This is a genomic window from Armatimonadota bacterium (assembly GCA_017993055.1).
In the GTDB taxonomy this organism is placed as follows: domain Bacteria; phylum Armatimonadota; class UBA5829; order DTJY01; family DTJY01; genus JAGONM01.
In genome coordinates this window covers 1-41,397 of record JAGONM010000033.1, presented here as the reverse complement: position 1 = coordinate 41,397, position 41,397 = coordinate 1, and the positions used below count along the sequence as shown (strand labels likewise).

Below are 41,397 nucleotides of genomic sequence, written 5' to 3'. Positions count from 1 at the left end.
GCGCCCGGCCGCGCCAATCGTACCTCACAGCCGGCCTCAAGACCCGAAGGAAACCCGCTTCCTCGACTGACTCCGTCATGGTAACTCCGGTTACCATTGCCGCTCCCGCGCCCGCCTGCTACAATGCTCCCGACAGACGTTCTCGAAAGGACTTTCAGGCATGGCGAACGCATCTCGCGCCCCCATCGCAAAGGACTACGGTTTCGAACCGGAGGTACTTCAGGCCGCGCTGGCCGACATCGCGGCGCTCGAATCGAAGTTTCGCGACATAGTCGACACCGCGCCCGCCACGGTCTGCTGGCGCGTGCTGGACAGAGTTGCGGCAGAGGCGAAACCCGATCTGAGCGGATGCCGAGGCGGGTTCGTCTCGGTAGACCATGCGGTCAACACGTTTCTGAACCGGCTCGTCGGGCTGAGGAGCGCCATCACAACCGACACGGACGCCCTGCTGGCACCCGGCGAGCGCGTCAGGAGAGACGAGGCCGTCATCGGCTATCTGGAGGAGATCAGGAAGCACTACATCGGGACTGCGAAGCAGTGAGCCGAGCGCGTCACCGGGGTACGCCGGCGGGAGCTTCGATCGGAGGGGACGGATATGTGTTCCGCACTGCTCTGGGGCCTTGGGATATACGTCATACTTTGGGTGGTCTGCCCGCCGGTCGCGGGGATACTCACCGCCCTGGTTCTGGGCTGGATCATCTCGCGTCTGCTCATTTTCTTCTTCGGGATATGCAGCGGGGAGAAGTGAACCCAATCGCCGGAGGGGATACTCATGGGATGCGCGTACCTGATACTGATGTCCATCCTGCTCGTTCCGGGGTTCCTGCTCATCCTGGCAGGCGCGTCATCCCCGCCGCTTGCCATCATCGGGCTGGTGATGTGCGCCTTCGCGGGGGCGCTCACCGCGAAGCTCTTCGGCCCGAGGTAGGCCGTCTGTCCGCCGCCCGGCGGCGCAATGGGAACGCTCGCCCGGAAGACCGCGGAGGAGAATCCACTTGATCATCAGCGCCAGCAGAAGAACCGACGTACCCGCCTTCTACTCGGACTGGCTCATGAACCGCATCGAGGCCGGACACTGCTGCGTCGTCAACCCCTTCAACGCGAACCAGGTGTCCAGGGTCCCGCTTGCCCCGCAGGACGTGGACGTCATCGTCTTCTGGACGAAGAACGCCACTCCGCTGATGCCGCGCCTCCCGGAGCTCGACTCCCGGGGGTATCGGTACTACTTCCAATACACGGTGAACGGCTACCCGGCTGCGCTCGAGCCGGGCCTTCCCCCGCTCGACGAATGCATCCAAACGTTCCGCCGCCTCTCGGACCTGATCGGCCCGGAACGGGTGATATGGCGGTACGACCCCATCATCGTCAGCGACGAGACATCCGAGGAATATCACGCCTCCCGGTTCGAGCTGATAGCCGGGCGGCTCTCCGGGGCGACCGGACGGGTCGTCATAAGCGTGGCCGACGAGTACCGGGCGGCCAAAGGGCGGCTGAGGCGGCTGGAGATAGGTTACCGCCAGGCCGACCCGGAAGCGCCCGCGTTCGGCGGAATGATGCGCCGGCTGGCGGAAGTCGCGTCCGGCGCCGGGATGGAGATATTCTCGTGCGCGGAGGTTCTCGACCTGACGCCGTTCGGCATCGCGCCGGGGAAGTGCGTGGACGACGCTTACATCCGCCGTGTGTTCGGTGTGGAGGTCGTCGGAAGGAAGGACAAGACGCAGCGCCTGGAGTGCGGCTGCGTCGCCAGCAAGGACATCGGCGCGTACGACACGTGCCTGCATGGATGCGCCTACTGCTATGCGACCAGGAGCGCCGGGGCGGCGGCGAAGAACCGCGAGAACCACGACCCCATCTCCGCCTCGCTGGTCGGATCACACGAATGCGACTCCGAAGAGAACCCGACCGGCCAGCGTTCCCTCTTCTGAAAGGAGCATCCCATGTTTGAGTTCAGCGCTCTTGGGTGGCCGGCAGTCACTCTGGCCGCAGCCGTCGTCGGCACGTGGCTCGCGGCCCGGGCGGTGAGAGTGGCCTCACTGCGGCGTATCGCCCGCACCCGGCTCAGGGACTCGAGCCCGGACGCGCGGAGGTTCGTCAAGCGCCTCGGCAAGGCCGAGCTTGCGGCATACGGCTCGGTCACGCTCGCCGAGTTCCTGTGGGTATGGCACAACATCAACCCGGACCTGATCCAAGCCGCCGACTTCGCAAGCGCGGAGTCCATCACTAGCGGCTGGGACTTCGCCAACTACATTCACGGCGCATATGACTCCCTGCCCGCGGCCGGCAAGGAAGGCTTCCTGTCGCGCCTGGAGGGTTACGTCGCCGAGCAGCACGTGGCGGCGGCGTTCGACAAGGCCGGTTACGCGGTGCAGGTGGCGGAGACCTCGAACCAGCCGGTGTGGGACCTGCTGGTGGACGGCCATGCCGTGAACGTCAAGAGCGTCGCGGACATCGGCAGCATCAAGCAGGCGGCCCTCGATCACCCGGACATCACGTACATCGTGCCGGAACACATCCATGCGACGGCAGAGCTGCCGAACGTCTTCCCGATGCCAGGATTCGACCACGACGCGATCAAGGAGAGCGTGAAGGACGGCGTCTCGTCGGCGCACGGCGAAGGTGCGGCCGATGCGCTCGGGGTCCATCTTCCGGTGATCACGATCGCCTTCGCCACCTATCGGAACTACAAGCTGGTGAAGGACTACGGCAAGGAGCCGATGGTCGCGAGAGGGCACGGCATCGTCGAGAGCGTCGGGCGCGGGGTGGGAGTCGTGGCGGGCGGCAAGGTCGGTGCGGCCGCGGGATTCGCGGTCGGAGGCCCAGTCGGTGCGGTCCTCGGAGCGATCGGACTTGGCATCGCCGGGGCGATTGCCGGCGGTGGCGTCGCCGAATGGTTCAAGAGCCGCGAGCTTCGAGCATCCCTGGCCGAGCTGGAATCGGCCCTGTACGACTTCGGGGCGAGTTTCCGCTCGAAGATGCCCGCCATACGCTCCCTGATCTCTGCCCGACTCGCACGGGCGGAGGAATCAAGATGCGGGCTTGCGAGGGAGCTTCGCAGGCGCTGGTTCAACCTGAGGACGCTCCTCTGGCCCGATCTCTGCACGGTGACGCTCGGCGAATCGGTCGCCGTTGCGGACGGGAGCATCGCCCGGGCGAGGGAGCAGACCTCGAAGGCTCTTGCTCGGCTGGGAGATATCGAGCGCACGGGGGACTGGAAGTCGCTCGGCCTCATCATGGCGAACGCCCCTGAGGTCAGGAACAGGGTGGGCTTCGACCGCGGGCTGCTGGACCGCATCAAGGCTTTCAGGGCGAAGATACTGAGGGAACGCAAGCGCCTCAACCCGAAGCTGGACCTGCCGGGTTAGCCCCCGCAGTGAGACGTCTCCCAGATGAGAGCCTCGGGGACGCCGATGTGCGCGTCGGCGCGATTCGCAAGCCTGTTCGTTGCAGCATGCCTCGCATTCGCCCGCGCAAGATCAACCGGTCGGCGGCCTGACCAGTCCTCGACCTCCCGGTCGAATCCGCGGTCAAGCAGCAGATCCACCAGCTCGGGATAGCCCTGCGAGGCCGCCGCGTGGAGTGCGGTGCATCCGTCATGATCCCGCGCGTCAACGGTCGCGCCCTTGTCGAGCAACGCCGCCGCCATCGCCGAGTGCCCGTTGGACGCCGCTAGGTGGACGGGCGTTCTCCCCATCCAATCCCGGCTGTCCGGGTTCGCGCCGTGACGCAGCAGTTCGAGGGCGACCTGAGGCCGACCGGTCTCGCTCGCCGCATGGATCGCGGTTCGCCCGTTCCGGTCCTCGCGCCCGATGGATGCGCCCGCAGACAACAGCAGCCTGATAACTCTCGCTCCTCCCGAGAAGGCCGCGCACATCAGCGGGGTCGCGCCATCCTTGTCAGGCGCGTCAATGTCGGCGCCCTCGTCCACCAGCGTCCGGCACGACTCGAGGCAGCCTAGCGCGGCGACATAGTGCAACGGCGTGTTGCCGTTGATATCCCTCGCATCGGGGTCGGCGCCGAAGCGGCAGAACAGCTCAACGATCTCAGAATCACCAAACGAGGCCGCATGGTGCAGAGGAGTGAACATGCTTCCATCTCGGAGCGCACACAGGCGAGAGTCCCTGGCCAGCATCCGCCGAAGTGTGGCGGTCTGACCGGACATCATGGCGGCGTAGACCGCGCCGAGCGCCTCTTCGTCGCCGGGATCGAGGCGGAAATTGTCGTCCCGGGCTTCCGTTCTGACGATCACGGAACTCATGTAGGTGACCGTCCTCTTGGCGATCAGGCCGTTGGCTCCCGTATAGAGGTGATCTCGTATGATGCGGGGAGACTCGAATCCGCTGGTCACCGATCTGACAGAGGCACATCCTGGTTTCACGACGTCACCCAGCCCCGACGCGGTGGCTCGCGCCTCGACGGTCTTGATGATTCTCCTCGCGACGGATGAACCGGCGTTGATGACCACGAACAGGGCCCCCGGCTTCGCGGCGCGCAGGAGGTCCACAAGTTTTCTCGATACGGCGCCGGGGTTCGAGCCCGCGTCGTTCAGGCAGTTCTGCACGACGTAGATGTCTACCGTCCCGCGCCTTACGCGGCATGTGTCGCTGGAGCACGTACCGCAGTCGCGCAGAAGGCTGCAACTCACCCTGTTTACCCCCAGACCGCCTGACCAGCACGGCTTGATCAAACTCGAGAGCGTCAGGTCGAGGTAGGGCCGCCAGCCGTCGATGTTCACATCATGAAGGCTTACGTTGATGTGCTCAACGCCCTTGAAATGCTCGGAGACGAAGGACGACAGGCCCAGCAACTCAGGCGCGGGCCCACAGCCTATCATGCAGGCCTCGATCTTCGACCTGTCGAAGACGGGGCCGGTCACCGATGAGGGAAGCGACTCCAGCACCTGGTGAAGTGGAGCCACATAGTGCGGGAAGTACGCGACCATGTATGCCTCGCCGGTGTCCGGGTCGCCGTAGTCCACGCACGGCACCTCTCTGCGGAACTCGCGCCGCATCGAGGACACAGGCGCTCTCAGGGCGCAAACGCGGGAGACATCATCTATATGCAGCGAGTCGACTATCGCGGGCAGCGGGTTGTACGCGAGCATCCTCCAGGTCCCTCCTGTCAGTATTCGGACTGACAGTATAAGAGGAAACCTGGCTTGGGCAAATAGTAACGTTGGTTACGTCAAGCATGACGGTCTGTTGTTATCTACTTGCGTTGTCTCGGTCGAAGACCGAGATCCTCGGCCGCGCGTCGGAGAGTCGGAGCTTCCATTCCGAGCATACGGGCAGCCTCAGCCGCGTTGTCCGGGTGCTTCTGCAGAGCCTGTGCGATGAGTCGCTTCTTCTCGTTCTGGAGATAGTCGAACAGGCGGAAGCCGTCGGGCACTTCCTCCTCGATCGAGGACTGCGTCTTCTCGACGGATGCGCGCAGTCTGGCGTTCTCGAGCTTGAGCGTCGTCAGCTCGGCGGACAGGGCCTCGACCGACTCCTGCAGTTCGCCCTCTTGCGCCAGGTGGTCGATTCCTAGGTCATTCAGGTCAACCGCATAGTGATAAGGTGCCGAGAACTGGCGCATGTATCTCGGGTGGAGGGCGATCGCCGTGGCCGGGATGATCCTCCGGTGTACAAGAACGACCCAGGCCCACTGCATCTGCGGGGTGCCGCTGCTGATCTGCACCGAGTACTCGGCATCACGGCGAGAGTGTTTCGCGACGATCTGGACGCACTCTGCCCTCATGGCGCGAAGGACCCGAGGATAGTCGGTGGGATCATCGAGCAGCATCGGACGATGCTCGACCTCCGGGTTGTTCTTCGCAAACGAAGGGATCAGTCGGGCGGTCTCCGACGCCCGCTTGTTGAGTCCGGCAACGTGCAGGAGAAAGATCTCGTCGAAGTCGAGTTCCTCTACCAGCGTTAGGATCGGCCCCGGCATCGACTTGCCGTCGCCGTAGGGGTCGCTATTACCGACGCAAGAAACCAGTATCTTCACGGTCCAGACCTCCACATCAAGTTGCACATCCCATTCGGCACCTCCGGAGTCCGTCTGTGCCAGGAAGGATGTTATACCTGGAACGGCTACTCAGTCAACCCGGGGCCCACAGGTGGAGCCCAAGGATTGGTACTATTACCGGGTGGGCAGGGATCGATGCCTGGCCGGTTCAGGCATGGGAGCCGCAGGCATCGGAGGCTGCGCGCATGCGCCTTACGTCGCCGAGACTAGAGACGCGAGATCGTCGAGAAAGGTGCGGTCGTAGTCCTCGTCAACATGGTTGGAGTTCCAGAGCCCGGAGGACCTGATCCGCTCCTTCGGGCAGTTCCGTCCGAGCCACCCATCAGACGGCGGATCGAGTTCCTCCTTGCCGAAGTTGCTCAGGAGCGCGATCGCGTTGCGCTCGATGTATCCCCGAACGCTATCCGGACCAGGGGCGTCATCCGCTTCCAGCCAGAGGAAGGGCATGCCGCCGATATAGAGGCTGACCAGGCGTTCGAGCTCGATCTCTTCCTCGCGGTTGCGTTCCTGCCTGGGGACATTCCTTCCCCATGAGCCGCAGGAAACGCCGTCACGGGACGCGACAGCCTGTCCCACCAGCAGCCGGAAGACGGAGGCCCTGTGGTTGCCGGCGCCGCTGCACGCCCTTCCCCTGTGCGCGCGCAACCGGCTCCAGAGCGTGGTGGCGCTGTTTGCCTTCAAGGCATGGGTACCCACACGGACGACGCGGAGCCCTACCCCGGTGTCCGAACGGACCTGCCCCTTCTCGAAGAAGAAGTAGACGCCACGTCTGGGCCAATGCATGTTCCCGGTGCACTCCATCAGCGACCGGCACCCGCCGACTTTGCGCTCCAGGTCTTCCATCGTGCGATAGAACCGGCGCAGATCAGCCAGCCGTGTCATGGCTTGCCCTGCGTGTCCAGCCATTGAAGCTGCTTACCGATAGTCAGGCCTTCCATCGGGACCGACACCTCCGCACACAGGGTGCGAAGTGCGGGCATTACAAACTCCCTGTATCGGGACCCGGCTAGGACCTGGACGCGGTCCGACGGCTTGATGACCCGGCTGAGGTCGCGGGACACGCGATCGGCCCATGCAAGCCTCTCCGCGATCGGCATCCGGTTGAGCGTGCGGTCGTAGTCCACGATCACGGTATCCGGGCACAGAAGGCCGTGCTCCGCGGATAGGATGTACCAGGCGTCGCCCACTCGTTCGGCGTATGCCCTGGCCTTCCGGAAGAAGCTCGAGCAGTATAGGTCCTTGGCCTTGCAGGGTCCGGGCTGCTTCCGCGACACGCATGATACCAGTACCACAGTTCTGCCTGTCACTGCAGTCATAGCTATCTCCGCCAGTGCCATCGAAGTCGGCGATGCACCGGCCCTACGACCCAGGCCGTACTCCGCCCGGCCGGACGATCGCAAACAGATGGCTGTGGTTCGCGGCCGTCAGCCTGAAGTGACTCGGTAAGGTCATTACAGCTCTCTCGTGCGGCAATATCGGGATCAGCCGCTCGCCGAGGTCAGTCGAAACTCGACCTCATACAACATAAGGCGAACGTTCGGGAGCGGGGATAACGCATACTTCAAAGCATTGTCGCCTGAATGCGCGATCACTAGACCCTCGACCTTCTCATCAGCCGAGGCGAGTTCCTTGCCTACCCAACCCATATACCTGAGCACCTGCCCCACTGTCGCGTCGCTTGTCTGTCCCCGCTTCAACTCGATCACCAGCCAGCGGGTCTGAGTCTTGTGCCTGCATAGAATGTCAATGTACCCGACCGCACAAGGGTACTCGATGCCCGTCAAGCGATCACCGTCCTCGGAGTAGATATCCCACTCACTTGCGAGCTCAGTTCCTGCCCAGTTGTCTACCAGGAACTCATGGAGATGACGTTCGAGGCCAAACGCCTGGCCGGGAGGAGTGACACCAGTGGATGTCTCCTTTGGAGTAACAACGGGGGGCTGAGGCACTTCCGGCTGCACCAATGCCCACCAGACCGCGTCCAAAGTCCAGAGATCCAGCTCCAAATCAGCCGAAATGCGCTTGATGAGATCATTGATCCTTGAGTACTTCGCCCCAACGGTAGCACCCCTATCGAAGGCCGGCCAGAGTCCGATCTGCTTGAGCGCTCCCTCGGCCGTGTTGTTCCAGACAGCGTACTTCTCAGGGTAAGCGACGTGGAGAAAAGCCGTGATGATGGCCTTGCCCATACCCTGAACCCCGGCAACCGCGTTGTCGATCCGCTCCTCCACTGGCCGGCCTTCGTCAGCCAGTACGTAGAGCACATTCCGAAGAGCTGGAGGATCTGCGAATATGAAGCCAACCTGCCGGTGGAGTCCGCCCCAGTGCCTGTTGTTGCGGAAGTCCAAGAACGACCGGAACTCGTCAAGATTGACGCTGCCAAGACTGTCAGCCCTGAAGAGAGGGCCGTAGTGGCCGATCACCTGTTCCTTCGCAGCAGCTATCGGTCCTACATCCGGGTGACTGAGCGCAGACGGCAACTTCTCGCGCAGAGCCGTGATTGCGGCCTCGTAGTCTGATAGGCCGGCCTGAATCGGACTCCGACTCGACATGCGGATACCTCCTGTCTCGTGGCAGGACCTGCCGGGAAGTGCGCTGATCCTCGGATATGCGATCGGTATTGCATTCGCCGATGCCTTGACAACTTCCTCTAGTCGGCTTAAGATGAGGCTGTTCCGCACGGGCGCCCGTGCGGATGGTTGGCGGCCCGGCAACTGCCAGCGACCGGAGCGATCCACATTCCGGTCATCACGGCACTCCTGCAGTCCTCGGAGTCTTCGGGCGGTCTGCATCGAGAATCAGTTGTAGGGAGTCACGCGTGACCCGCGAGTTCAATGAGCCCGAACTTCGGTTCTTCCAAGATGCACCGGCGGACCTTCCGAGCAGGCCGAACCTCGCCAGTTCGCTATGGCATCATATGACCAGCTGGTTGACATAGGGGTATAGGCCGAATGGCGATTAAGAAAAGCGAACTCTACAGCCACCTTTGGCGAAGCTGTGACGAACTGCGCGGCGGCATGGATGCCTCTCAGTACAAGGACTATATTCTGACCCTGCTCTTCGTCAAGTACGTCTCTGACAAGTACGCCGGACAACCGGACGCACTTCTTGAGGTTCCTGAAGGCGGCAGCTTTGCCGATATGGTCGCGTTGAAGGGTGACAAGGATATCGGCGAGGGCATCAACGTAATCATCGCCAGGCTGGCGGAGGCCAATGAACTCAAGGGCGTGATAGACCTTGCCGACTTCAATGACCCCGACAAGCTGGGCAAGGGCCAGGAGATGGTAGACCGCCTTACCAACCTCGTCGGCATCTTCGAGGAGTCGGGGCTCGACTTCAGCAAGAACCGGGCGGAAGACGACGACATCCTCGGCGACGCTTACGAGTACCTGATGCGGAACTTCGCGGAGCAATCGGGCAAGAGCAAGGGGCAGTTCTACACTCCCGCCGAGGTATCCCGCATCATGGCGAAGGTCATCGGCGTCGGACAGGCGACGAGTTCCGCCCAGACCATCTACGACCCGACCTGCGGATCGGGCTCACTGCTTATCAAGGCGCACGATGAAGCCCCGAGCGGACTCGACTTGACTATCTACGGGCAGGAGATGGACAACGCCACCGCTGCACTTGCGAGGATGAACATGATCCTCCATGACTGCCCGGCTGCGGCGCACGATATCTGGCAGGGCAACACCCTTGCCGACCCGCACTTCAAGAATCCGGACGGAAGCCTCAAGACGTTCGACTTCGCCGTGGCCAATCCGCCGTTCTCGACGAAGTCCTGGAGCCAGGGCTTTGACCCCTACAACGACCGCTATGAGCGCTTTGTGGACGGCGTGCCGCCGAAGAAGAACGGGGACTATGCCTTCCTCCTGCACCTCATACGTTCGCTGAAGAGCACCGGCAAGGGCGCGATCATCCTCCCGCATGGTGTCCTCTTCCGGGGGAACTCGGAGGCGGTCATCCGCAGGAATATCCTTCGCAGGGGATACATCAAGGGAATCATCGGCCTCCCTGCCAATCTGTTCTACGGCACAGGCATCCCCGCGTGCATCATCGTCCTGGACAAGGAGAGCGCCGCCGGACGAACAGGCATCTTCATGATTGACGCGAGCAAGGGTTTCGTGAAGGACGGCAACAAGAACCGCCTGCGTCATCAGGACATCCACCGGATCGTAGACGTCTTCAATAATCAGAGGGAAGTCCCAAGATATTCGCGCATGGTCCCGATGGCGGAGATCGAAGGCAATGACTTCAACCTGAACATCCCCCGGTACATTGACGCCACCGAACCGGAGGACCTCCAGGATATCGAGGCACATCTTCTTGGAGGCATTCCCAACAGAGACGTGGAGGTTCTGTCGGAATACTGGCAGGTGTTCCCCTCGCTGAAGGATCAGCTTTTCATGCCGGGGGACCGGGCAGGCTACAGTCAGATGAGAGTCGACGCCGCTGAAGTCAAGCCTACGATATGCGCGCGGCCTGAGTTTGCGGCGTACACCCAGGCGGTAGCCACCTTGTTTGACAGGTGGAAAGATGCCCATGTTGCGACACTGAAAGGCATCTCGACCGATACCAAGCCCAAGCAGTTAATCGAAGTTCTGTCGGAGGACATGCTCTCGACCTTCCGGGACGTCAAGCTGATAGACTCCTACGATGTCTACCAGCACCTGATGAGTTACTGGTCCGACGTCATGCAGGACGATGTGTACATGATCGCTTCGGACGGCTGGGCTGAGGCAAGCCGTCTCCGCCTGGTAGTTGAAGACAAGAAGGTGAAAGAGAAACCCGATCTGGTACTTGGCAAACGGAAGTACAAGGCCGACCTGATTCCACCTTCCTTGCTGATCGCCCGGTACTATGCGGAAGAGCAGCAGGCCATTGATGCGTTGGAGGCGGAGATCGCCCGACTGGCGCAGGAAGTGGAAGAGATGAGGGATGAGCACGGCGGAGAAGAAGGGCTCCTCTCCGAGGTCATGGCCGAGAACGGAAAGGTCACGAAAGGGGATGTGAAGTCGCGCCTCCGTGAGATCAAGGGTGACTCCGATTTCGCTGACGAGCGCGAGGTGCTGGAGAAGTACCTCGCCCTTGTCGAGAAGGAGTCCGAGACAACGAAGAAGATGAAGGACGCCCGGAAGGCGCTCGATGTGAAGCTGGCAGCCAGGTACGGAGAGCTTACCGACGAGGAAGTGATCGTGCTGGTGGTGGACGACAAGTGGCTGGCATCCCTTGCCGCCCATGTGCGTTCCGAACTGGACCGGGTGTCCCAGTCACTGACCGGACGCACCCGGGAATTGGCGGAACGCTATGCTATTCCTCTGCCGAAGCTGGGAGAAGAGGTCGAAGATCTGAGCACCAGGGTGGATGAACACCTGAAGGATATGGGATTCGCATGGAAGTGAAGCCGGGCTACAAGCGGACTGAGGCGGGGATAATCCCGCAGGACTGGGAGGTGGTCAGCCTCGGCGAGGTCTGTCGCATGAAGAGCGGTGAAGCAATAACCTCTGCTAAGATCGATCAGTTCTCGACCTATCCATGCTATGGTGGCCATGGCCTCCGAGGATTCACGGCTCGGTTTACCCACGAGGGAAGATACGCACTGATTGGGCGGCAAGGGGCTTTATGTGGCAACGTGTTAGGGGTGGATGGAAGGTTCTTTGCATCTGAGCACGCAGTTGTGGTGACGCCCCTTGCCCAGACTGAAATCCGGTGGCTTACCTATGTGCTGGAGCGAATGCATCTCAACCGTTATTCCGAGTCGTCCGCTCAACCGGGACTATCGGTGTCGAAACTCCTAAGCATCAGACTTGCTGTTCCATCTACAAAAGAGGAGCAACGCAACATCGCCGATGCCCTGAGCGATGTGGACGCCCTCATCGGTTCGCTGGACAAGCTTATCGCCTGTGTTTGACAACCCAAAAGGGGCCCACCTTGATCACGTAAAAGGGACCCACCCGGACAAATGCATTACTCTTTCTTGCCGGCCTTTCGTTTGAGGCTCTCCCGGAATCGGTAGGAGTCGCCGTTCATCTCCAGGATCTTGCAGTGATGCGTCAGCCGGTCGAGCAGCGCCACCGTGAGCTGCTCGTCTCCGAAGACACTCGTCCACTTCGCAAACTCCAGATTGCTCGTCACGATCAGCGATCCCCGTTCGTATCTCGAGCTTATGAAGTTGAAGAGCAGCCTCCCTCCGTCCTGAGAGAAGGGAACGTACCCGACCTCGTCCAGCACCACAAGCTCGTGCTTCTCAAGCCTTGCCTCAAGTTTCGACAATTGGCGGAGTTCTCTCGCCTCACACAGCTCATTCACCAGGCCGGCTGCCGTGTAGAACCTGACTCTCTTTCCCTGTCCGCATGCGACCGTCCCCAGCGCGATCGCAAGGTGGGTCTTGCCGACCCCGGTCGGACCCACCATGATCAGGTTCTCGCGCTCTGAGATGTACTCCCCGCCTGCCAGGTGAAAGACCGATTCCTTTGAGAGGTTCGGCAGATTCCCGAACTCGAATGTGTCGAGCGTCTTCTCTACCGGGAATCTCGCCGCCGACAGACGGCGCTTCCTCATGTTGCTTTCACGCTGACAGACCTCTGCCTCCATCAGATGCAGCAGGTACTCCACATATCCGATCCGGCTTGCCGCGGCATCCTCCGCCATCTTCGCATAACTCGCTGCTACCGTCGGCAGCCTCAGCTTCCGCAGGTACGCCCCGAGCAGCATGTCGGGCTGGTTCATCTCGCACCTCCCGCCAGCAGCCTGTCGAAGTGCGATGTGTCCCTTTCCTCTACAAGGACCTCCGGTATCCCTTCCGGCAGTATCGCTTCTCCCGTTACCCGCGTCTCTTCGTCGAATTGGCAGAGCAGATTCTTCACCGCGTCTGCATCGCATGTCCCGTAGAGCAGCGCCATCTCCATCGCATCGGCGACAGCCGACTCGGGATAGACGGCGGTAAGCTCCAGGACCTTGAGGAACGATCTCCGTGCCGCCACCCCCGGCTGCTCCGACTTCAGTCTCTCCAGAAACCTTGCGTATACCGGCGCGAACTCGCTCCGCTTGATCGGCCTGGCGTATTCCACAGCTTGCGGCTTCCTGCCGAGCCCGGAGAGATAGTGCGCTACCGAGAGACTCTCCTCTCCCTTCCCGAGAAGCCGCTCGTGAACCGCCGCCACCCTGCACGCATCCGATATCTCCACGCGGTCCACGTATGCCTTCAGGAACAGATCCCGGCTCGAGTACGCATCCGGCACCGAGTAGGAGTTGCCCTCGAACCGCACCATCGACAGCTTGTTCGACCTGACCGGGTGAAGACGGAAGCATTCGAAGTGCCGCTTCGGCAGCGCCAGGAGATTCGTCTTCTCCTCCGCGAACATCTCCCCGATGCTTGCCTTCATCCCGCCGATCACCCGGCGATCTTCTTCAAGGCACTTCCGGTAGAGGTATGCGTTCAGCTCCGCGAAGTCCTTTACCCTCGGCACCGGTACGAACCAGTTCCTTCGCACATAGCCGACCTGGCTCTCTACCTGACCCTTCTCATGAGGTTCTCCCGGATTGCAGAAGTGGCTCTCGAACAGATAGTGACTCCGGAAGCCGACGAACGTCTCGATCTCACGCCTCTTGTCTCCCCGGATCGCTCTTGCCGTCGCCACCGTCAGGTTGTCGTAGCTGATCCGCCTCGGCACCCCTCCAAAGAAGTCGAACGCTCTCACGTGGGCCGACAGGAACGCCTCCTGCTTCTCAAACGGCAGCCCCACTACGAACGGGCGGTGCGAGTGGCAGAGCTTGATGATGAAGAGGCTGACCTCCAACTCCCTGCCGTCCATCATAACCTTTGCCGCGCCGAAGTCGGCCTGCGCGTCCTCTCCGGGATCGAAACACAGCGGAATGAACGACTCAGCCTTCTTCGCTCGTAACTTCCTTACGCACCTCCTGACCGTCGATTCTCCCCCTGCAAATCCGTGCTCTTCCCGGAGCCGCTCGTATACCCTGTGCGCAGTGTGACGCTGCTTCCTCGGCCGATCGACATCGCCCGCAAGCCACTGCCTGATGATCTCCTTCACCGGGCCGATTACCGGCTCCGCGGGCGGCTTCGCCCTCCGGTAAACCGGCGGAGACGGGTCCGCCAAGGCCTTCCTCACCGTCCTGCGGGAGTGGCCCATCGCCCGCGCGATCTCCCGGATGCTCCTCCCTTGCCGCAAGTGCGCTGTTCTGATACGCTCTTTCTCGTCCACCCGGACCACCTTTCTACCTCCGATATGACGTTTCTCTCAACTATCATATCGTAAGATCGGTTCTGTCCGGGTGGGCCCCTTTTGCGTTATCGAAACCGCCCCAGGTGGGCCCCGTTTAGTTTATCAAACACAATCGCCAAGAAGCGCGATATCAAGCAGGCTACCATGCAGCAACTTCTCACCGGCAGGACCCGCCTGCCTGGGTTCAGCGGGGAGTGGGACGTGCAGACACTGGGGGAGATCGGCCAGTTTTCCAAGGGGAGAGGGTTGTCGAAAGATGCGCTGTCCTCAACCGGTTGGCTTCCTGCCATTCCGTACACAGCTATCTACACTGACTTCGGGGAAGTCATAGCCGCTTCCCACATTCGGAACTACGCAAAGCTCCCGGAGAACACGCACACGATCAGTATGCCACATCTTCTCATCGCGAGCGCCTCAAACATGCTGGAGAACATCGGGCAGGCTACAGCCTTCACAGGGGGCTTCCCTGTAGCCGTTGGTGGTGATGTTCTGCTATACAGGACTTCTGCGGATGTATCCTTTCTTTCACGTCTCTTGAGTCTGCGGTCACATCGTAGTCGCATTGTAGCACTATCTCAGGGGAGCACGATTCGTCATGTATATGCGTCAACGTTCATAGATTATGAGGTGAGGCTCCCGCCTCTCCGAGAGCAACAAGCCATCGCCGGGGTGCTCTCAGACATGGACGCCGAGATCGCTGTGCTTGAACAGAGACGGGACAAGACAACACTGATCAAGCAAGGCATGATGCAGGAACTTCTCACGGGGAGGATCAGGCTGATATGAGCACCGTAGGCGAAAGGGAACGCGCGACGCAGAACCGGGTGATAAAGCTATTCCGGGACAACCTCGGGTACGACTACCTTGGCAACCGGCAGGACCGCGAGGATAATAGGAACATCGAGCAGGACCTCCTGCGCGCCTACCTGCAGAGGCGCGGCTATGACGAAGCACTGATCCGCAAGGCTCTGTATGAGCTCGGCAAGGTCGCGGGCGACCAGGCCAGAAGTCTCTACGATGTGAACAAGGAGGTGTACACCCTTCTTCGTTACGGCGTGCAGGTGAAGGCCGATGTCGGCGAGCAGTATGAGAACGTCTGGCTGATAGATTGGGAGAATCCACTGGAGAACCACTTCGCCGTCGCGGAGGAGGTCACCGTCAGCGGAAAGCACGACAAGCGCCCGGACGTGGTGCTCTACGTGAACGGGATCGCCCTCGGTATACTGGAACTGAAGCGCTCCATCGTCTCCGTCAGCGAGGGCATCCGCCAGAACCTCGACAGCCAGAAACCCGTCTTCATCGAGCGGTTCTTCTCCACAGCACAGTTGGTGATGGCCGGTAACGATACCGAAGGGCTTCGTTACGGGACTATCGGAACGCCCGAGAAGTATTACCTCAAGTGGAAGGAAGAGAGCGAGATCGAGAACCCGCTCCATCGGAGTCTCGCTCAGCTTTGCGCGAAGGAGCGCCTGCTGGAGATCGTCCATGACTTCATAGTGTTCGACGCAGGGGTGAAGAAGCTCTGCCGCCACAACCAGTACTTCGGCGTCAAGGCGGCCCACGACCATGTGAGACGACGAGAGGGCGGTATCATCTGGCACACGCAGGGCAGCGGCAAGAGCCTCGTCATGGTGTGGCTGGCAAAGTGGATTCGGGAGAACGTCACGAACGCCAGAGTACTGATCATCACCGACCGCACGGAACTCGACGAGCAGATAGAGCGGGTGTTCAAGGGCGTCGGCGAGGATATCTATCGCACTAAGAGCGGCCAGGACCTCGTCAGCCAACTGAATGCTGCCATCCCCATGCTGATGTGCTCCCTGGTCCACAAGTTTGCCGGCAAGGAAGAACCGGACATAGAGGGCTTCATTGATGAGGTGAAGCGCAATCTCCCTCCCGGCTTCAATGCAAAGGGTGACATATACGTCTTCGTAGACGAATGCCACCGTACGCAGTCCGGTGAACTTCACAAAGCCATGAAGGAAGTACTGCCTAACGCTATGCTCATCGGCTTTACCGGCACGCCCCTCCTGAAGGCGGACAAGCAGAGAAGCATCGAGGTCTTCGGCAAGTACATCCACACCTACAAGTTCGACGAAGCAGTGAAAGACGGCGTGGTGCTCGACCTGCGGTACGAGGCCCGTGACATTGACCAGAACATTACATCGCAGGAGAAGATTGATCAGTGGTTCGACGCCAAGACGAAGGGGCTGAACGATGTTGCTATCGCCCAGCTTAAGGAGAAATGGGGCACCATGAAGAAGGTGCTCAGTTCCCTCTCACGCTTGGAGAAGATCGCTGCGGATATCATGCTGGATATGGCGACCCGCGACCGCCTGCAGAGCGGCAGAGGGAACGCCATGCTCGTCTCCGGGAGCATCTATCAGGCATGCAGGCTCTATGAGCTTTTCACCAACAACGGCTTCGATAAGTGCGCCATCGTTACGTCCTACGTTCCGAACGTCTCGGAGATCAAAGGGGAGGAAACCGGCGAAGGAGTCACGGAGCGACTGCGCGAGTATGAGATATACAAGAAAATGCTTGCGGACTGGTTCAGGCAAGACCCCGAGCGGGCAGTCAACAGAGTCGAGGAGTTCGAAAAGGAGGTAAAGAAGAAGTTCATCGAGGAGCCGGGGCAGATGAAGCTCCTCATTGTCGTCGACAAGCTGCTGACCGGCTTCGATGCTCCTCCTGCGACTTACCTCTACATAGACAAGCACATGCGCGACCACGGTTTGTTCCAGGCCATTTGCCGAGTCAACCGACTGGACGGCGATGACAAAGAATACGGGTATGTCATTGACTACAAGGACCTGTTCCGAAGCCTTGAGACCGCCTTCATAGACTACACCTCGGAGGTGTTCGACGGCTTTGATGCCGAGGACGTTCGCGGACTCTTGAGCAACCGCCTGGTGAAGGCGAGAGAACAGCTGGAGGAGGCGCGAGAGGCAGTCAGAGCACTGTGTGAGCCCGTAGAGCCGCCGAAGGATACGGCTGCCCACCTGCGCTACTTCTGCGCCCGCGATACCACCGACAAGGAGGCGCTGAAGGGGAACGAGCCGAGGCGGATTGCCCTATACAAACTCACGGCCTCTTTGATCCGCGCATACGCCAACCTCGCAAACGAACTGCCTGAAGCCGGGTATACGCCGGAGGAGATCGAGCAGTTGAAGCAGGAGGTCGATCATTTCGAGAGGGCACGCACTGAGGTAAGGCTCGCCAGTGGCGACTATATCGACCTCAAGGCGTACGAACCGGACATGCGGCATCTCATAGATACCTACATCCGTGCCGAGGAAAGCGAGAAGATTTCCGACCTGGATGACATGAGCTTGATACAGGTCCTGCTTGAGCGAGGGGAAGAGGGGGTCAATGCGCTCCCCAAAGGAATCGCAGGCAACAAGGAAGCCGCTGCCGAGACGATCGAGAACAACCTGCGAAGGGTCATCATCGACGAGCAGCCAATCAACCCCAAGTACTATGAGAAGATGTCGGAGTTGCTGGACAACCTGATCCAGGAGCGCAAAGAACTGGCACTCGACTATGAGGAATACCTGGCCAAGATCGTCGAAATCACCAGAAGGGTAAAGAATCCCGGTGGCGGGGCGGACTACCCGCAGGCGATGAACAGCACTGCCAGAAGAGCGCTTTACGACAACCTCGGGAAGGACGAAGCCCTCGCCGTCACACTGGACGATGATATCCGCCGGACGAAGAAGGATGATTGGCGGGGGAACAGGTTCAAAGAGAAAGAAGTGCGCAACGCGATACGTCGACACGTGGAGGGTGAGGACTTCGTCGAGGAGATCTTCAACCTTGTGAAAAACCAGCCTGAGTACTGAACATGCATCAGATCACCGTCAACGACCTAACCGTGGATGTGGTCCGCAAGGACATCAAGAATTTGCACCTTGCCGTCTACCCGCCAGCAGGGAGGGTGCGCGTCGCCGTGCCCTTGCGCGTCAACGACGAGGCGGTGAGGCTCGCGGTTATCTCGAAGCTGGGCTGGATTCGACGCCAGCAGAGGAGTTTCCAGGAGCAGGAGCGGCAATCGGCGCGTGAGTACGTATCCGGGGAGAGCCACTACTTCCAGGGACTGCGCTACCTGCTGAACGTGATCTACCATGACGGCTGGCCCAGAGTGGAGCTTCGCGGTAAGAAGAGAATTGACCTGTACGTGCGGAAAGGCAGTGACACGGCGACGCGTGAGCGCATCTTTCTTCAGTGGTACCGTAGGCAACTGAAGGCTCAAGCTGCACCCATGATTGCGAAATGGGAGCCGATCATCGGCGTGACCGTGGCCGACTGGGGAATCAAGCAGATGAAGACCAGGTGGGGATCATGTAATGCGCAAGCGGCTCGGATATGGCTCAACCTGGAGTTGATCAAGAAGTCGCCGCAGTGTCTCGAGTACCTTGTGGTTCACGAGATGGTCCATCTTCTCGAACGCCTCCATAGCGATGCGTTCAAGGCTCATATGGATGCATTCCTTCCCCAGTGGCGACTGAATCGCGAGGAACTGAACCGCGAGCCGTTGGCGCACGAGACGTGGACGTACTGATTAGGCTCATCGCGGAGTCTGCACCCGGCAGTCGGCTTCCCGGAGCTACGGCACCGTAGTCTCTCCTATAGGTGGGCAGGGAGAATCATCGAATGGGACATCAGAGACTCAGATGGATCGCTTCCCTGACTCTTGTTGCTGCAGGGCTGTGATGGACAACCCAAGGGGGACCCACCGTGACAATGCGAAGGGGATCCGCCCGTATGTCTCCGGTGTTGCACCGGTTCAGTTGAGGCTAGCAGTCGGACGATACGACCATCGTTCCGGACCATACCCCGTCCGGTGTCAGGATGACGGCCTTCCCGCCCGCGCGCGCATGAGAGGGCGCGTGGAAGGCCCACGTCTTTTCGCGGGTCCGAACGGTCGCACGGGAAACGACCGTTCGGCGATCCCGGCCCTTCGCGCCGGCATCACAACCACTCCGTCCGCACCGAGGTGATCACCGGCGTGTACCCCGCGCCCCGCTGTGTGAGGCCCCACTTCACGGTGTTGCCCACTATGGTAGCAGGGAACGCCGAGAGGTACTCCGAATCGTCCCCGCACAGCTCGGCCGCGGAGAGGCTCGAGGTGCCGGCCACCGCGGCAAGGTCGAGCGACAGGCTGGAGGTCGATGCGAACGTCGTGGTCTTAAGCGACACCTCCGAGAATCCCCAGTACGGGAACGCGCCCGCCTGCAGGTGTATCCTGAGCGATGCAACCGCGGTCGGCGGGAAGAACAGGCGGATGTCGCCAATGCAGTGTACTATCTCATCTCCCGTAGAGTATCCGGGGAGGTAAGCGAGCCTTGCGCCGGACAGCGAGTATACGTTCCCGCTGGTTGATATCACATCCACCGAAACCAGATCGTGGCACAGCACAGGGAACGGGCGGAGCACGAGCGTATTCGCCAGCATGTTGGTCATAACGTCCGTAGGTACTTGAATCTCGAGGAACACGTCGGTGCTGCTTCCGGTCTCCTCGACCCACATGGTTCCGCGGTCGCCGTCGAGGCAGGCTTCTGCGTCTGCGCTTTCGAGATATGCAGTGGGCGCGGACCCATCGGTGTTGCACGCGTAGCGGATCTTTGTAGATGCGGGTATCCAGGTGTTGCCGGCAAGATCGGTCGCGGTTAGCCAGTCGGATTCGCCGGTTGTTCGGAGGGTTGCCTGGCCGAACTCGGCGCTGACGGAGGCGGTGGAATCGTCCGCGAGGTATCTTGTGTCGAACATGTCGATCGGTATTGCGCTGGACGCCGCGATCTGCGCCGATCAGATCTCGCTTGCCAGTGCCTCCAAGTCGTTGTGGGTCATTTTTTTTCTCGGGGGGGTCGATTTGTTACACGTGTATTCCTGGTGGAAAATGCCAATCGGCGGGGTCTTTTTGCGAAATTCGTGCGTGGAGGTGGCACCTGTACCTTTTCTCGCTCACTTAGTCTAATAACCCAAAGTAAGGGTTAGTAAGCTAATCAGTCAGTAAAGTACCTCAAATCTAATCTAATCCCCTAAGCTTTTTCGCGATTTCTCTAATAGTTTCGAATCCACATTCATTGTAATGCCAAACCCTTTAGCTTTAGCGATTATTGCCTCTGCGATCTCCTTGACCTTGTAGGCTGCGCAATCCTCATGATTCGTGATCGCCACGTAGATCCCATCATGCAGCCAGGCCACTGTCATCATGTCATGATCCTTCGCAACTACCGATTCGCCGGCAGCCATCATCGCGAACTCGTAACTCTGAACCTGCCGCGCCATCAGTGACCTAATGCACTCTGACTTCGAGTCTTTACCACCTACGGCCCCCACTTCGTGGATCTCACCATTGCAGTCGACGATGTAGCCAGCCTCAGCAATCTGATCCTTGATGCGCTCGCGGGCCGCCCATAGCGCACAGACCATCGGGTGCTTCAAGAAGCGGCGCGCGAGGTCCGGGTGGTCTTTCTTCAACCGGGCCTTCGACCCACCGTACACGGTGCAGTAGATCATCTGCTTGACATCATCTTTGCGGCTTAGATCGACACCAAGATCAGCGGTCAAGTTAGACCAGGGATCGCCCTTCAGCAGGTATGCATTCACCTCAGGGATGCCCCAGATCTTGGCAACGATTCGCAGCTGGCACTGGCTCATGTCGATGTTCCAGCAGCCGGCGAATACCGCAGCCCTGACAGCTCTGGGCAGCTGCATCAGATTGGCGCCGGCGGCAAATACGCGCGGGGAGTTGCAGGTGCATCTGTAGTAGGGCCCACGGTTGACTGCCAACAGCGTGTGGGCTCGCTCGTAGGCCTTCCAGCGTCGCATTCTTTCCTGGACTACCGGCAGCTTCGCGAATTTCTCGGCCAACTCTTTGCCGACCGCGCCCGTCATGGTCTTGATCCCACACCTGCACAGATCCCACAAGGTAACCAGATCCTGCTCGCGATCCGGACCTACGCCCAGGTCCCGACTCAGCCGATCCCAGAGGGGTCCCTGAGACACATACTCGACAAAGATCGGCGAATAGAGCAGTCGGGCAAGCGCAACATCGATGCCCTCCTTGTTTTCGCGGAGCAATGAGTTCACGTACTTGCCGACCCGCGGCTGACCCAGTCGAGAGATCATCTCCCGCACCTGACTGCCGGCTGGCAGTGTGGCAATGTACGCCTGAGCCTCATCAGCCTCCGCGTTTCTTTCTTTTCGTTCCTTGTAGGCGCTCCAGGACTCGCCGGTGACCATGTTCAACTTCTCAGGCTTGTCACGGTTACCCGCCCGACATGCCTCTATGTGTAGGGCTAGCAAGTCGGGTGGCAGCTCGATCCGGAGCGTCGCCGCCAGCCCACAGAAGTGGTTGCTGGGCACGATGTCGATCGGCACAGTGGTCGAAGTAGACCAGCGAGTCTCCACCTCCGCCAGCGGGGTGTTGCTCCCGAAGATCGTCTCGATCAACGGCTGTGGGACGACCGTATGGGTGCTTAACTCCTCGGCCACCATACCGGACGTGCTCCACAGCAGCAGTTTGCGCAGTTGGGGTGACGCGATCCCGTAGCTGGTAAGTCGCTTGTCGTAATCTTCGGTGATCCAAAGTGGTTTGAGGTTGTATGCCATCATCTCTCCTTCGTCCGGACTGTATTCTGAAGTCCCCATACGATGAGGCTGTTCCGTGGAGGCACCGGTAACTGACCTGTAACTCATACCGGTCGTAGTTTGCTGCATCTGCGATAACAGCAAACTACTCCTCCACACTTATTATAGTAGTGGTGGGGGCAAATATTAGTGGGGCAAAACTTAAAAATTTAGCCTGCAAACGCGAAAATGGGATCGAGTAGCCGTAAGCGACCTTGTCGGCGCCGCCGTCACCCCGGATGTCACTGTCGTCGGCAGGCAGTTGCGGCGCGGCGGTTTCCGAGGTATCGGCGACCCCCCGGAAGCATTAGATGCGACTTGAGCAGCCCGGGGTACGCGTGAAGAGCCGTTTCCCCCCACTTGTGGGGCGGTAATCCCGCCGTGGCGGCGTTAGGAGGCATGTTTTCGCCGGAAACGTCGTCCCGCAACTGGCGTGCGATCATGATGTAACTGCCGTGTAATCCTCATGCGATTGGCTTGTGATTCCCGCCGATCAACGGCGCGCACATGCCGAGCTGTACATATATCGCAGAATATGTCGGGGGCGGTCCGCCGAAGGCGGCCCGCCCGCATCCCATCGGATACGGGAATCAGCCCTGGGCTGAACGGGAGCGATGCATAACGGGCACCGACGACGACACGGACTCGATGTCCGGACCTGTCGCCTGCAGACGAGAAGCATCCGGAGTCTTTTCTTTTCGGGGACCGTGGAGGCGGGACTCAGACAGATTGAGAGATCAACTCAGTAGAAAGGAAATGGGATGACGGAGAAAGAGAAATGGCGGGAGTTGTATCAAGAAGGCGTGGAAGCCATCGGCAACTTCGAGTTCGAGCGCGCGCAGGAATGCCTGCATGCCGCGCTCAGGGAGCTGCACGACAGCGGACACGGATGGTCCGAGGACACTACCAGGGTGATGCGTGATTACGCCCATGCGCTGCAGTTCGGTGACGAGCACGACGCCTCGCGGAGGACGTTCGAAGAACTGGCGGCGCTCGAGGAGACCATGTACGGATGCGAGGACTTGCGGTTGGCTGAGACGACGGAGTCTTGGGGACAGGCGTGCCTGGATGCCGGCGACTGTACGCAGGCAGAGGAACTGGCCGCGAAGGCGATAGGCATATGCCTGCCGCACGTCAAGCACGCCCTGAGAACATATGGGGGTGCACTGGTAACGCTCGCGCACTCGCAGCTTGTACAGGGCAAGACCGCCGAGGCGACCAAGAGCGCGAGGGCAGGATTCGCGATGCTTGAGATGGCCGACGGACCGGCGAACGCCGGATTGGCCGGGGCGTTGGGGATCCTGAGTTCGGCACTCAAGGCACTCTACGACAAAGACCGTGAGGAGGACGAACAGGAAGGCCGGTAAGGGCCGCTGGCAGCCCCGGCCCCTCATTGGGGCCGGGGAGCATCCCGTTGGGCATAAGACAGGCGCGGTCCTAGACTCGCCGCGAAAAATAACTTGCCTCAGCGAAAAATAAATTTGGTTTTCGGTGAGAAGTTTTGGTCACTTTCCTACTATAAGAAAAGCGGGTCTAGTGGCCACTGACGATATCGGGGGGCAATTCATGATCCCGCGGCCGCCGGACGTTCAGACTGTTGACCAAACGCCGATCCGATGACTATAATCCGTACAGACAAAACCGAACAGGACGGCCAGCGTTCTGGAATGGCGCTGGGAAGCCGGTACGCCGAGAAGCCCCAGTTCGATGGCACGGATCTGATCCGGTATACCGTCGAGTTCTGGCGATGGAAGGCGGGAGTGAACCTGTCGGAAGAGGAAGCAAAGAGCGCCATCGGGAATGCCTCGGGGTTCATCGACCTACTTCTGGGACTCGAAGCCTTAGAAGACCAGGGACCCGGTGCACAACTAGAAAAAAGAGCCGAGCCCTGTTGCACGGCGGACGGTCGGACTCCGGCAGCACATCGCAAAATCGCTAGCGCTGCCCAAGATGCATCCCAGGAGGCCAGTGAATGAGAAACCATGGAAGACGCGGGGAATCTGCGGAGACACCCCCTGCTGAAGCTATCGTCTATGCCCGAGTCTCATCGAAGGAGCAGGAAAAGGAGGGCTTCTCGATACCGGCCCAACTCAAGCTTCTAAGGGACTACGCCACAGAACATGGGCTCGTCATAAGACGCGAGTACACCGATGTCGAGACAGCCAAGCAGGCCGGACGAACCTCGTTCAACGACATGGTCGCGTTCTTCAAGAGCGCACTGCAGGCAGTGGATAACTCCTGTCGTGTGATCCTTGTCGAGAAGACCGACCGCCTGTACCGCAACCTCAAGGACTGGGTGACGCTCGACGAACTGCAGTTGGAGATACACTTCGTCAAAGAGAATGTCATACTCTCCCCTGACTCTCGTTCCACCGAGAAGTTTATGCATGGGATCAAAGTCCTGATGGCCAAGAACTACATAGACAACCTGTCCGAGGAGACCAAGAAAGGCATGGTCGAGAAGGCGGAGCAGGGTATCTGGCCTTCGTGTGCCCCCATCGGCTACATCAATGTCCGCTGCGGCGACAAGAGGTCCATTCAGCCGGATCCCGCAACCGCTCAGTTGGTCCGCACGCTGTTCGAGCTCTACGCCACCGGCAGGTACTCGCTTCTCGAGGTAACGAGAAAGATTCGCGAGGACGGTCTGGCATATCGAAAGAGCGGCAATCGAATCCAGAAGAGCCTCATCCACAAGATGCTGACCAACCCGCTGTATTACGGAGACATCTATTGGGCTGGCAAGCACTACAGTGGCACTCACGAGCCACTCGTGTCAAAAGACCTGTGGGATACGGTACAGGAGACGCTGGCCGAAAAGGGACGGCGAAAGACCAGACAGCAGAAGCACCAGTGGCTGTACCGAGGGCTGCTGCGGTGCGGCCATTGCGGCTGTGCCCTGACTCCCGAGGTCAAGAAGGCGAAGTACACCTACTATCACTGCACGGGTCATAAGGGCAGATGTCCCGAGAAATACGCCCGGGAGGAGGAGCTTACCCGCCAGTTTAGCGAAGCACTTCGGGCGATGAAGATGGATTCGGACGTCCTCGAATGGCTTAGGGTTGTACTCAAAGAGAGCCACAGGGATGAGAAGGAGCATCACAGCCAGGCGATCTCCACCTTTCAGCAGCAGTACACGAAGATTCAGGGACGGATAGACGCCATGTATGAAGACAAGCTGGATGGCACGATATCCCGGGAGATGTACGAGCGCAAGAGCGAGGAATGGACTCAGGAGCAACAAGATATCATGCGTCACATCGAGACGCATCAACGAGCAAACCGGGCGTACCTCGATAAGGGAGTCACAATTCTCGAACTGGCCGATGGAGCTGCCGCCCTGTTCGAACGGCAGGAATCCGGCGACAAGCGGAAGATACTAGATACGGTATTCTCGAACTCGATTTGGAAGGACGGAATGCTGCTGCCATCATACCGAAAACCGTTCGATCTGATCGTGGAAACGCAGAAGAACGCTGTTGATAACTACGGTGGGAAGTTCGATGAGGTGGCCAAAACTGAAATTTGGCTCCCCGGCGTGGACTCGAACCACGAACCCCCTGGTTAACAGCCAAGTGCTCTGCCAATTGAGCTACCGAGGAGCGTCGGACTGGCGACAGGCGTGACAGCCACGGCCTGTATGCGGTGTAGATTATACCACGGCGGGTGCGTCTTGTCTACATCCTGCCAAGAGGAATTTCGGCGGATTCGAGCCGGTTCTGCAGTAGCGACGACAACCAAGAGAGAGGCACGACCGCTGCGAGAGCCTGGCTTCGGCCTGTAGAAGGCGCGGCCACTGCAGCACACTGGCATCAGGCGTCACGAGGCAGGCCTCGGGGTCGGTCCGGTGCAGGCGCAGGAGGGTGATGCCGGCTATCATGCCGCGCAGATGAAATCACGCACCTCGACGCGTCCCATTCCACGCAGCCTCTCTCGGATCAGTTCCCTGGCTCCATCCGATCCCACGGCGGCGATTACGAGAGCATCACCATGCTCCGCAAGCTGCTCAGGCCAGATGACAGGCGCGCCTCGAAGCCGTCGCCCAATCTTGCGCGGATCGATATCCACCACAGCGACGGGCTGGACACCCTCCCGGACGAGGTGTTTGGTCAGCCGGCGCCCCGTCATTCCCGCGCCCCAAACGATGACAGGTCGGGCGCTCCTCTCTGCCAGTACCGCCAGGAAGCGAGCTTTGATGCGCATGAAGTTTTCGAGCGAGTAGCGCGAATCCGTGAACGTGAGTCTCCCGGGGGATTCGCGCCAGAAGAGGAGCGTACGCGGAACTTTGCCGAACCGCTTGCCCGCCGTGAAGAGCCGCAGCCAGAGGTCGTAGTCCTCCGGCCAGCCGACATCCGCATATCCACCGACCTCCCGCAAGTCGGACGCCCGCATCGCGACGCTCGGGTGCGCGAGAGGACTCTCTACAAAGATGTCGCGCACGATCTCGTCGTGATTCGTCAGAGAGTTCAGCCACTGTTCGTAACGGAGAAACCCGGCCCGGACCGCGCTCCTGGGAAACGAGCGGACGAGGCACCCGCACACGCTGATATCCGGGTTGTCGCACATGTACGCAACCTGGAGGCGAAGGCGCTCCCTGTGGCAGATGTCGTCCGCGTCCATACGGACGACGAGGTCGCCCCGGCATTCTTCGATCCCGGCATTGAGGGCGGGGACCAGTCCGGAGCGAGGCAGATGGATCGGCTTGAGACGAGGGTCCTGCTCGGCCATCTGATCCAGGATGTCCCCCGTGCGGTCGGTCGAGCCGTCGTCCACAGCAACGATCTGGAAGTCCGCGAACGTCTGGCGCAGGAGACTCGCGACGGCCAGATGGACGGTTCCGGCGGCATCACGGGCGGGCATCAGCACGGATACGAGCATCTCTACTCCCTCGGCCGAACGAAGAGGCAACGCGCGACAGCGACCTCCTCAACCGTGAAGCTCAGCCCGACACGATCTCGGGCGACCACCAGAGGCGCACCTCCCTCGGCAGGAACAACGTCGAGCGCCGATGCGTCCATCCACGGCGGAACGGCAATCCGTATACTGATGCCGCGGTTCGCGATGACGGTGAAACGGTCGAGAGCCGACCGGTGGCTCAGGTTGATCAGCACCAAGGCCATGCGATCTCCGCACAGGAGCCCGCTCGCAAGCACGTTCGGTGAGTCGCACGTGACGGATTCAGGTGGCGAGGGAGTGCCGGAAGCAATGAAGCCTCCAACGCGTTTCAACTCGGCGTGAAGACCGGTCATGGCATCCCAGAGCGCAGGAGTGCGGGCGCCCTCTCCGCCGCCTGTCGAGCCGGAGTGTATGTAGTGGATGACTCCGCTGGCGCCGCGTGCGATCATCAGGTAGCACTGCAGGCGCATCTCCTCGATGGTCGGAGCGCGACCGGAGCGCGCCGGTCCGAGGTTGAAGAACTGCGGCACCATGAAGAAGGGCCTCGGCTCCGTCGCCGCGCGGAAGCGGTCGAGTGTCTCGACCATGTCCTCCAGAAACGGCAGGCGCTTGACGGAGGACTCTCCGGCCTCGCTTCGGAGGTAGTTGCCCAGTGAGTACCTGTGAGTCGCCAGGACATCGGCGCTCTCGCCGTAGACGCGGTAGTTGTCCGGTCGGAATGTGTTGTCGAGCTGCACGAAAGTGTATCGGCCCGGATCGGTGACCTCGCAGAACTCGGCCCGCGAGGCGAGTTCCATTGCGGTGGCCCCGAGCTTGCGGCCGGCATAGTAGTCGGCCACGTCGGGCTCATCAACAAGGTGGTGGTAGAGCAGAGACGGCTTCCCTGACGCCGCAGCGAATGACGCGCGTGCGACCTCTTCATCGAAGATCGGCACATTCCCGCTGTCCCGGTTCACGAGAGGCTCCGCGATGTATTTCGAGCCGACGCTTACGCCTTGCTCGGCGCATAGATCGAGCGTATCGGCGTTGACGGCCCCGAAAGAGAGGTGATGGTCAATGCCGTGCGCGAGCCAGTCGGCCAGGTTGGGCGCGCTGGGCACGCCGTAAACTCCGATCAGAAACTCGGCCGGGATGGCGCGGACCTGGCAGGCGGTTGAACCGCCGTCCTGCGTTTCGACATCGAAAACGTGGAAGGAGTTCGCCGCCAGCGGCTCCGTCAGGGCCATGCGGGTGAAGGCAATGCCGCTGAAGCTCTCTGCGGGCCACGGCCTGCAGAGCCGACGTACGTCTTTCCCGTCCATTCGGACGCGCCGGAGGGCGAGGTCGTCACAACGCACGTAGACGTCCACGGTACGCAGATCAGCGCTGAACCGGACTGCCTGGAATCGAACGTGTTCAGGCCCACAGCGGATCGTCCTTCGCAGCTTGTCACCCGATGATCCAGCCAGTTCCACGGTGACAGGCTTGTCGGTCGGTGCGGCCAGTGTGATAGTAAGGTCGGCGATCTCTCCCGGGGAGATCGGGTTCGGGCGGCATCGGTACCAGAGGACGTCACCGACGTTCGCGCCGTCTCTGCCAAGGGACGAGCAATCCGTCCCGTTCACGACCGGAGGCATCAGCGACACCGGCTCAGCGCCCTGATTGACGAGGAAGAGATGCAGACTCGCATTCGAGTCACGGTAGAAAGCCCGCGAGATACTGAGTTCCGCTGAGACACAAAGACACGAGATATGCAGGAGCAGTGTCGCTGCGAGAAAGAGCTTCATTCCGAACCTCCAGACTGGTGACTGGCCTCAGAGGGACGCCCATCGAAGAAGCGGGCGATCTCATCACGGGTGAATGAGGGCAGATCGGCCGCCCCGGCGGGTGTTCGCATCCTGAGGCCGTGCTCGCGGGGCATCATGCGGCCGATGACGTTCGCGCGGATACCCGACTGGCCGAGAGCCTCCAGCAGGCGCGGGGTATCGGCCGCTGAGGCGGTCAGCAGCAGCGAACCGGACGCGATCAGGCCGAGCGGATCGAGCCCCAACTCCCGGCAGAGTGACTGAGTCTCCGGCAGTACCGGGATCGCCTCGCGATCGACCTCCAGCCCCAGGCCGGACGCCTCCGCTATCTCCATCAGCCCCGTCGCAAGTCCGCCCTCCGTCGGGTCGTGCATCGAGTTGACGTTGACCGCCTCGGTCGCGATTCGAGCATCCTTCACGACGCTGACCCCCGGCTCAAAGAGGAACCGCTTGCACCGGTCGAGAAACTCGTGCGTGAACCCCATCTGAAGCAGACGGTCTCCGGCCTCGCGCGCGAGAAGCGATGTACCTTCGACCGCGATCCCCTTGGTCACGAGGATGTCGTCCCCCACCCCCGATCCGCCTGCAGTCACGAGCCGCGCGCGGTCGGTCTCCCCGAGCATGCATCCGACGACGATCGGGCGGTCGAGGTCGTGCGTGATCTCCGTGTGGCCGCCGACGAGGGTGACGCCGAGGTCGCGGCAGGCGGAGGTGATCTGGTCGAAGATCGCCTCGACATCGGAAGGCTCGCAGGAGGTCGGCAGAAGGATCGTCGCCATGAACCACTTCGGGGCGGCGCCCATCGAGGCGATGTCGTTGGCGTTGATGTTGACGGCGTACCAGCCGATGAGGTCGGTGGCGAAGGTGATCGGGTCGGTCTTCGTGACGAGCAGGCGGTCGCCGAATTCGATCACGGCTGCGTCGAGGCCGATCCCGGGCCCGACGAGCACGCGCTCATCGAGCTCGACCTTCGAGAGCATCTGCGCCAGCAGGTTGTGCGGAAGCTTGCCGGTTTGCATGGAAAACCTAATGAGTAATCCGGACCGGGTTTCCCGTTACTCGTTACTCGTCATTCCCCTACTTCTCGGACGGGACGATGATGCCGCGCATGATCACATTCTGGCAGAGGACGAAGACCGTCAGCGTCGGGATCGCGGTCAGGACGAGCGCCGCGTACACGAGGAACTGAGGCGCCCAGATTTGCATCTGGTAGAGCCAGACCATCAGAGTCCACATCTTCGGGTTCTGCAGGACGAGGAACGCCCACATGAACGAACCGTATGCCATCGTAAACGTTCCGAGCGCGATGACCGCGAGCACCGGCTTCGAGAGCTGGATCGTGATCGTCCAGTACATCTGCATCTCGGTCGCGCCGTCGAGCATGGCGGCTTCGTACAACTCCGTCGGCAGGCTGTCGAAGAATCCCTTGAGCAGGAATACCGAGTACCCGCTAGCCAGCGCCGGGAGGATGATCGCCCAGTATGTGCCGAGCAGATGGAGGTCCTTGATAAGCAGGAAGCTCGGTATCGCCGAGACCTCCGCGGGGAACGCCATCGTCGCCAGCAGGAAGAGCAGGATCTTGTAGGTCGAGCGCAGGTTGAACCGAGAGAGCGCGTAGGCGCAGAGCGGGTTGACGATGAGCACGGCGGCGACCATGCCGATGCAGAGGATCGCGGTGTTCATGAGAGCTCGTCCGTGAAGGGCGATATATTCGAGCACCTCGCGATAGTTGCGGGCTATGAACTCGCGGCGTATCGGGCTGCGGTTCTCGCGGAGTTCGAGCAGATCGTTCTCGGCATAGGGAGGGGCGACCTGCCCGAAGGAGGTGATCTTCAGTCCGAGTGACTCATTCATGCGCTGAACGGTACCGTACTTTTCGGCCAGTTGCTGACGGAAGAGGACGTCGGCGCTCCGCAGTTCAACCATGCCGATCGGCACGGCGCTCTCCAGGAACTCGATCCAGTCGACGAGAGCCATGCCGCCGATGGGAGCCTTGGTGGACATCCGAACCTCGCCGAAGGAGGCGATCGCCGACTTGTATGCGCGATTGTACGCGGCGACACTAGCGTACTTGCGCTTGATGAACGCATCGTAAGCGGCGGTCGCGGCGACATCGATGTGTATGAAGTGAACCGGGCACTCCGTGCGTATGTACTCCTCCCATATCGAAGCGAACGGACCATCGGGCATCCTGGCCGGGAGACGGACGTCGGCGCGGCTCCTGCACTTCAGACCGAGCGCCTTGTTGATTGCATCGAGGTTGCCGTACTTCAGCCGGAGGTAGTCCTGGAACAGGCCGTCCACCGACACGGTCCGAAGATAACGAACGGGCCGCGCGGCCTTGAACTTGAGGAAGTCCTGGTACTTGAGCGTCTGGTCGGGACTGAAATTGCGCATGGTCCAGTCCTCGATCGGCAGGCCGGGCTCGAGCCAGGTCTCATTGGTCTCCCGATAGACCTTATTGAGCTCGTCCAGATCACCCTTGAACTTCCGGCGCAGGAACGCCCGATAGTCAATCACCGTCTCAGGGGTTATCCTGGTCAGCGATCCCGAGTGCGCCAGCATCAGATAGTCGAGTGGGAGTTTGCGGACGAACTTGCGCCACTCGGCGACGAACTCGCGGTTCACCGCGGCGGGCGGCTCGATCGTCTCGAACGTGGGGTAGTCGGTCCCGAAGTGGATGTCGTACTTGACGATATCCTCGTCGTACTTGGCCTCGATGTACTTGAGGTAGAGGCTCGCATCGTTGTAGAAGTAGCGTGGGACGACCCGGAACTCATTCTGGTCGACTTGGCTGGTGAACGAGGTCGAGACCATGAGCAGGAACGGGTAGACCATCGTCACCGCGCCGACTGTGAGTATGATATATAGTGCGGCGATGAGCGCGCGCACCTTCTTCTGCTTTCGACCGATGATGCTGATGATGGGCATGAGCGTTCCGGACAGGTGCCGCGGCGCACTAGATGCTGCCGGCCAGAGCCTCTCGCTGAATCTCGAAAAGCTGCTTGATGCCGACTTCGGCGAGGTCGAGCAACTTGTTGAACTGCTGGCGGCTGAACGGCATGCCCTCGGCGGTGCCCTGAATCTCGACGAACTTGCCCGCGCCGGTCATGGCGACGTTCATGTCCACCGCCGCGCAGGAGTCCTCCGAATACTTGAGGTCGAGCATTGACTCACCAGAGACCACGCCGACGCTGACGGCCGCGAGCATGTCGAGCATGACGTTCTTTCGAAGTAATCCCTGCTTCTTGAGCCAGTCCGTCGCCTCTACCAGCGCGACATATGCGCCGGTCATCGAGGCAGTCCGCGTGCCTCCATCGGCCTGAATGACGTCGCAGTCCATCCAGATCGTCCGCTCGCCGAGCGCCTTCAGATCCACGACGGAGCGGAGGGAACGCCCGACGAGCCGCTGTATCTCCATCGTGCGGCCACCGAGCTGTCCCCGCGTAGCCTCGCGCTGGTTTCGCGTGAGACAGGAGCGAGGGATCATGCCGTACTCCGCCGTGACCCAACCAGTGCCGGAACCTTTCAGGAACGGCGGCACCTTCTCCTCGACCGAGGCCGTGCATATCACGCGGGTGTCGCCTACCTCGATGAGGCACGATCCCTCGGCGTACTTGATGTATCCCCGGGTGATGCTTACGGGGCGGATCTGGTCGTTTGTTCGACCGTCTTCTCTGGCCATGACTCAATTGCTCCCAAATCTATGCCCCACCTGACCTGTTCGACCAGATCAAGCGGCCTGCCCAGAAACTCGCCGCCCAGCGCGGCGAACTGGTCTGGCCTGGCAGTGGTGAAGTAACGATGAACCGACTCGATGTGCGTTGGATTCAGCATCCCGCCTACGGAGAGTATCCTCTCGGCCTCGATGACAGTCTCCTCCGCGGGATCTATAACAGTGAAATCCGGCCCGAGCCGCTCGCCGATCGCGCCGGCCAGGAACGGATAGTGGGTGCAGCCCAAAACAACGGTCCGATGCCCGCCCCGTATCAGCGGCTCGAGGTATTCCGCGACGGCCTCGCGGGCTTCCGACGAATCCGCCCTGCCTGACTCGACGATCGGCACGAATCGAGGGCACGCCTGCTCCAGAACATCGGCATCGGCGATCAGTTCCGAGAGCGCATGAGTATAGGCACGGGTGTTGACCGTTCCCTGCGTCGCCAGCACACCGATTCGTCCGCCGCGCGACGCCCTCGCGGCCGCCCGAGCTCCCGCCTCGATGACGCCGAGCACCGGAACATCGGGGAACATCTCACGCGCGGGCCGAAGCGCCACCGCCGAGGACATGTTGCAGGCCATGATAACCATTTTGGCGCCGCAACGCTCAATGAGAAAGCGCGTGATGCCAAGCGCGAAGCTCCGGATCTCCTCCGCCGGTCGGTCACCGTACGGCACATGAACCTCATCGCCCACGTAGGCGATATGTTCCTGCGGGAGTCTTTCGGATACCTCTCCGGCGACGGTCAGTCCGCCCACGCCGGAGTCGAAGATGCCGATAGGCGCGTCAGTTTTCAATATGCACTCCACATGAAAGACGGTAGGCCGAAACGCGCAGTATCCCGGACTCAGCAGCCTGCGGCCTGCAGTCGCCGTCTTGTCTTACTGCTCCACGTCAAACTCAGAGCCGAGTCCGCGCACATCGAGCGGTTCTGAGAGGTCGGCGTGGCCCAGAGTGTCCAACGGCCGGCCCTCTACGAGAAGCCGGGCGGTCTTGACCTCGCCGAACTGGCGCAGAGTCCTCGTTATGACTGCAAGGAGCAGGGCCTCACCCTCGGAGCCACCCTTGAAGTTGTCTCGAAACTCCCTGCTGAAGTCAACCTCCGCAACGCCGTCCTTTACTTCGACGCCGAGGAGCCGCGTACCCTTCGGTATAGGATTCGTCGAGTCCGGCTTACCTACCTGCCCGATGAGCTCCTTCAGCGCCGCTTCGATCGGATCGCCGGAGACGAGGGCGGTCTTCTCACGAAGACGAGGTTGATTGTTCTCGACGACAACGCGGTAAACCGTGACCTCCCGCGTCTTCTCGGAGTCTTCCTTCGTCGGGACCGGCTTTTCGACGGTCGTCCCAGTAGGAACGACGGAGTTCTGCCGGGCGAGATACATGCCCAGGACTACGCACAGCCCGACCAAGACGATCAGAGCGGCAATCAGAAGAGGCCCGTTCTTCATCTCACACGTCCTTTCGGCACGATGGACTCGTCGGGAGCGGACTCCGCGTCACGCTCGGCATGCTCCTGCACCATTCCGGCGACTTCCGAAGCCGGTTCGGAAACGCTTGTGGACATTCGACTCTCGGGCGGATTCTCCTCCGCCACTTCGGCCTTGACAGGCTGCCAGGACGCGGACCGGGGATTGCCCTCGACGTATACGCGGAAGCCGCGAACGATCGCCTCAGCGACCTTCTGCTGGAAAGCGGAGTCGCGGGCGCACGCAGCATCGCCCGGATGGTCAATGAACGCCACCTCGATCAGCGCCGCAGGCATCGCAGCCCCTCGGAGAACGCCGAAACCGGACCCTGGGTATCGCTGATAATCGGACTTCACCTTGCGGTCAGGGAGTTTGGCAGCGGCGACGACCTCAGACTGAATGCACTGAGCCAGGACCCGGCCACTGGTGTCACTGCCGTGGTAGAAAGTCTCGGTGCCCGAAACCTTGTTCACGCTGCCCATCGCGTTATGATGGATACTCAAGAACAGGTCAACGGAGTGCCGATTGGCGAACAGCGGGCGGTCTCTCAACGGGACCGTGATGTCCGACTTGCGCGTCATGAGCACAACCGCGCCGGCATCCTTGAGCAGACGCTCGACGCGAAGGGCGACGGCGAGGTTCATATCCTTCTCCCGACATCCGTTGGCCTGAGCGCCGGTCTCGCTTCCGCCGTGACCGGGGTCTATGGCGATCGTCTTGCCGGCAAGCAGGCCCCCCGCGTTCTTCGGCAGTTCGAGCAAGACCCGGAGTCTCCCCTCATCATTCTGCTCGACCTCAAACGCCACGGGTCTTGTGAGATCGAGCACGATCCGCACCGTGGCATCGTTAAACTGGCTGGTCCGGAATCCTGTAGAGATCGCATGCTTGAGATCCCGATCCTCCGGCTTGTCGGCCAGCTCCGCGTTCGACAGGTCAATGATGAAGCGGTCGGGGGCTCTCAGCATATAGGTCAGATAACTGACCGGCCTGTCGGCGGCGATAGTGATCTCTATGAGCTTCGACCCTCGATCTCGATACTCGACGCCGCTGATCCGGGCAGGTGGCGGAGGTGGAGGAGGCGGAGCCGGCTCAACGGGCTTCTCGGACGCTGTGTCTGCCTGAGGCGGGTTGACTGCACGCGGCGTCGAAGGAGTCTCCTTGATCGGCGGCGAGATCGAGATGACGACCTCTGCGGCGCGCGCGGGGCTGACTCGGCGGGCGGCGGCGGAAATCGGGAGATCGAGCACTACCCGGGCGGTCTCGCCATCGTCCTTCATCGCGATTCTGAGCGGGATCTTCGTACTGTTCTCCACCTTGTCGCGAGAGCCGCCGAGCACCTGAAGCCCCGGAACGTCCAGTATGAGCTTCTTCTCGGCGCGCGTCCACGTCGTGTCAACCAGTACCGGCGCGACCGGATACGACGCCTTGAGCCTGAGGCGCGAGCCGTCGAACTCGACACTCTCCAGCCTCGCCCTGATGCTGAGCGAGGCTTTGTCCCTGTCCCACTGCAGGACGGCGCCCAAGTCGTCGGCGACGGCTCGGATAGGCAGCATCGTGTGCCCGTCAACGACCCGAGCCTGGCAGGTGAACTTGTGCCCGGATGCGGACTTGATCTCCAGCTTCTGCTCGTCGTCATTCGGTTCGCCGATCTTCCTCGAGGATGCACCGATCGCATTGAGAACATCCGGCGATACGTGCAGTTCGTTGTTGACAAGCGATGCTGCTACTCCCAGAGCAACGGGTTTCGCGCCGACTATGACGGAGATCGGCGCGGAGAAGGTCGGCGCGGCTCCGAGAAGCAGAGACACCGCTGCGGCAAGTACAATCTTAGAGCTTCCATGCATGTCATCACCCTGTGGACCGTGTCAAGGGTCCCCGGCAGCGGAGGCGGGCTCAGGGGAAGTGCGCGAGTCCGCTATCGTCGCCGGGGATACCGTCTAAGGACGAGTTTGGACACAGTGTACCATAAAGCATATTCCATTTCCATGCCGGTTGCGGGCAACAATACCAGCCGCAGATCCGTCGGCCACTCATGCGAAGCAGGAATCGGGCGCGCGTTCCTCAAACCTCTCCATTGGCACGAAGCCGGCGCGAGGCCGGTCGGGCCGAATCGGATTCGGAGGGCGCTCGCATGAAGAGACTGTTCGCGACAAAACCCCTGAGCCTGCTGCTGAGAGAAGCTGAGGGCGAGAATCGCCTGCGGCGGATTCTCGGCCCGGTCCAACTCACGAGCCTGGGAGTCGGATGCATCATCGGCACGGGCATCTTCGTATTGACGGGAGTCGCCGCGCACGACAAGGCAGGCCCGGCGCTGATGCTCTCGTTCCTCGTCGCCGGGATCGCGTGCATATTCGCCGCGCTGTGCTACGCGGAGTTTGCCTCGATGGTGCCGGTTGCGGGATCGGCTTTCACATATGCATACGCCACTCTCGGCGAACTGTTCGCATGGATCATCGGGTGGGATTTGGTGCTGGAGTACACCGTCGCGTCGGCGGCGGTCGCGCACGGCTGGTCGAAGTACTTCCAGGACTTCATCGGCATCTTCGGCCTTGAGGTGCCGAAGATGCTGGGCAATACGCCGTTCGACATCGGGGCGAAGGGGGCACTCATGTCCACCGGAAGCCTGATGGACCTGCCGGCGATCGTCATCGCGGCGGCGGTCACAATGATCCTCGTGAAGGGAATCAAGGAGAGCGCCAGCTTCAACGCGGCGATGGTGATAGTCAAGGTGGCGGTGGTGCTCTTCGTGATCGCGGTAGGAGCGTTCTACGTTGACCCTCGAAACTGGCGCGACTTCGCACCATTCGGTTACAGCGGAATCAGCCTGTTCGGGAAGACGATTCTCGGCCAGACGGCCCCGGACGGAGCGCCGCTCGGCATGCTCGCCGGCGCGGCGATCATGTTCTTCGCCTACATCGGTTTCGATTCGGTCTCGACTCATGCCGAAGAGGCAAAGAACCCTCAGCGTGATGTGCCGATCGGGATTATCGCTTCGCTGTTGATCTGCACGGTGCTCTACATCGCGGTCACGGCGGTCCTGACCGGCATGGTCCACTACGACAAGATCAATATCGAGGCCCCGGTCTCCAACGCATTCGCTCAGGTCGGCCTGACCTGGGCACAGTTCCTGATCTCACTCGGGGCGATCGCGGGGATAACTTCGGTGTTGCTGGTTCTGATGCTGAGCCAGCCGAGAGTACTGCTGGCGATCGCGCGCGACGGACTGCTCCCGGAGAAGTTCTTCGGCGCGGTCCACGAGCGATTCAGGACTCCCTGGAAGTCAACGATCCTCACAGGCATCATCGTGGGACTCGGCGCGGCGCTGATTCCCCTAAGGATACTGGCCGAGCTGGTGAACATCGGTACGCTGCTCGCGTTCGTCATCGTCTGCCTGGCGGTGCTGGTCATGCGCCGAACGAACCCGCAGGCGAACCGCCCGTTCCGATGCCCGTGGGTGCCGACGATCCCGATACTCGGCATAGTGATGTGCCTGATGTTGATGTTCGCGCTGCCGTCTGAGAACTGGTGGCGGCTCGGCATCTGGATGGGCATCGGGATGCTGATATACTTCTTCTACGGCAGAAAGCACAGCGTCATGCGGCGGATACACGAGGAGACGAAGAACTCCTGAGACCTGATGATGAGTTCGACAGATCAGTCAGGCTCAGGCTTCAGCAGCCCGACGTCAGAACCTGCGGATGCTCTCGGCGACCTCGGACGTGATCAGCAGACTCTTGACGTCGCCGGAGTCGAAGGCCACCTTTAGGATCGGGAGGACCTCGCGGAAGGCGTCGAGCGTCGCGTCAATGTGCTCGGACTTGTGCGAGTAGTTGATGAAGTTCAGGCCGCCGCGCCGGATCAGCACTCCCCTCTTAGCCATCTCCTGGAGCAGAAGCGTCATCAGGTCCTGGTTGACCTCGGGCGCATAGCCGAACGCGAACGACGACATCACCGGCCAGCCACGGAATGTTAGCGCAAGTCCGACCTCCGCCGCGATCCGGTTCGCCCCGGACATCAGCCGCTCGCCCATCGCCCAGAGGTGGGGAATGACATCCTTCTGGCGATACTCCCTCAGGCACGCGACGACCGCCGCGAGTGAGAGCGCGTCGCCCCCGTAGGTCGAGGAGATCACCAACTCGCCAGCGACCTTCATTATCTCCCGCTTGCCCGCGACCGCCGCCAGCGGAAGGCCGTTCGAGATTCCCTTGGCGAAGACCGCGATGTCGGGGATGACTCCGAAATGCTCCTGCGCGCCGCCGAGCGACACGCGGAAGCCCGAGACGATCTCGTCGTAGATCAGCGGGACCCGGTGCTTGTCGGCCAGTTCCCTTGCCCACCGGAGGAACTCGCCCGAGTCGGTGGCCGCGTAAGTTACGGGCTCGAGGATAATCCCCGCGACCTCGCCCTTGTTCCGCTCCAGGACCGCTTCGAGGCAGTTGTCGCCCTCGAACGCGCCGAACCCGAACGAGGCGATAGACCCCCTCATGCACTTCGGGACGCCCCGGTCGGCGGGCGGGTTGTTCGCGGCGGCCCAGGTGTCGAGCCAGCCGTGATACCCCTGGCTGACGATGAGGTCTTTGTCGGTGTACCCGCGCGCGATGCGAGCGGCGGCGGCAGTCGCCTCGGCGCCGGTCTTGAGGAATCTGACCATCTCGGCGCAGGGGACGCATCCGATGATCGCCCTCGCGGCCTCGACCTCGAGCGGGCTGAGCATCGGGTAGATCGAGCCCTTCGCCAGTTGCTCGCGGACGGCCTCGTCTACGGCGGGATAGCAGTACCCGAGGGTTATCGGCCCGAGCCCGTTCACGAAGTCAATGTACTCTTTGCCGTCAACGTCCCAGACGCGACATCCCTCGGCGCGCTCGATGTAGATCGGCATCGCGCCGAGTGCGAAGGCGGTCGCGCGCTTGCTCATCGTCTGGCTCCCGCCGGGGATGATCTCGATGGCTTCGTGGTAGAGATGCATTGACTTCGTCAGGTTCAGGTTGTTCACTATCTGCTCCACAGTGCGGCAGGGGCGAGGCATTGGCTCTCGAATGCGAGACACCGCTCGGCATCCGCGGCCAATGCTTCGGCCCTATTTCGGGCCTTTGATGCCGAGGGAGAGGTTGACCGCTTGGGCGATGCTCGAGGGGTGCTCGACCGTCAGCTCGCGGGCGGGTTTGTCCGCGCTCGGACGCCACTTCGCCTCGACTACGTAGGGCGGCTGAAGCTTCGGCAGGCCGATCTCCCTCTTGCCGGTGACCGCACGAAGCGCACCCTCGTAGATCATCCGGCGCGCCTTATCTGGTGAGAAATGGACGGCCGCCTTGTTTCGAAGCCGATACTCCTCGGCGGTGCACTCTTCGCCCTTGCCGGGGGTCGTGCCGTACTTCACCGCGACCGTTTCGATGCCGGGGAAGAGCGCCTCGGCCTCCTCGGTGAACGCCATGTCCCCCGAGCCGAAGATCGGCTTCACGCCGAGTTCGATCGCGCAGAAGGCGAACTCCCCGAACTCGCCGACCGAAATGCCGTTGATCGAGTAGTCGAGCATGCCGAAGTTCTGAGTGTGCGCGAGATGGGCATACTCGGTCCCGGCCTTCGCGTGCTGGCCGATCCAGGCAACGGCGTCGTACGACGCGTCGAGTTCGAGCGGGAAGCCCACCGGCCAGCCGCGCATTAGCATGACTCGCGGATCGAGAAGCGAGGCGTTGATCGCCCCCGGACCGTGCCCGTCGGCGACGACGATCTCCGCGGCCCCACCGTCGAGAAAGCCCCGGACGGCGGCATTCACTTCCTCCGTCAGCAGGCTCTTTGCGGTCTCGTAGTAGCGGCCGTCACACGAGCACCAGTTGTCGGAGTCTATGACGCCCGCAACTCCCTCCAGATCGGTCATGACGTATATCTTCACGGTCTGCCTCCATTCCCGCACTGAGCTTAGGGCAATCGGCGGCTCTTTGTCAACAAGCCGCCCGAGCGTGATATAATGGCGGCACTTCAGCCAGGCTCAGGAGGTATCATGCGAATGTTGTTATTGCTGACGACACTGCTCATCGTCTGCGCGGCCCCGGCCCTCGCGGGATGGACTCAGGACAAGTTCGAGATCGGCGCGTGGCGGACGCCCTCCGCCGAGTTCTCGACCGACGACGTATATGCGCGGATGTCTTCCGCCGGGTTTACAATGCTGATCGGTCCGCCCCCCGAGCCGGGCGGGAATATAGACGTGAACCTGAGGTGCCTCAACCTCTGTCAGAAGTACGGGATGCGTCTGCTGGTCAAGGATGTGCGGATACACCCGGACCCTCAGACGGACGCCGACAGGAACGCTCTCGACGCGATGGTCGGCGACTACGCGGGCCATCCCGCACTCTACGGCTACTACATCAAGGATGAGCCGACGCCCGCCGCGTATAGGCTGCTCGTCGAGGCGCACACGTATCTCAAGCAGAAGGACCCGAAGCACCTGCCGTACATCAACCTCTTCCCGAACTACGGCGGCCCGCATCAGATCGAGTTCGCGGACTATGACGGCTACGTCGCCGACTTCGTCAAGACGGTCAAGCCGCTGATGCTGAGCTACGATCACTACTCGTTCCTGAGAGATGGCAGAAACAGGGACAACTGGTTCGCCAACCTGGAGGTCGTCCGGCGCGACTCCCTCAGTGCGGGCATCCCCATGTGGGTGATCATCCAGGCACTGGAGGACGCGACGAGGTACCGCCCGCCGACGCTCAACCAGATGTACTGGCAGGTGAACACATCGCTCGCCCACGGGGCGAAGTCAATCTGGTACTTCCCGTACTGGTCGGCCGGCGAGGTAAACAAGCCGGAAGAGTGGCACTACCTCGGAGTCGTCATGCCCGACGGGAAGCCGGGGCCTCAGTACGAGGCGGCGTGCGAGATCAATCCGAAGCTGAAGCGGCTCGGCCCGACGCTCATGGGATTGAAGTCGGTGTCGGTGGTCCACATGGGCGAGGTTCCGCTCCGAGCGAAGGGGTTCAGACCGGACGACCTGATCGCGGATGCCTCGGGCGGCCGGATCGTGATCGGGCGGTTCAAGGACAAGCTCGGCGAGCCGGTGCTGATGCTGGTCAACCGCGACTGGGACGATCCGGGGAAGGTGCGCCTTACACTGAAGCAGGGCTCGGGAGTCGAGGAGATAGGTCGGCTGGGACCGGGCAAGCCGTTCGGGCCGGTGCGGTTCGACGCCCAGTCGAAGGAGCTATCCGTGACCCTTGCGCCGGGAGAGGCGCGGATCATCGGGATACGAGACTGATTCGCCCGTGTCGGGACGCAGGAATCAGGCTAACCGCCCCGTCTTAGGATGAGACCGCCGAGGACGATCAGGCCGCTCCCCAGCGCGAGGAGGCTCGACGGCTCCGGGATGACGTTGTGCCACATGACAGCCTCGACCCTGCCGGTCGCCGTGACGAAGGCATATCCCGCAACCCAGACATCGTTGCCCGAGACCTCGATAGCACTGGCGTACGACTTCGAATAGGCCGATCCAAGCACACTGTGAAGGTCAACCCAGCTCGATGCCGATCCGCTCCAGAGGCTCGCCCGGTCTACATAGCCAATGGTGGCGTGTCCTACCTGCAACCCGTGCGATACGCCCTGCGCCTCGGATGCGCTGCTGCCGATAGGATTGAGATCCACAAAACTCG

Annotated in this window: 34 protein-coding genes and 1 tRNA gene; 14 read left to right on the top strand and 21 right to left on the bottom strand. The window is 61.2% G+C overall.

Translation table 11 applies throughout. From position 1 onward, the window contains the following. Positions 1–160: 160 nt before the first annotated feature. The 5 genes from KBC96_12160 (at position 161) to KBC96_12140 (ending at position 3,362) form a co-directional block, all read left to right on the top strand. On the top strand, positions 161–541 hold the full coding sequence (locus KBC96_12160; GenBank protein MBP6965149.1) for a hypothetical protein: 381 nt from the start codon (positions 161–163) through the stop codon (positions 539–541). 54 nt (positions 542–595) lie between these two features. Then, entirely contained in the window at positions 596–748 is a 153-nt protein-coding gene (locus tag KBC96_12155) for a hypothetical protein (GenBank protein ID MBP6965148.1), read from the top strand. A gap of 24 nt (positions 749–772) precedes the next feature. After that, positions 773–928, top strand: coding sequence for a hypothetical protein (locus KBC96_12150; GenBank protein ID MBP6965147.1), 156 nt, complete (start codon positions 773–775; stop codon positions 926–928). Positions 929–995: 67 nt separating this feature from the next. Continuing rightward, entirely contained in the window at positions 996–1,925 is a 930-nt protein-coding gene (locus tag KBC96_12145; protein ID MBP6965146.1) for a DUF1848 domain-containing protein, read from the top strand. 12 nt (positions 1,926–1,937) lie between these two features. Next, complete coding sequence (locus KBC96_12140; protein MBP6965145.1) at positions 1,938–3,362, top strand: hypothetical protein; 1,425 nt, start codon at positions 1,938–1,940, stop codon at positions 3,360–3,362. Here the strand turns inward: KBC96_12140 and KBC96_12135 are convergent. The 5 genes from KBC96_12135 to KBC96_12115 form a co-directional block, all read right to left on the bottom strand. Then, positions 3,359–5,101, bottom strand: a complete 1,743-nt coding sequence (locus tag KBC96_12135) for an ankyrin repeat domain-containing protein (GenBank protein ID MBP6965144.1) — start codon at positions 5,099–5,101, stop codon at positions 3,359–3,361. The genes KBC96_12140 and KBC96_12135 overlap by 4 nt on opposite strands. Before the next feature lie 104 nt (positions 5,102–5,205). Then, a complete protein-coding gene (locus KBC96_12130; GenBank protein ID MBP6965143.1) occupies positions 5,206–5,988 on the bottom strand; it encodes a hypothetical protein in 783 nt (260 codons plus the stop codon). A 213-nt stretch (positions 5,989–6,201) separates the two neighbouring features. Next, a complete protein-coding gene (locus KBC96_12125; protein ID MBP6965142.1) occupies positions 6,202–6,891 on the bottom strand; it encodes a hypothetical protein in 690 nt (229 codons plus the stop codon). Next, positions 6,888–7,325, bottom strand: coding sequence for a hypothetical protein (locus KBC96_12120; protein ID MBP6965141.1), 438 nt, complete (start codon positions 7,323–7,325; stop codon positions 6,888–6,890). The genes KBC96_12125 and KBC96_12120 overlap by 4 nt, the downstream gene beginning before the upstream one ends. 165 nt (positions 7,326–7,490) lie before the next feature. Further along, the gene (locus KBC96_12115) at positions 7,491–8,561 is read right to left on the bottom strand and encodes a DUF1016 family protein (GenBank protein ID MBP6965140.1); all 1,071 of its coding nucleotides are present in this window, start codon (positions 8,559–8,561) and stop codon (positions 7,491–7,493) included. Between the two features lie 399 nt (positions 8,562–8,960). On the opposite strand from KBC96_12115, the gene KBC96_12110 reads away from it, so the two are divergent. Together KBC96_12110 and KBC96_12105 are read left to right on the top strand one after the other, a co-directional pair. Continuing rightward, positions 8,961–11,411: a type I restriction-modification system subunit M gene (locus KBC96_12110; protein ID MBP6965139.1), complete on the top strand. Its 2,451-nt coding sequence runs from the start codon at positions 8,961–8,963 to the stop codon at positions 11,409–11,411. After that, the gene (locus KBC96_12105) at positions 11,402–11,920 is read left to right on the top strand and encodes a restriction endonuclease subunit S (GenBank protein MBP6965138.1); all 519 of its coding nucleotides are present in this window, start codon (positions 11,402–11,404) and stop codon (positions 11,918–11,920) included. The genes KBC96_12110 and KBC96_12105 overlap by 10 nt, the downstream gene beginning before the upstream one ends. 56 nt (positions 11,921–11,976) lie before the next feature. Here the strand turns inward: KBC96_12105 and istB are convergent, their stop codons facing one another. After that, on the bottom strand, positions 11,977–12,738 hold the full coding sequence (gene istB / locus KBC96_12100; GenBank protein ID MBP6965137.1) for an IS21-like element helper ATPase IstB: 762 nt from the start codon (positions 12,736–12,738) through the stop codon (positions 11,977–11,979). Continuing rightward, positions 12,735–14,231, bottom strand: a complete 1,497-nt coding sequence (istA, locus tag KBC96_12095; GenBank protein MBP6965136.1) for an IS21 family transposase — start codon at positions 14,229–14,231, stop codon at positions 12,735–12,737. The genes istB and istA overlap by 4 nt, the downstream gene beginning before the upstream one ends. Before the next feature lie 165 nt (positions 14,232–14,396). Here istA and KBC96_12090 point away from each other — a divergent pair, with 165 nt between their 5' ends. The 3 genes from KBC96_12090 to KBC96_12080 are packed head-to-tail and all read left to right on the top strand — an operon-like array spanning position 14,397 to position 18,813. Continuing rightward, positions 14,397–15,038 (top strand): restriction endonuclease subunit S, encoded by a 642-nt coding sequence (locus tag KBC96_12090; GenBank protein ID MBP6965135.1) that lies wholly within the window; start codon positions 14,397–14,399, stop codon positions 15,036–15,038. Then, a complete protein-coding gene (locus KBC96_12085; GenBank protein MBP6965134.1) occupies positions 15,035–18,094 on the top strand; it encodes a type I restriction endonuclease subunit R in 3,060 nt (1,019 codons plus the stop codon). The genes KBC96_12090 and KBC96_12085 overlap by 4 nt, the downstream gene beginning before the upstream one ends. A gap of 2 nt (positions 18,095–18,096) precedes the next feature. Continuing rightward, the gene (locus KBC96_12080; GenBank protein ID MBP6965133.1) at positions 18,097–18,813 is read left to right on the top strand and encodes a M48 family metallopeptidase; all 717 of its coding nucleotides are present in this window, start codon (positions 18,097–18,099) and stop codon (positions 18,811–18,813) included. 410 nt (positions 18,814–19,223) lie between these two features. Here the strand turns inward: KBC96_12080 and KBC96_12075 are convergent, their stop codons facing one another. Then, on the bottom strand, positions 19,224–20,021 hold the full coding sequence (locus tag KBC96_12075; GenBank protein MBP6965132.1) for a hypothetical protein: 798 nt from the start codon (positions 20,019–20,021) through the stop codon (positions 19,224–19,226). 264 nt (positions 20,022–20,285) lie between these two features. Then, positions 20,286–21,872 (bottom strand): hypothetical protein, encoded by a 1,587-nt coding sequence (locus KBC96_12070; GenBank protein MBP6965131.1) that lies wholly within the window; start codon positions 21,870–21,872, stop codon positions 20,286–20,288. A gap of 776 nt (positions 21,873–22,648) precedes the next feature. On the opposite strand from KBC96_12070, the gene KBC96_12065 reads away from it, so the two are divergent. Further along, positions 22,649–23,254, top strand: a complete 606-nt coding sequence (locus tag KBC96_12065; GenBank protein MBP6965130.1) for a tetratricopeptide repeat protein — start codon at positions 22,649–22,651, stop codon at positions 23,252–23,254. 605 nt (positions 23,255–23,859) lie between these two features. Beyond that, positions 23,860–25,452, top strand: coding sequence for a recombinase family protein (locus tag KBC96_12060; protein MBP6965129.1), 1,593 nt, complete (start codon positions 23,860–23,862; stop codon positions 25,450–25,452). On the opposite strand, the gene KBC96_12055 is transcribed toward KBC96_12060, so the two are convergent. The 9 genes from KBC96_12055 to KBC96_12015 all read right to left on the bottom strand — a co-directional run bounded on the left by KBC96_12055 (position 25,411) and on the right by KBC96_12015 (position 35,595). After that, positions 25,411–25,486 (bottom strand) — tRNA-Asn (locus KBC96_12055). The two genes, KBC96_12060 and KBC96_12055, sit on opposite strands and share 42 nt — an antisense overlap. A 274-nt stretch (positions 25,487–25,760) precedes the next feature. Further along, positions 25,761–26,762, bottom strand: a complete 1,002-nt coding sequence (locus tag KBC96_12050) for a glycosyltransferase (GenBank protein MBP6965128.1) — start codon at positions 26,760–26,762, stop codon at positions 25,761–25,763. A gap of 2 nt (positions 26,763–26,764) precedes the next feature. Next, positions 26,765–28,546, bottom strand: a complete 1,782-nt coding sequence (locus KBC96_12045; GenBank protein MBP6965127.1) for a hypothetical protein — start codon at positions 28,544–28,546, stop codon at positions 26,765–26,767. Beyond that, entirely contained in the window at positions 28,543–29,583 is a 1,041-nt protein-coding gene (locus KBC96_12040) for an AIR synthase family protein (protein ID MBP6965126.1), read from the bottom strand. The genes KBC96_12045 and KBC96_12040 overlap by 4 nt, the downstream gene beginning before the upstream one ends. A 58-nt stretch (positions 29,584–29,641) precedes the next feature. Continuing rightward, positions 29,642–31,495: a carbohydrate ABC transporter permease gene (locus KBC96_12035; protein MBP6965125.1), complete on the bottom strand. Its 1,854-nt coding sequence runs from the start codon at positions 31,493–31,495 to the stop codon at positions 29,642–29,644. Between the two features lie 28 nt (positions 31,496–31,523). Beyond that, positions 31,524–32,249 (bottom strand): ribonuclease PH, encoded by a 726-nt coding sequence (gene rph, locus KBC96_12030; protein ID MBP6965124.1) that lies wholly within the window; start codon positions 32,247–32,249, stop codon positions 31,524–31,526. Further along, on the bottom strand, positions 32,204–33,079 hold the full coding sequence (locus tag KBC96_12025) for a glutamate racemase (GenBank protein MBP6965123.1): 876 nt from the start codon (positions 33,077–33,079) through the stop codon (positions 32,204–32,206). Before KBC96_12025 ends, rph begins: the two co-directional genes overlap by 46 nt. Positions 33,080–33,163: 84 nt before the next feature. After that, positions 33,164–33,733 carry a GerMN domain-containing protein gene (locus KBC96_12020; protein ID MBP6965122.1) on the bottom strand — a complete coding sequence of 190 codons (570 nt, stop codon included), beginning with the start codon at positions 33,731–33,733 and terminating at the stop codon, positions 33,164–33,166. Continuing rightward, positions 33,730–35,595: an N-acetylmuramoyl-L-alanine amidase gene (locus tag KBC96_12015; protein MBP6965121.1), complete on the bottom strand. Its 1,866-nt coding sequence runs from the start codon at positions 35,593–35,595 to the stop codon at positions 33,730–33,732. The genes KBC96_12020 and KBC96_12015 overlap by 4 nt, the downstream gene beginning before the upstream one ends. Positions 35,596–35,882: 287 nt before the next feature. Here KBC96_12015 and KBC96_12010 point away from each other — a divergent pair, with 287 nt between their 5' ends. Continuing rightward, entirely contained in the window at positions 35,883–37,382 is a 1,500-nt protein-coding gene (locus KBC96_12010) for an amino acid permease (GenBank protein MBP6965120.1), read from the top strand. A 54-nt stretch (positions 37,383–37,436) separates the two neighbouring features. Here the strand turns inward: KBC96_12010 and KBC96_12005 are convergent, their stop codons facing one another. Both KBC96_12005 and KBC96_12000 read right to left on the bottom strand, forming a co-directional pair. Further along, positions 37,437–38,744 (bottom strand): aminotransferase class III-fold pyridoxal phosphate-dependent enzyme, encoded by a 1,308-nt coding sequence (locus KBC96_12005; protein ID MBP6965119.1) that lies wholly within the window; start codon positions 38,742–38,744, stop codon positions 37,437–37,439. A gap of 84 nt (positions 38,745–38,828) precedes the next feature. Further along, positions 38,829–39,641 (bottom strand): M55 family metallopeptidase, encoded by an 813-nt coding sequence (locus tag KBC96_12000; GenBank protein MBP6965118.1) that lies wholly within the window; start codon positions 39,639–39,641, stop codon positions 38,829–38,831. Positions 39,642–39,755: 114 nt separating this feature from the next. Between KBC96_12000 and KBC96_11995 the strand changes: the two genes are divergently transcribed. Continuing rightward, positions 39,756–41,006 carry a hypothetical protein gene (locus tag KBC96_11995; GenBank protein ID MBP6965117.1) on the top strand — a complete coding sequence of 417 codons (1,251 nt, stop codon included), beginning with the start codon at positions 39,756–39,758 and terminating at the stop codon, positions 41,004–41,006. Between the two features lie 29 nt (positions 41,007–41,035). Here the strand turns inward: KBC96_11995 and KBC96_11990 are convergent. Then, a partial coding sequence (locus tag KBC96_11990; protein MBP6965116.1) for a PEP-CTERM sorting domain-containing protein occupies positions 41,036–41,397 on the bottom strand: 362 nt, incomplete at its 5' end.

What these genes read in the sequence shown, in the direction of transcription:
- rph (MBP6965124.1), bottom strand. Translation starts at nt 32,249, where the DNA reads ATGGCCAGAGAAGACGGTCGAACAAACGACCAGATCCGCCCCGTAAGC.
- KBC96_12045 (MBP6965127.1), bottom strand. Translation starts at nt 28,546, where the DNA reads ATGAAGCTCTTTCTCGCAGCGACACTGCTCCTGCATATCTCGTGTCTT.
- KBC96_12050 (MBP6965128.1), bottom strand. Translation starts at nt 26,762, where the DNA reads ATGCTCGTATCCGTGCTGATGCCCGCCCGTGATGCCGCCGGAACCGTC.
- KBC96_12135 (MBP6965144.1), bottom strand. Translation starts at nt 5,101, where the DNA reads ATGCTCGCGTACAACCCGCTGCCCGCGATAGTCGACTCGCTGCATATA.
- KBC96_12035 (MBP6965125.1), bottom strand. Translation starts at nt 31,495, where the DNA reads ATGCCCATCATCAGCATCATCGGTCGAAAGCAGAAGAAGGTGCGCGCG.
- KBC96_12085 (MBP6965134.1), top strand. Translation starts at nt 15,035, where the DNA reads ATGAGCACCGTAGGCGAAAGGGAACGCGCGACGCAGAACCGGGTGATA.
- KBC96_12140 (MBP6965145.1), top strand. Translation starts at nt 1,938, where the DNA reads ATGTTTGAGTTCAGCGCTCTTGGGTGGCCGGCAGTCACTCTGGCCGCA.
- KBC96_12015 (MBP6965121.1), bottom strand. Translation starts at nt 35,595, where the DNA reads ATGCATGGAAGCTCTAAGATTGTACTTGCCGCAGCGGTGTCTCTGCTT.
- istB (MBP6965137.1), bottom strand. Translation starts at nt 12,738, where the DNA reads ATGAACCAGCCCGACATGCTGCTCGGGGCGTACCTGCGGAAGCTGAGG.
- KBC96_12070 (MBP6965131.1), bottom strand. Translation starts at nt 21,872, where the DNA reads ATGATGGCATACAACCTCAAACCACTTTGGATCACCGAAGATTACGAC.
- KBC96_12020 (MBP6965122.1), bottom strand. Translation starts at nt 33,733, where the DNA reads ATGAAGAACGGGCCTCTTCTGATTGCCGCTCTGATCGTCTTGGTCGGG.
- KBC96_12150 (MBP6965147.1), top strand. Translation starts at nt 773, where the DNA reads ATGGGATGCGCGTACCTGATACTGATGTCCATCCTGCTCGTTCCGGGG.
- KBC96_12075 (MBP6965132.1), bottom strand. Translation starts at nt 20,021, where the DNA reads ATGTTCGACACAAGATACCTCGCGGACGATTCCACCGCCTCCGTCAGC.
- KBC96_12125 (MBP6965142.1), bottom strand. Translation starts at nt 6,891, where the DNA reads ATGACACGGCTGGCTGATCTGCGCCGGTTCTATCGCACGATGGAAGAC.
- KBC96_12040 (MBP6965126.1), bottom strand. Translation starts at nt 29,583, where the DNA reads ATGCAAACCGGCAAGCTTCCGCACAACCTGCTGGCGCAGATGCTCTCG.
- KBC96_12010 (MBP6965120.1), top strand. Translation starts at nt 35,883, where the DNA reads ATGAAGAGACTGTTCGCGACAAAACCCCTGAGCCTGCTGCTGAGAGAA.
- KBC96_12065 (MBP6965130.1), top strand. Translation starts at nt 22,649, where the DNA reads ATGACGGAGAAAGAGAAATGGCGGGAGTTGTATCAAGAAGGCGTGGAA.
- KBC96_12120 (MBP6965141.1), bottom strand. Translation starts at nt 7,325, where the DNA reads ATGACTGCAGTGACAGGCAGAACTGTGGTACTGGTATCATGCGTGTCG.
- KBC96_12080 (MBP6965133.1), top strand. Translation starts at nt 18,097, where the DNA reads ATGCATCAGATCACCGTCAACGACCTAACCGTGGATGTGGTCCGCAAG.
- KBC96_12160 (MBP6965149.1), top strand. Translation starts at nt 161, where the DNA reads ATGGCGAACGCATCTCGCGCCCCCATCGCAAAGGACTACGGTTTCGAA.
- KBC96_12105 (MBP6965138.1), top strand. Translation starts at nt 11,402, where the DNA reads ATGGAAGTGAAGCCGGGCTACAAGCGGACTGAGGCGGGGATAATCCCG.
- KBC96_12115 (MBP6965140.1), bottom strand. Translation starts at nt 8,561, where the DNA reads ATGTCGAGTCGGAGTCCGATTCAGGCCGGCCTATCAGACTACGAGGCC.
- KBC96_11995 (MBP6965117.1), top strand. Translation starts at nt 39,756, where the DNA reads ATGTTGTTATTGCTGACGACACTGCTCATCGTCTGCGCGGCCCCGGCC.
- KBC96_12155 (MBP6965148.1), top strand. Translation starts at nt 596, where the DNA reads ATGTGTTCCGCACTGCTCTGGGGCCTTGGGATATACGTCATACTTTGG.
- KBC96_12110 (MBP6965139.1), top strand. Translation starts at nt 8,961, where the DNA reads ATGGCGATTAAGAAAAGCGAACTCTACAGCCACCTTTGGCGAAGCTGT.
- KBC96_12090 (MBP6965135.1), top strand. Translation starts at nt 14,397, where the DNA reads ATGCAGCAACTTCTCACCGGCAGGACCCGCCTGCCTGGGTTCAGCGGG.
- KBC96_12060 (MBP6965129.1), top strand. Translation starts at nt 23,860, where the DNA reads ATGAGAAACCATGGAAGACGCGGGGAATCTGCGGAGACACCCCCTGCT.